Genomic DNA, 57671 nt, shown 5'->3' with positions numbered 1-57671 from the left:
GTCTTGAAGCGGAAGAGCGGCGCGACGGGTCCGAATGTCTCCTCGCGCGACACCTTCATCTTCGACGTGACCTCGGTGAGCACGGTCGGCTCGTAGTAGGTGCCGCCGAGCGGCGACGGCTTCCCACCGGTCACCACCTTGGCGCCGTGCGCCACGGCGTCGGCGACGTGCTCCTCGACCTTCTTCAGCGCTGCCGTATTGATCAGCGGGCCAACGGTGACGCCCGTCTCGACGCCGGCGCCGACTTTCAGCTTCTTCACCTCCGCGGTGAGCTTCTCGGCAAACGCGTCGTACACGCCGTCCTGGACGAGAATGCGGTTGGCGCACACGCACGTCTGGCCGGCGTTGCGGAACTTGGACGCGATCGCCCCTGCGACGGCGCGGTCGAGATCGGCGTCGTCGAAGACGATGAACGGCGCGTTGCCGCCGAGTTCCATGCCGACGCGCTTCACCGTGCGCGCCGCCTGTTCCATGAGGATCTTCCCGACCTCGGTGGAGCCGGTGAAGGTGATCATGCGCACGAGCGGGCTCTCGGTCAGCGCGCGACCGACCGGCACCGGGTCCTTGGCGGTGACAATATTGAGGACGCCCTTCGGCACGCCGGCGCGCTGTGCCAGCTCGGCGAGCGCGAGCGCGGACAACGGCGTGTCCTCGGCCGGCTTCACCACAACCGTACAGCCTACGGCGAGCGCCGGCGACACCTTGCGGGTGATCATGGCCGAGGGGAAGTTCCACGGCGTGATGGCGCCGACCACGCCGATCGGCTGCTTCATGATGACGACGCGGGCGTCTTGCTTATGCGTCGGGATCGTCTCGCCATAGACCCGCTTGGCTTCCTCGGCGAACAACTCGACGAATGCGGCACCGTACAGGATCTCGCCCTTGGCCTCCGGCAGCGGCTTGCCCTGCTCCTTGGTAAGCAACAGCGCCAGCTCGTCGGCGTGCTCGACGATCAGCTCGTACCAGCGCCGCAGGATCTTGGCGCGCTCCTTGGCGAGCAGCTTCGACCAGGCCGGAAACGCGCGGTGGGCGGCGGCGATGGCGGCGTTCGTCTCCGCAGCGCCCATCTCGGGCACGCGGGCGATTTCCTCGCCCGTCGCCTTGTCGGTAACCACCATGCGCGGCTCGCCGACCCAGGCCCCATCGATGAAGGCTTGTGTCTTAAGTAGCGAAATCAGCGTTTTGTCCATGGTGGCACCGGGTTTACGCGGGTCGGGGCTGAGAGCCCTTCTCTAAGATGCACACCCCCCGGTTTCAAGGTACATAACCCCCGCCGCGGCGCTGCGTCCGCTCCTGCCGCGGCCCTTTTCGTGCGCTAGTGGGGACCGATGCGCGACCTTACCCTCGTCTTCGATCTCGACGGCACGCTGGTCGACACGGCGCCCGACCTCGTGGCCTCGACCAACCACGTGCTCGATCACCTCGGGCTGCCGCGCGTGGACGAGCAGACGCTGCGGCCGTTCGTTGGGCACGGCGCCCGGCACATGATCGAACGGGCGGTGGGGCCGGCCGTCGAAGCCATGACGCCGGCACAGCACGAAGCGCTGCTGGCGCGCTATCTCGACTACTACGGCGCCAATATCGCCGTCGGCAGCCGGCCTTTCGATGGGCTGGTGCCGCTACTGGAAAAGCTGAAGAGGCAGGGCGTGAAGCTCGCCGTGTGCACCAACAAGATGGAGCACATGTCGCGGCTCTTGCTCGATGAGCTGGATCTCAGCCGGTTTTTCGTCGCCCTTGCCGGTCGCGACACGCTGCGCAATGCGAAGCCACACCCCGAGGCGCTGCTCGGCACAATCTCGATGGCGGGCGGCGACAAGGCGCGGGCCATCATGATCGGCGACAGCGGCGTCGACGTCGCCACGGCGAAGGCCGCGGGCATCCCGGTGATCGGCGTCAGCTTCGGCTATACGGAGACGCCGGTGCGCGAGTATTCGCCCGACGCGGTCATCGACCACTTCAGCGAGCTGGAGCCCGCGATCGACCGGCTGATGCCCAATTAGCCGCTGACATCGCGGACTGGTTCTTCGGCCGGCTTGTGCGGCCACAGGCGGCGGCCCACCATGATCGTCGCCGGTAGGAACACGAGGTCGGCGAGCAGCGACGCCAGCAGCGTGAAGCCACAGACGAGACCGAAGGTCCGCAGCGACGGCAGGTCGGAGAACACCGTCACGCCGAGGCCGAAGGCCAGCACGATCGTCGTCAGGATGATGGCCGGCCCGACGAGCACGCGCGCCCGCCGGATGGCGTGCTCGGGCGCGTCGCCCTTCCTCTCCTCAAGCCGCAATCGGTTGAGGAAGTGGATGAGTGCGTCGATGCCCAGGCCGAAGACGACGAGCAGCGCCACGACCGAGGCAAACTCGAGCCCTTCGTCCAATCCCCATAGCAAGGCTCCGGAAGCGAGCACCGGGAACAGGCCCGGCAGGAGACTGACAACGGCGACGAACGGCGAGCGGAAGGCGAGGCCGAGCAGCACGCCGGCGAAGGCGACGCAAATCGGGATGCTCTCCTTCAGCTGGTCGATCATGCGGGCGCTATTGCGAGCGGCGATGGCCGGCAGGCCGGTGACCGAGATCTCGAAGCCCGGATTGGCGGCACGCACCGGGTCGAGCGAGCGGTCGATCTTCTCGACGACGGGCAGGATGTGGCTCGAATCGACATCCGGCAGGCGTCCGGTCACCAGCACCGAGCTCTGACCGTCGGCGATGAAGCGGCGCACCAGGTGCTCGGGAAGGAAGCCCACGAACTTCTGCACCGTCTCGATCTTGTCGTCGCCGGCCTCGTGCAGCCAGCGCCGCAGGCTTTCGAGCGACCACACGTTGCCGAGCCCCGCCTCCTTCTCCAGCGCGTTGTGCACCTGACCGATGACGCCCAGCGTCTTTTCCGAGTAAAGCGGCGTGCCGTCCTTCCACTCGATCATCACGTGCACCGGATTGGCACCGGTGAGCTTCTGATCGATGCGGCTCGTCGCATCGAGCGCCTGCTCGCGATCGGGCACTTGATCGGCGAGCCGGTAGCGCGTCGGCAAGTCGACGAATGCGGCGCCGAATAGGAAGAACAAAACCACGCCGAGGACGGTGTAGAGGTACGGCCGGTGCGTCACCCGGTCGACGATCTCGCCGACGATGACGCCGAGGCCGTCCATCAGCTTGTCCGCCGGCGTGCGGTCCTTCGCCAAGTTCTCCTCGTTGCGAATGAACATCACGGCGAGGATCGGCAGCACCAGGATGACGGCGATGAACGACACGCACACCGCGATGGAGCCGGCCATCCCGAAGGTGCGGATGAGGCCAGATTCGGAGAACAACAGCGCCAGGAAGGCGAGCAGCGCGACGCCGTGCGCCAGCACGCAGGCGGGGCCGACGATATTGATGGCGAAGCGCACGGCCTCGTAGCGGTTGTCGCCCTCGCGCAGACGGATGCGGATGGCGGAGACCATCTGCATACTATCGGCGAAGCCCATGACCATGATCAGCGGGGTCATGACGTTGAGGAACAGGTTGAGCTTGAAGCCCATCCAGCCGAGGATGCCGAGCGACCAGATGACGGCCAGCACCGGGGGCAGCGCCGCGACCAGCATCAGCGACACGCGGCGGAAGAAGATCACGGCGATGACGGCGCCAAACAGCAGGCCCAGACCGTTGTAGAGGATCTGGTCGCGCTCCACCGCGTTGCGGATCTCCAGCTGCATCACGGGGGCGCCCGTGATCTTCGCGGTGAGGCCGGTATCCTGCAGCTGCTCGTCGATCACGGCGTTGATGTTGCCGATGACGACGCGCGCGGTCTGCTCCTCGACGACCTTGCGATCGAGCGCGATGATGATCATCGCCAGCTGGCCGTCGTCGGAGAGAAATTTTCCTTTGACGATGTCGTTGCTCTTCAAGCTGGCGATCATCGCGTCATACGCTGCGCCGTCCTCGGGCAGCTCGTCCGGCACCAACGGCGCCGCGTAGCCTGATGCATCGGGTTTGGCGCGGGCCGACAGCATGGAGACGAGGCCCGACACGCCGTCGACGAGTTGCAGCTCCGTCGTCAACCCGGCGAAGGCTTCGAGCTGCTTGCGCTGCAACAGGTCGTGCCCCTCGACGACGACGAGCACGTCGTACTCGCTGGAGGGAAACTTCCGGTCGATCGCCTCGTAGCGGCGGAACTCGTCCGTGTTGGTACGGAAGAGCTCGGAAAGTGAATCGTCGACCTGCAGCTTGGTCAGGCCCATGAGGCCCAGCACCGTCGCAATAGCAATGAGGACGCTGACGAGAGCCGGAGCGCGCAGGCCGACGAGGCCGAGCCGCTCCAGTCCGAACGAAGACACGAAGTTGCGGTGCTGGTCGTCAGCCGTACTCATAGTTCCCCCGTCGGCGCGTTCTTATGGGCATTGCCCTGCAGCGGCCGTTGCGTCGTTGTCCCTGGCAAGTCCGCCGCGCGCCACACGGAATCGGCTCATGCGGGCCGGATCGTTGCATTTGCAGCGGCTACTGTGAAGAGGCCGCTAAGACCCCTTTTAGTGCGCGCCTGACGCCCCAATATGGCCGTAAGAGGCGGGTCCCTTCGCCCGCGCGCCTGCTCCACCGGAAATTGCCCATGCCGAATGCGCCGAAGCCGACGAACGTGGGCCCCTTGTGGCGGCTCGCCAGAGGCGCCCGAACCTCCGCAATTGCGATGGCATTGACAGTGCTCATGGGCATGAGCGCGCCGGCGGTGGTCTCGGCCACCCCTCAGCAGGCCCCCAACAGCCGGGTGGTGCTGGATCTGCCGCCCGGCTACACGCCGTCGCCTCTGTTCTCGGGCTTCCAGGACGAAGCTTCGGGCGTGTCGTACGTCATCCTCGAGGCGCCGGTCGGCGAGTACGACAAGATGGCGCGGGGTTTCACGGCGGACGAACTCTCCAAACGCGGCATCAGGGACGTGCAGCAAGGTCAGCTGTCACGAACCGATCCGCACGTCTACATGCGCGCCGTACAGAAATCGGAAGCTGGCCTCTATGCCAAATACTTCGTTCTATTCCGCACGAGCGATCAGACGGTACTCGTCTCCGTGAATGTCCCCCAGCACTCGCTCGATGACGGTGCGGTGAAGCCGGAAGAGGTCGAGCGCGTGCTGGCCACGGCGAAGACCACAGAGAAGCCGGCGGTGCGCGACATCTATTCGCTTTCCTACTTGGGTCCGTTCAAGGAGGCCGGGCGCCTCGTCGGCACCAGCAAGGTCTATACGCTCGACGGGAGGCTCGAGCCCGAGCGCGCCGGCGAGACGCGGTCCGCTTTCATGGTGGCGCCGTCGCTCGACAAGCGCCAGGTGGCCGAGCCGAACAAGCAGGCCGTGGCGCTGCTGGCGAGCCTGCCCGGGTACAAGGACTTCAAGCCCGGCACGACGCGCTCCATCAACATCGGCGGCCTTGATGGCGTCGAGGTCGAGGCGGATGCGATCGATGAGGACGACGGCAAGCTGATCCACCTCTATCAAGCGATGCTGCTGGGCGCCGACGGCGGCTATTTCCGCCTGATCGGCATCGCTGCGCCGGAGGATAAGACGCGCCTCGCGGGCGAGTTTGCTAAGATTGCCCACTCGTTCGCGTTGATGCCTTGAGGGAAGCGGGGTTCGGGGCGCCTTGACAGCCGCCGCCGCGGCCTCGCATAAGGTCCGCCCCGGCAACATCATATTCCGGTACGGCGGGCGGTTAGCTCAGCGGTAGAGCACACGCTTCACACGCGTGGGGTCATAGGTTCAATCCCTATACCGCCCACCATTTATCACCCCTGAAACTCCTTAGTGGCCAGCGGACAGCGGCACCGTCACGTTGAGGAAGCCCCGTCCCCAGTGAGGCGGTTCTCGACATCGGCTCGTCGGGGGTCATCAAATTCGAGAAGGACAGCGACGGCAAGCCGATCCTCGTAAAGGAGCCCAAAGTCGAGTTCATCGACGACGGTCCCGGCAAGCCGGTCAGTATCAACCGCTTCATCGGACGACGGCCGATCTTCGCCTTCGGCAATTCGGATGGCGATCAGCAGATGCTCGAGTGGACTGCTGCGGGCGATGGTGCGCGCTTCATGGGTCGTGTGCACCACACCGACGCTGAACGCGAATGGGCTTACGATCGCAACTCCCACTTCGGCAAACTCGACAAGGCGCTCGATGAGGCGAACGCCAGGGGCTGGACGGTCGTCGACATGAAGGACGACTGGAAAGTGGTGTTCCCGGCAGAGAAGTAGCCAACCGCTGCCGCCAAGTAGTCGGCGAATTGCAGCAATTGCGGCGGCGCAACTACTCCATCGCCGCAAGGACGCGCGGAAAACGCACTAACACCAGCGGCTTACATACAGTTTGCCGCCCATCCCTCCGGCGCGTGAGTTCTCAGTGCGGCGATCAAGCCGCCATATTCGCCTGCTCAAATGCCGACGCATTGCCAATAGGGAACCCCCTCATGCGAATCTCCAAGACCATTGTCGCCACTGCCGTTCTTGCTATCGTTAGCGGTGCCGCCGTTGCGCAGTCCATCCGGATCGAGCCCGGCGGCGGCTTCTCGTTCAAGTTCGGACGTGACGATCGCCGCGGCGACGTCGAGGGCAAGCGCGCCTCGTGCGAAGTCTACGCGCGCATCGCCGCCGTGCAGGCGGATGCCAACCAACGTTTCCGCTGCGGCCTGCGAGGGCCCGCATGGAGCGGTGACGTCAAGGCGCACTTCCAGTGGTGCCGCTATGTGCCGCGCCGCAAGATCGCCGAGGAGCAGCGCAGCCGCGCGGACAACCTGCAACGTTGCTTCGATCGTCTCGGCGACTTCGACGACGACCGCTGGGGCCGCTGAGTCGAGCGTTCCAGAGAACCACTGGCCGTCCGACCGCATCCGCGGCGGGCGGCCAGAGCTTTTTCGAGCCGCGGCGGTTAAGCCCGTCTCCCGCTAGGCGATTGCCTATATTCCCCGTTGTCCGCTAGGTGTTTGTTGCCGTTGCTGAGGCGCGACATCCCTGGGGGCGAATGGACAAGAGCTTAAAGCGGTTCATCGAGCGGGCCTTCGGCGATGCCATCTGGATCGAGAAGGCGACCCCTCTCGATGATGTCGCCTCGCTCATTCGCCGCCTTCGACCGCGAGTGCCCCGCGCGCCCTTGATGCGCGTCGGTGGTTCCGGCGACGGCGGCTATCTTCTGCCCGATGATCTCGACGGCATCGTTGCCAGCCTGTCGCCGGGTGTGGCAGCCGAATGCGGCTTCGACGAGGAGTTGGCCCGGCGCGGCATCGACGTCCTGATGGCCGACGCCTCGGTCGAAGGACCGCCCGTCGCCAACCCGAGATTTCACTTCGTCCGCAAGTTCGTCGACATCTGGTCGAGCGACGAGACGCTGAGCCTCGAGGAGCTTGCCCAGTCAGGCACGCGTCCGCTGCCCGACGGCGACCTCATGCTGCAGATGGACATCGAAGGAGCGGAGTACCGCGTCCTCGCCGGCACCAGCAATGAGCTGCTGCAGCGCTTCCGCATCCTCGTCATCGAGTTCCATGCCCTCGACGAGCTGTTCTCGCGGTTCGCATTCGGTTTCATGCGGCCGGCGTTCGAGAAGCTTCTCAAGTCTCACAACGTCGTGCACATCCATCCCAACAACTGCACCCGCGCTGTGAAACGCGGACCGTTGACTATCCCGCCGGTGATGGAGTTCACGTTCTACCGCAAAGACCGGCCACTCGCCGAAGCCGGGGCACAACCCCAGTTCCCTCACCCTCTGGACGCCGATTGCATGACCGATCGGCCGCCGCTCGGGATTCCGCAGTGTTGGTGGAAGTAACGGGTCTAGGCAGCAGGGCCGAACGCTGGCCGTCCGACCGCAACCTTGCGATCGCGGCGGGCGGCCAAATCGTGCGCGGTGCTGCGGCAGATTTAGTTGCGTGAGAGCTTGTGCTTTTCGTGGACAGCACGCTCGGCGGCATGGCGCGCCAGCGGGCAGGCGCTGGTGGGATTATACTGCGCGCAGCACGTCGGCTGTCCCGTTGCCGGGTCGATCGCCTGGGCGCTGCCTTTGCCGCACGGGCCGCCGGATTGTTCGGTAGCGAAGTCCCAGTTGCCCGGATCGCCGTTTCCGTACCCGAGGTATTCGGCGTTGGCGGCGGTGACGGCACCAAGGCTCAACAAGGCCGCGCCGGCGCACGCACAGATGGTCAGTCTGATGTTCTGGCTCATGACTCATACTCCCTAGTTGGCTGCCCGCGCGTTGAACTGGCAGGGCGGGCGTATTCTGAGAGCATGGGTATCGCGCGGTGTGGTTTAACCGCACCTGGCGCCGAAGAGACTGTTAGGCGGCGCTGAACAACCGCCACCCGGCTTAACTAGGCGGCGCTGAGACGCTTCGCCAGCGAGGGCGGCGTTGCCGGCTGCTCTACGACATCGACGAGCGGCTCAACTTTGATGGCTCGATCGCGTAGCGGCACGGCGAGCGCCGCCTGCAAGTCTGCCTGCATGGCGTAGAACTCATACTCGGCCTCGGCCAGCGCCTGATCCGCCGCGGCGTGAAGGCGCGCCTTCTCGTCGGCGGGGACGACGTGATCCGTGAGCGAGAACAAAGTTGCAGCGGACATGGGGCCCTCCTGCGGGTTGCCGTCCCGCAAGTATGACCCCGGATGTGGCGGAGTGTGGACAGCCTGTGGATAACTTCCCGGGCCGTCAGCCCCGGGCGGCCGCCACTTGGGTGTTTTCTGCCCCGTACATGCTGAGAACCGGCGGATCGAGGAGGATCACCTCGTCGTACTCGCCATAGCCGTTGAAGCGGCCGGCAATGGCGCGCGCGTAGGCACCCATGTTGCCGATCTCGATGTAGTCGCCCTCGCGCACCGAGTCTGGCAGCAGGAAGGGACCCTTCATGTGATCGATCGAGTCACACGTCGGTCCCCACAGCTCGAACGGCACCAACGGATCGGACGCATCGACGCTGCGCGAGATGAGGCGCGTCGGAAAGATGAAGCCCAGGTGCGCCGCGTCGAACAGCATCCCGTAGGAGCCGTCGTTTATGTAGAGGTTGCTGCCGCGGCGTGCATCGACGCGCACGATGAGGCTCTCGGCCTCGGCGACGAGCGCACGGCCGGGCTCGCACATCAGCTTGATGTTCTCCTTCACCGGCATCGTCTCGATGTTGGCGAGGATGACATCCATGAAGTCCTGCAGCGGCGCGGGATCGCTGTCGGGATAGCGCGCGGGGAAACCGCCGCCGATGTCGAGGCGGTCGATCATGACGCCGGACTTGACGATGATGCGGTGCACCTCGCCAAGCGCCGTCACGAAAGCGTCGGGCGTTGTCGTCTGCGAGCCGACATGGAAAGTCAGGCCGAGCTCGGCGGCAACCTGACGCGTCTTGATCAAGAGCTTTGCCGCCTTCTCGCCGTGCGCACCGAACTTGCGCTCCAGCGGAATGCGGCTGTTGATCGCCGTCACCGCGACGCGCACCCACAGGAGCAGGTCGCGCGCGCCACCCGTCGCCTCCATGATCTTGTCGAGCTCGTCCTCACCGTCGAGCGAGAACGAGCGCACGCCGAGGTCATAGGCGCGCCGGATGGCGTGTCGCGACTTCACCGGGTGCATGAAGTGCAGGTGTGCGTCGGGAATCGTCGCCGCGTCCTCGATCTCGGGCAGCGAGGCAACGTCGAAGTGGCGGATGCCGGCGCCGTAGAGAGCGCCGATCAGGAATACGGAGCTGTTGGCCTTGTAGGCGTAGGCGACGTCGCCCGGAAACTTGTCGAGGAACCAGCGGGCGGCACGACCCGCCGCATGCGGCCGGAGGCCGCGCACGGGCCGCTCGGGGCGGCATTTGTCGATCAGCGCCGAAGCAGAGGCGAGTTGGTCCATTCCATAGGTCCTCCACCGCCCGCGGCGAATGCGGGCTTGAGTTGAATTGCAGAAGACGCCGACGCGAAATTCGCTGGATTTCGCGAAAGAGCGCTGCATTTAGGGTCACCCTCCCCCCCTGTAAAGACCTTTCTTGTGACAACCGCTTAGCCAGGGGGCGGCGGGGTGCTGCGGCGCCCTCCTGACGGCCGCAACAGGCAAACCTTCAACGTTCGCAAAGGGCTCTCCCGACGGGTTACAATCGTAACCGAACCGCCTGATAGGGCTGTTCCGCGGCGGCCGCGGCTGCCAAAAGCAGCCCATGAACAGAAACAACGGCCTAGCCGCGGTGATACGTCGATAATGCGTACTGGGGGCAAGATCCTGATCGACCAGCTCGTCGGTGAGGGCTGCCGTGCCATCTTCACGGTCCCCGGCGAGAGCTTCATTGCCGCGCTCGACGCACTGTTCGACGAGAGCGCCATCCGTACCGTCGTCTGCCGCCACGAGGGCGGCGCGGCGATGATGGCGGAGGCGACCGGCAAGCTCACCGGTGAGCCAGGCGTTGCCTTCGTCACCCGCGCGCCGGGGGCGACCAACGCCGCGAGTGGTGTCTACGTGGCCCATCACGACGCCACGCCGATGGTGCTGCTCGTCGGCCTCGTCGAACGCGCCCACGAAGGCCGCGGCGCGTTCCAGGAAATCGACCTGCAGGCGATGTTCGGCTCGGTCGCCAACTGGGTGGGCGTCGCGCGCGAGAGCGAGCGTATCCCCGAGCTGGTGGCGCGAGCGTTTCAGGCGGCACGCTCGGGCCGGCGCGGGCCGGCGGTGTTGGGACTGCCGGAAGACGTGCTCTCTGCAACGGCCAGTGTCGAGGGCGCCGCTCCACTGCAGGTTCCTGCCCCGACCCCGTCCGCGGCGCAGATGACGAAGCTCAAGGCCAAGCTCTCCGCAGCCGAACGGCCATTGGTGCTGCTCGGCGGTGGCGGATGGAGCGCCGAGGCAGCCCGGGATATCGGTAAGTTCGCCGCGGCCTTCGATCTGCCGGTGGCGGCAACATTCCGGCGCCAGGACCACTTGGACAATCGCCACCCCTGCTACGTCGGACACGCTGGCATCGACATGGATCCAAAGCTTGCCGCGGCGATCCGCGGTGCGGATGTACTCGTTGTCGTCGGCGAAGGTCTGGGCGACATCCCCACTGCAGGCTACACGCTCGTCTCCGCACCCAAACCGGCGCAATTTCTTGTGCACGCGCACCCGTCCGCGGCAGAGATCGGCCGCGTATACCGGGCCGACTTGCCGATCGTCACCGGCGGGGAAGCCTTCGCCAAGGCGCTGTCGCGCTTGAAGCCTCCGGCAAAGACCCGCTGGAGCCGGCTGCGCCGCGATCTGCGCGCGTCATACGAGCGCCTGTTGAAGCCCATCCCGAGCGCTGGCCGCGTGCGCCTCGAGGAGGTGATCTCCACGCTGTCGCGCCAGTTGCCCGACGATGCGATCGTGACCAATGGAGCCGGCAACTATGCCGGCTTCCTGCACCGCTACTACCAGTACAAGGGCTGGCCGACGCAGCTCGCGCCGACCTCGGGCTCGATGGGCTACGGGCTGCCGGCCGCCATCGCCGCCAAGCTCATGTATCCCGGGCGGCCGGTCATCGTTTTGGCCGGCGACGGCTGCCTGCTGATGACCGGGCAGGAGCTGGCGACGGCCGTCCAGTACGGCCTTCCGATCGTGATCATCGTTGCCAACAACGCTATGTACGGAACCATCCGCATGCACCAGGAGCAGCGCTATCCCGGGCGGGTCGTGGCCACGACACTGGTCAATCCCGACTTCGTCGCCTTTGCGCGCAGCTTCGGGGCGGCGGCGGCGCGGGTGGAAAGCACGGAAGCGTTTGAGCCTGCGCTGCAGCGAGCACTGGCCGCGAAGGGTCCGGCACTCATCGAGTTGCGTATCGATCCCGAGGCGATCAGCGCCCGGCGCACGCTTACCCAGATCCGCGGAAAGTCGCCTTAGATGATAATTGTTTTCGCCTCGCGGGCGGCCTGGTAAATACTTCGTTAAATCTGACAAACACGCATTAGCCATTGCGCGACGACCGGTTAGACTAACGAGGTCTTATAGGTTACAGAACTCTCAATTCAATTGCATACTCACAGCGCTGAAAGAGTTCGCAATGGACCTGCAGAGCCTCAGATCGCAGTACGGAGCAAAGTGGGCCCGCACCGGCGCGCTGATCCTGTTCGCCGTGACCGGCATTCTCCTGGTCGCCTCCCTGACCACCGCCCGCAGCCAAGAGACGCTGCTGAAAGCGGGCACCGGCATCCCTGCCCTTTACACTTCCGCAACGACGAGCTGAGCGTCGCTGCGATACGGCACTCCCCCAGAAAAGTCTCCTCTCCTAGGCCTCGGCTCCCAACGGACCCGGGGCCTTTTTTCTGGGTGCTCGCGTTGCCTGCGGGTGCTAAGCGCTCGATGCGCAACGCGGGAGGATACGATGGCGAAGGTGGCGTGGATCGGACTCGGAGTGATGGGCTTCCCGATGGCCGGCCATCTCTTCTCCAAGGGCAGCCACGACATCACGGTCTACAATCGCAATCCCGCGAAGGCGCTGGCGTGGGTCGAAAAGTTGGGCGGCGGCCGCACCGCTGAGACGCCCGACAAGGCGGCGCTCGACGCCGAATACGTCTTCTGCTGTGTCGGCAACGACGACGACTTGCGTGAGGTGACGACCGGAAAGAACGGCGCTTTCCACGGCATGCGCGCCGGCGCGGTGTTCATCGATCACACGACCGCTTCGGCCGAGGTGGCGCGCGAGCTCAACGCGACGGGCCGCGCCCGCGGCATTGCCTTCCTCGACGCACCCGTGTCCGGCGGACAAACCGGTGCCGAGAACGGCGCCTTGACGGTCATGGTCGGCGGCGACGTGGAGCCCTTCGAACGTGCCAAGCCGCTGATGGCGCGCTACGCCCGCGCCGTCACCCGCATCGGCCCGGCGGGTGCCGGACAGCTGACCAAGATGGTCAATCAAATCGCCATCGCCGGCCTGCTGCAAGGGCTGTCGGAGGCCATAGCCTTCGCCGAGATGGCGGGCCTCGATCTCGACCTCGTCATGCAGACGATCTCGAAGGGCGCCGCGCAGTCCTGGCAGATGGAGAACCGCTGGCGGACCATGCACGAGGGCAGGTTCGATTTCGGCTTCGCCGTCGACTGGATGCGCAAGGATCTCGCCATCTGCCTCGACGAGGCGCAGCGCAACGGCGCCAAGCTGCCGGTGACGGCGCTGGTCGACACCTACTATGCGGAGGTGCAACGGTTAGGCGGCGGCCGGTGGGACACCTCCAGCCTGATCGCGCTGCTCAAGACCAGTAAGGACGCCACCAAGTAGCGAGGCGGCGATGAAGTCCTACCGCAAGGAGCTGTGGTTCGAAGTCGCCACCCGCCGCGCCTTTGTGAACATCACGTCCGACGTGGAGGAGTGCCTGCGGGAAAGCGGCATCAAGGAAGGCCTCGCCCTCGTCAACGCCATGCACATTAGTGCATCGGTCTTCATCAACGACGACGAGCGCGGCCTGCATCACGACTACGAGGTGTGGCTGGAGAAGCTCGCGCCGCATGCGCCCGTCAGCCAGTACCAGCACAACCGTACCGGCGAGGACAACGCCGATGCGCACCTGAAGCGGCAGGTGATGGGGCGCGAGGTCGTCGTCGCCGTTACCGGCGGCAAGCTCGACTTCGGCCCGTGGGAGCAGATCTTCTACGGCGAGTTCGACGGCCGCCGGAAGAAGCGCGTGCTGGTGAAGATCGTCGGCGCGTGACTTGAACGATTGCTACCGGCTCCCGGCCGTCCCCTACGGCAAACAGTCCCGGCAGTTGGGAGCGATTTCGAGGATGCATCTCACCGGATCGGGATTCTGCGCACAGCGCATGACCGCTTGCGCGCAGCGGAGGATATCGCACCCTTGTAGCGACAGTCCCTGCGTTAGACCGTTCGCAAGCATGTGATCCCCTGCGCGAAGGGCTGTTGGTTGATAGCCTGGCATATTCATTGCCGTGATCTCCTCGTGAAAGTGAGTGGTCGCTTCATCGCGACGGCGCTAACAGCGAGTGTTGCAGTAAAGGAATGCCGCTTCCGCTGCTGCAAAACACGGCGGTGCGAACGGCCCGAGCGCTGCGCATCCAGCTCGCGCGGCGGCGAGCCCTGCGACGCAGGCAGCGTGACAAGTGGCGTCACCGGCCGGGATCAGTCCATCACTCGTCGAGGTCCGGGGCATTTGACCGCCATGCGCACGGGTAGGCATCAAGTATGGAAGCTGCATCGTGACATCTCCTTAGCAGAACGGGCTTTGAGCAATACAGCGACATCCCGTTATGGGATCGCAGACCGTCAGGCAGCAGCCTGCCGGCTCGATCGCCGGGGGAGGTGTTCCCTCGTCAAGTCGACGGGCATGGTCGCTCAAGCCTGCTCTGGCGGGTGCCGGCAGTGGTTCTGGCAGTCTCATTCTTTCTCTCCTTTTTTGAATCCAAGGTTCAGTACTCGTACCAAATCACCGGGTCGCCGATCGGAACCGGCACGGTATCGCTGACGTCGATCGTGAAGCGCGCACGCATCGGCGCGACCTCGCGGTTGCGCGGATCGAAGAAGGTGAGCAACACATCGTAGTACTCGCTGCCCGGGCGATTGAGCGGGCTCCGCTCGACGCCGATGTCGCGCAACGTCAGCCCTTCCTCACCAGCCTGCTCTATGACGGGGCTGATGTTGAACGCGTTCGTCGCGGCAGCGTTGATCGCGCGCTCTTCCGGCGAGCGCCCGCGATTGCGAATGCTGAAGTAGATCTTGCCGAAGAAGCGCTCGATCTCCCGGTCGAGCCTTTCCGGCGACAGATCGACGTCGGCCTTCTTGCGCGCATCGCGCAGCGCTTTGACGTAGCGCTTCGTCTGCCAGCTATACATTCCGCGCAAGTCGGGAACCACAACGTCGACGAGCTGTCCGTCATAAAGCGGTACCTGCCCGGCCAGGATGCCGGGTATAGATGCGAACTCGACGTCCGCGTCCTTCCACTCGTTCACGAGCCAGCGATACGTTTCGGCGGCAAAGGCGCCGGACGGTACGATCGCGTACATCGCCACCTCGCTACGGCTCAACGTCCAGATCACCGATTGCGCCTGAAAGGGCTGCTCCTTGAAAAGGCTCTGCAGCGCAGCGTTGGTGATCGGCTTTAGATCGCCCTCGCGCGGACCGTTGACGACCCGCCAAATAGAATCCCGCCGCGCTTGACTGATGAAGCTGACGCCGAGCCTACCGATGGCGTAGACGAGTTGCGGCTTCTTCTCGTCGCCGCTCCCCGAGCAGCTGCATTCGCCGCCCGAGCCGCCGCAGCCGCAGTCCTCGTGCGCCGGCACCAGAGCGGATGGCGCGACACCGTCGGACGTCGCCGCCGCTGCCCGCTCGGCTTTCCTCGCGCTCGCTTTCTTGCCGCTCGGCGGCGCCGGCTCGTCGACCCGCCCATCGGGCAAGCTACTTATCTGCACTGTCCCCTCCCTTGACTGGCGATATTCTGATGACGCGCGCAATTGCGTGAGTGCGCGAGAAAGGTCCAAGCGGCCGGCGAGATGCGCGCCGGCAAGCTCCACATCCGCGGGATTGGGGCGCACGGTGCTGCCGAGCAGGATTTTTCGGATGCGCGCGCCGCTCGGCTTCAACCCCGCCTCGACGTCGACGCTCATCAGCAGTCCCGCGATGCCCGATACGGTCGCGGTGGCGAAGCTCGTGCCCGACGCGCGGCACAATCCGCCTCCGACACAGGCGCCAGCCACGTCGCGTCCGGGCGCAGTGAGGCCCTGGGCGCGATGATTGGGACCCCAGTTACTCGAAAGGAGCGGCGCGCCGTCAGGACCATGCGCCCCGACGGCAAGCACACCGGGAACCGACGCCGGAATCGTGTCGCACGCGCACCCGTGATTGCCGGTGGCGGCAACCACGAGCACGTCGGATTCCTGTGCCGCCTGCAGCGCTGCGCTGAGCTCGCCAGAAAGCGACAGCAGATCCGCCTCCTGCGCGGCGCTGATGTTGATAATGTTGGCGCGCCCCTCCAGCGCGGCGTGGATACCGTTCGCCAGCCGCTCCTGGGTGCAGGTCGGCACGCCCTTTCCATCGGCATCGAAGATCGGCACGGAAAAAACGGTGCAACCGGGGGCTAAGCCGGGAACGATTGCATCCGACGAACCGGCGATGATCGATTGGACGTGAGTTCCGTGCTCGACGACGCCACTTGCGGCGACTGCGGCCTGGGACAGCGAGGCGTCGTCGGCCGGACCGTCGAGGACGGCAATGCGTACCTCGGATCTGCCCCTAGTCACCGACCAGAGGCGATCGAGACCGGGCAGACGCGACATCCATTCGTCGGCGACAACGGGCGATGGCACAGCCAAGACTCGATGAAACTAGTTGCAAATATACACTTAAAACGTGCTTTTAATTCTACGCAGCAACCTCTGGTTGTCAAGCGCATTCCCGGCAACGCCAACAAGACGACTCGCGGCCCGCAGCGGAATCGAGTGCTACGCTTGCAACGCTGCACATTCGGGGAGGGAAGCCTGCATGCAGATCACCGCGTTTTACGCCGCGCTGCTGGCAGTGCTGTTTCTCGTGCTCAGTGTCCGCGTCATCGCCTGGCGGCGCCAGCACCGGGTGGAGTTCGGCCACGGCGAGGACGTCGAGCTCCTGCGCCGCCTGCGCGTACACGCGAACTTCGCCGAATACGCTCCCTTCACGCTCCTGATGATGGCGCTGGCCGAGAGCATGGCGCCGCCCGACCTGCTCGTTCACGCGTCAGGCGTCCTGCTCATCGGTGGGCGGCTGCTGCACGCATACGGCGTCTCGCAATCGCCGCCGATCATGCGCTATCGCGTCTACGGCATGTGGTTGACGTTCACGTCGCTCGGCCTGGCGGCGCTCGTCTGCCTAACGCTTTCGACGCTTTTCCTCGCCGTCTGAGCCCGCGGCCGCCGACTCGCTGTTGCCGCGCGCGAACTGCAGCGGCAGCGCGGTCGTGTACTTGATCTGCTCCATGGCGAACGCGGACGACACCTTGGCGATCTCGATGCGCGAGATGAGGCGCTTGTAGAACGCGTCATAGGCCTCGATGTCCGGCACGACGACGCGCAGCAGGTAATCGACGTCGCCCGACATGCGGTAGAACTCGACGACCTCGGGGAAGTCGGCAACCGCCTTGTGGAAGCGCTCGAGCCAGCTGAGGCTGTGCTGATCGGTCTTTATCGACACGATGACGGTAACGCCGGCGTTGACCTGGTGCGCGTCGAGGACGGCCACGCGGCGCTGGATGACGCCGGCCTCCTCGAGCTTCTGGATGCGCCGCCAGCACGGCGTCGTCGACAGACCGACCTCCTTGCCGATATCGGCCACCGGTCGCGTACAGTCCACCTGCAGAATCCGCAGGATCTTTACGTCCATCTCGTCGAGCATTGTCAGCCTGGCGGAAAATCGTTTCGGCACATCGCAGGGGAATATGGTTTTCGGCGCGAGGCGCAGAGAGTAGTAGGCGCGCCAAATGCGTCTACGTCAAGCCATGTTTCTGCAATCACGTTCTACGGTTTGCCCAGATGGGGGCGCTCAGACCTCGAGCCGCATGCCATCCTCGGCAAGCATCACCCGGGTCCCCTTGGCGTGATGCATGTTGGCCAGCATCTCCGGCCCCATATGCGTCAGCAGCACCCGGCGCGCGTCGAGCCGGTCGAGGTTGGGCTCGATGTCGGTCCACGCCATGTGGTAGCCGCTCGGCACCGTAAAGGTGAAGCACTCGGTGATGAACAGGTCGGCGCCCTGGGCGGCCGGCAGCAAACTATCGACCCACTTGGTGTCACCCGAGAAGGCGAGGACCTTGCCGCCCCACTCCAGCCTCAGCGCGTACGGCGGGGCGCCGCACGGGTGGGACACCTCGAACGGCGTGACGCGCACGCCGTCGATCTCCATCGGCACGCGGTCGGCGTGCTCCAGGAACCGCATCTCGAAGCGCCGCTCGATCTGCATCGAATTCGGAAACAGCGCTTCGGCGGCCGCGGCGAACCGCTGCGCGATCCCCGCCGGACCGATGATCGTCAGCGGGGCGGTGCGCCGGCTCACGTAGTGGGCGTGCAGCAGGAACCAGATGAGGCCGCCGAAGTGGTCACCGTGCAGGTGCGAGACGAAGATCTTCGAAACTCGGTTGGGATCGAGCCCGAGCCGCTGCAGGCCGATCAGCGCCGTGGCCCCGCAGTCGATGAGAATTTCATCGCTGCCCAGCGCCACGTGGAAGCAGGTCTGCAGACGCCCGCCTGAGCCGAAGGCGTCACCCGAGCCGACAACGGTGAGCTTCATGGACGCCTCGTCGTCACCGCGGCTGGCCGGAGAGGCTCGGCTATCGCGGATTCGTCAAGATGCATATGCGTCCGTGGAGGCCGGAGCGCTGGCGTAGGGAAGGTGCGCATGGGGGCAGGACCCTAACGGGCAGTCCCGATCCCGACAATGCCCTACGGAACGTCGTGTTTTCCGGTAGCGCCACGGTTGCAGGCACACGCGTTAGCCAAAATTTCATTACTAAACACTTAGTTAGGAAATCCTGCCGAGATTTAGGAATAGCCTACACCCTGCAATGCGCGGGTCGCTCGTGCACTTTCGTGGCTGAACAGATGACAATGAGCGCCATACCTGAGGAAGTCGCGCGCCGGCGCAGCCGCGAGTACGCCCGCACGCGCGCCTCCAACGACCTGAGGGAAACGCGCGCCCGCCTCGCTGCCGGCACGTCGCTCAAGCCCGAGTTCGAGTACGAGCTCCTCACTATGTTCGTGCGCAACGAGCTCGGCGCCGCCGTCACCATGCCGGCGCTCTATGCGTTGTTTGCACTCGCCTGCATGTTTTGGGCGCCCACGGTCGATGCCGTCATCTGGCTGGTCATCGTTATCGCCGCCAAGGTCGTGCTGCTCGACCAAGGACGCCGGTTCCTGTTGGCGCCGCCTTCGCAGGTCAACGTGCGCGCCTGGCGGCGCCGCTTCGTCATCGCCGAGCTGTTCAGCGGCCTGGCGCTTGCCTGCTTCGCCCTCGTCGGGGTGCGCGAGACGCTCGGCGCGTCGACCGAGATGATCTTCTCGTCGCACGTCTTCATCTTCGCCACGCTCATCGTCGTGCTCGCCATCCGCACCATGTTCGCTGCGAGCATTCCCTCGATCCTCTACGCCGGCACCGTGCCGATGACGATTGCCGTCGTCGCCCGTCTGCTGCTGCTCGACAACTCGTTCTATTTCGCGCTCGCTACCATGGCGGTGGGCATCTACCTCTACTTCCTGTTCCTCGCCCGCGGACTGCGGTCGACGGCGCTATCGATGCTCGAGTACCGCACCGAGAAGGACGCGCTCATCGCCGAGCTCGAAGAGCAGAAGTCCGTTTCCGACGATGCGCGGCGCCGCGCCGAGACGGCCAACACCGCCAAGTCGAAGTTCCTCGCCACGATGAGCCACGAGCTGCGCACGCCCCTCAACGCCATCCTGGGATTCTCCGAGGTGATGAAGTCGGAGATGTTCGGCCCGATCGAGAATCCGAAGTACCAGGAGTACGTCGGCAACATCCTCGAGAGCGGCAAGCACCTCCTCCACCTCATCAACGAGATCCTCGATCTGACGCGTATCGAATCCGGGCGCTATGAGCTGCACGAGGAACCGCTGCGGCTCGCCGACGTCATCGACGAGTGCCACCGGTTGTTGAAACTGCGGGCCGACGCCAAGGGCATCGAGGTCAGCGAGGAGGCGAGCGCCGAGTTGCCGGTCGTCTGGGCCGATCAGCGCGCCATGCGCCAGATCTGCCTCAACCTCATGTCGAACGCGTTGAAATTCACCCCCAAAGGCGGCCGGATTGTCTTGAGTGTGGGCGCCACGCCGGATGGGGGACAGTTCCTGTCCGTGCGCGACACCGGTCCAGGCATTCCAGCCGACGAGATTCCCAAGGTGCTGCAGGCGTTCGGGCAAGGCACGCTCGCCCACCAGACGGCGGAAGGTGGCGCGGGGCTCGGTTTGGCGATCGTGCAGAACCTCATCGAGCTGCACGGCGGCAGCCTCGACTTGCAATCGGAGCTGCGCAAAGGCACCGACGCGAAGGTGGTGCTACCCGGGTTTCGCGTGCTGCGCGCCATGGTCCCTCTCCAGCCGCTAGGGCAGGAGACCCATCGCGCCAGAGGCACCTCCCCGCGCCCAGCGCGTCAGGCGCGCCTGCGTGCGAGAGGCGGACGCGACGGCGGCAGCGACGCGGCCGCGCCCGGCTAACAGCCGTGCCGCGTTGTGATACGTCCGCGGCGGCGCTACATACGGCGGGTGAGCGACATCCAGACCGAACCCGTGATCGAATCTCCCTGCGTCAATATTTGCGACATCGACCGCCCGAGTGGCCTTTGCCGCGGCTGCGGGCGCACGCTCGCCGAGATCGCCCGTTGGTCGTCACTGACGGGAGGTGAGCGCCGCCAGATCATGGCCGAGCTACCGGACCGGCTCGCTGCGCGTTTCGGGGGTGACGGCTGATGAAAGCCTGGTTCGTCCTCGCCTTGCTGGTCGGCGCCGGCGTGCTTCTTTTGTCGCGCGGCGGTGGCCTTGAGCTGTTGTCCGACCTCGGCACCGGCGAGCTCGTCTCCATCGGCGTCGGCGTCCTGCTCGTGACACTCTACGTCGTCAGCCTGTTCAACGACGAGCGCACGCGGCCGTTACAGGCCGTGCGCTACATTCTCGTATGGCTGGCCATCGGCTTCGCTCTCATCGCCGGCTACTCCTATCGCGAGGAGCTGTCGACGGTCGTCGGCCGCGTCGGCGGCGAACTTCTCCCGTCCGGACAGGTCGTATCGGTGGAGTCAGGCGAAGAAGGCGAAAAGGCCGTTCGCGTTCGCCGCCGGCTGGACGGGCACTATTCGGTGCGGGCTGCCGTCAACGGCCAATCCATGACGCTCATGGTCGACACCGGCGCGACGTCGGTCGTGCTGAAGCCGGCCGATGCGGAGCGAGCGGGCATCAACCTTGACGAGCTCGCCTACACGACGCCCATCGACACCGCCAACGGCACAACCTATGCGGCGGCCGTCCGCCTCAAGTCGTTGGCGATCGGTCCGCTCGTCGTGCACAACATCGAAGCGCTCGTGGCGCGTCCCGGGAGCATTAAGGAAAACTTGCTCGGTATGAGTTTCTTAAGGCGTTTGCGGTCCTATGAGTTCTCCAAGGACTACTTGACGCTGAGGGGCTAACGCCCACGCCGCACGACGGCCAACGGCGACCGAGAGCAGCATTTCCAGAACCCATGGCTTGGACGTCCGGCAATAAGCAGCTAGTGCGCGAAACGATCAGTTGGGGCGTCATCGCCGTCGTCGCCGTCGCTGCAATTTCGCACTTCGAGACCTTGAAGACCGGCGCCGAGCAAATGCTCGGCCTGCCGACGCCGAAGGACGTCGCCGAGGCGCGTCAAACCATTCCTACCCCACCGGCCGCCAAGCGGGCCAGCAGCGATAGCGTTGTCGAGATCGAGGCGGAGCGGAACGGTCACTTCAATACCGAGGCCGACATCAATGGCCGGTCCATCCCGGTGATGATCGATACCGGCGCCACCATGGTGGTGCTCTCCTATGAGGATGCGGAACGTGCCGGCCTCTTGCTGACGGACAAAGATTTCACGCGCTCCGTCTCCACCGCTAACGGAGTGGCCCGCGTCGCTCCTGTGACCCTCGACCGCGTCTCGATCGGTAACATCACGGTTCGCGACGTGCCCGCCGCGGTAGCGGAATCGGGGCGACTTAGAGTGTCCTTGCTGGGCATGACTTTCCTGTCTCGATTGTCGCGGTTCGACATGCGCTCAGGCCGCCTCGTGCTGCAGGAATAGGCCGCCACCACTCGTGGTCGCATGCGGCTTTACGGCTATTCACCGCAGGATCGACTCCCACCCCTGCGGCGTTTACACCTGCCGCCAGTCACTCTCCCGTCCCTGTGGCCTGCCAAAGGGTTCCCATGCTGCCCACACCGCGCGCCGATCTAAAACCCAATACTGCCGACTTCGAGCGTTTGCCGCTGGTGAAGCCGACCGGCTTCCGCGAGTACGACGCGCGCTGGCTGTTCCCGCAGGAGATCAATCTCCTCGGCCTCACGGCGGTGGGCCTCGGGATGGCGACGCTGTTCGCCGAGCGCGGCGTCAAGAAGCGGCTCGTCACCGGCCACGACTACCGCTCGTACTCGGCCTCCGTGAAACAGGCGCTGATCAACGGCCTGCTGGCCGGCGGCTGCGAGGTGCACGACATCGGCCTCGCCCTGTCACCCATGGCCTACTTCGCTCAATTTGATCTGGACGTCGAAGGCGTCGCAATGGTCACCGCCTCGCACAACGACAACGGGTGGACCGGCATCAAGATGGGCATGGCACGCCCCCTCACCTTCGGCCCCGACGAGATGAGCCGCCTGAAGGAGATCGTGCTGACGGGGGCGTTCAAGCCGGCCGACGGCGGGCGCCTAATTTTCGTCGACGATATGGCCCAGCGCTACATCAAGGCGCTGGCCGACAGGCCGAAACTGAAGCGCAAGCTGAAGGTCGTCGCGGCGTGCGGCAATGGCACCGCCGGCGCCTTTGCCCCGCAGGTGCTCGAGGCGGTCGGCTGCGAGGTCGTGCCGCTCGACACGGAGCTCGACTACAACTTTCCGCGCTACAATCCCAATCCGGAAGACATGGAAATGCTGCACGCCATGGCCGAGGCCGTGGTGAAGCACAAGGCCGACGTCGGCTTCGGCTTCGACGGCGACGGCGACCGCTGCGGCGTCGTCGACAACGAGGGGCACGAGATCTTCGCCGACACCGTCGGCGTGATGCTGGCGCGCGATATTTCCGCTCGCCACAAGGACGCGGTTTTCATCGCCGACGTGAAGTCGACGGGCCTCTTTGTCACCGATCCGGTGCTCAACGCCAACGGCGCCAAGACGCTCTACTGGAAGACCGGCCACTCGTACATGAAGCGCTACACCTTCGAGCAGAAGGCGCTCGTCGGCTTCGAGAAGAGCGGCCACTTCTTCTTCCAGCCGCCGCTCGGCCGCGGATACGACGACGGCCTCGTTGCCGCGCTCGCCGTGTGCGACATGCTCGACCGCGCGCCCGGCAAGACCATCGCGGACCTGAGGCGCGAGCTGCCGAAGACCTACCAGTCGCCGACCATGTCGCCGCACTGCGATGACGAGAAGAAGTACGGCGTCGTCGACCGCGTCGTCGAGCACTACCAGAAGCTCGCCGCCGACAGCGGCAAGATCGCCGGTCAGAAGATCCGCGATCTCGTCACCGTCAACGGCATCCGCGTCACGCTCGAGGACGGCACGTGGGGTCTGGTGCGCGCCTCCTCCAACAAGCCGGAGCTGGTGGTGGTCGTCGAGAGCCCGACGTCGGAGGCGAACATGAAGGCGATCTTCGCCGACATCGACGCCCTGCTGTCGCGCTTCCCCGAGGTCGGCGCCTACAATCAAAAGATTATGGCGTAGTCACCGACGTTCAGTTCTTTCCGTAGCGAAATCAATATGCTTCCTCCATTGCACGCGCGCCGTGTGCGGGTGCTATATTCTTTGCGTTGGTTGCCTTTCCATTTTGGTCCGGGGGATTGCCATGAAATTGCGAGCGGTCGTCGCGCTTCTGAGCGCATTGTTTGCCTTGAGTTTCGCCAACCTGACGGTGTCGAGCGCTCTCGCCGGCGGTGATGGCGCGACTGACGGCGGCAGCGGTACGGGTGGTGGCAGCGGCACGACGGATGGCGGCAGCGGCACCGGCGGCGGCTCGGGCGAGCAGGAAAAGTAGTCAGCTCCTCATCGGGCCCCAGCAGGGAGCGCTGTCCGTGACGGTCGCATCAGCCGAGCACCAACGGGCGGGCAAGTTCCCGACCTACTCCCTGCTCGCCTGCATCGCGGCGGCCGTGGCGGCGCTCGCCCTCTTCTATCAGCCGCTGCGCTCGAAGCTCGACAAGATCGAATACTGGACGGCCGATTGGCGCACAGTGCTGCTGGCCGACAGTACACCTGACAAGCATCCACGCATCGTCCTCGTCCTTTTCGACCCCGCGACATTCAAGGGCAATATCGTCTCGCCCATCCCGCGCGACGATCACGCGCGGCTCTTGCGCACCATCGCGGCGATGCAGCCCGCCGCCATCGGCCTCGACTTCTACTTCGTCGCCTCGCAGGGACCCGAGCGCGACCAGGCGATGCTCGACGCGCTGCACGAGATCGACCGGCCGGTGGTTTTAGGCGGCGTCGATAGCCACACCGACGAGTTCGACAAGGATCACTTCGCCTATCAGAAGCAGTTCCTCTCCGAAGCCGGACGTCCCGCAGGATACCTGGCACTCGACTATGGGCCGGGCCACGTGGTGCGGCGAACCTCTCCTCCGGTTGCCGATTCCCCATTCCAGGAAAGCTTCGCGCGCCAAGTCGCGCTCGCGGCCAAGGCCGAGCTTGCCGGGCCTGGTACATCGTCGGAGTCGACGCGCATTGCCTGGCTCGTCGGACCCGACCGCGACACGACACCCTTCTTTCGGATATCGGCCAAGGAGCTGCTCGGCGACAGCAGCGAGGCACGGCGCGCCGAGATCGCCCAGCGCGTCAAGGGCAACATCGTGCTCACCGGCATCGCCATGCCGAACTCCGACCTGCACGACACGTCCCTGTCGGTGTGGACCGACAGCAAGATGCTCGGCGCTCTGGTGCACGCGCACATCCTCGCCCAGCTGCTCGACGGCCGCTACTACTACGAGCTAGCGGGGCCGGCACGCTCAGCGCTGCTCGCCGGGATTGGGGTGGCCGGTCTGCTGCTCGCCTGGGTGCTGGGTGAGAAGCGCGCTTCTTTGCTCAACCTCGGTCTCGCCACCGCAGTTCTCGTCGGCATCGACGCCCTTTGCTATGCGGGCTTCCGGGTCGTGCTGCCGTTTACACTCATGCTGTATGTCTGGTTCATCGGCGCCCTCGCCGGCAGACACTTGCGCAAGCTCTTCCTGTGGGCGCAGGCGCGCGCCAACCCCGTGGCGCAGACCGTCTGAGGCTTCACCACAAGAGATCGATCAGGAAGCGGATCGCGATGCTGCCGAGGAAGGCGGCGAACGCCAGCTCCAGCGTGCGGCGCGGAATGCGATGCGCCACGCGCACGCCGTACGGCGCCGCCCACACACTCAACGGCGCGACGATCGCCATGCCGAGCAGATTGACGTAGCCAATCGACAAGGGCGGTAGCCCGCTTGCGTCCCACCCGGCCCAGGCGAAGCCGATGACGCCGGGGAGGGCAATCAGCGGCCCCACGCCGCTGGCCGTCGATACGGCGGTGATGATCGATTGGCCGTAGAGCGTCAGCAGCGGAACTACAAACGTCGCCCCGCCGATGCTCATCAGCGTCGAGACGATACCGATCAGCAAGGCGCCGAACTGCGGCCAGGGAGATGGCGGCAGGTGATCGGCCAGGCGCCAGTCCTCGCGCCCGAACGCCATCTTGATGGCGATCAGGCCGGCCGCCACCACCCACACCCACTTCAACACGTCGCCGCTCGACGCCTTCACGGTGAGGGTGCCGAGAACAACTCCGGCGACGATCCATGGCGCCACGCGATTCAGGAGTGCCATGTCCACTGTGCCGCGCGCGCGGTGGCCGGCGAACGACTTGAGCGACGTCGGCAGGATGATGGCGAGCGTGGTGCCGAGCACCAGGTGCATGCGCACGCTCTCGTCGACGTCGAGCACGCGGAAGACCTCGTAAAGCACCGGCACCAGCACGCCGCCGCCGCCAATGCCAAGCAGTCCGGCGAGAAAGCCCGCAACGACGCCGGCCACCAGCAGCGCGACAATGAGCAGCGCGAGTTCGCCCGCCGGCAGGCCGATCTCCATCGCGCGGTCTCCTATTCGGCCGCGGCGAGCTGAGGATTGGACGCCTCGGCGATGGCGACCGCCTCGAGGAGCGTCGCGAGCCCGGCGGCCGAACGTGGCGCGTTCTCGCTCAGGTGGCGGCGGAACAGGCGGGCGCGCGGCACGCCGTGATAGAGGCCGAGCACGTGGCGCACGATGTTGTTGAGGCGACCGCCCGAAGCCAGGTGGCGCTCGACGTACGGATAGATGCCTTCGATTGCCTCGCGGCGCGTCGACACCTTGGCGCCGGGATCGAAGAAGCGGCGATCCACCTCGGCAAGAATGTAAGGAGTTTGATATGCGGCGCGGCCGAGCATCACGCCGTCGACATGGGCGAGATGCGCAGCCGCCTCTTCCAGCGTGGCGATGCCCCCGTTGATCACGATGGTCAGCTCGGGACGCGCGGCCTTGAGGCGGTAGACGCGCGCGTAGTCGAGCGGCGGGATCTCGCGATTCTGCTTCGGCGACAGGCCCTGTAGCCATGCCTTGCGCGCATGCACGATGAAGGTCCGGCAGCCGGCAGGCGCGACGACGTCGATGAAGCGCTGCAGGTCGCCCTCGCTGTCCTGGTCGTCGATGCCGATGCGGCACTTGACGGTGACCGGAACCTTGACGCGCGCCTGCATGCGCGCGACGCACTGCGCAACGAGCTCGGGCTCCGCCATCAGGCAAGCGCCGAAGCGGCCCTCCTGCACGCGGTCCGACGGGCAGCCGACGTTGAAGTTGATCTCGTCATAGCCGAACCCCTCGCCGATCGCGGCAGCCTCGGCCAGCGCAGCAGGATCGGAACCGCCGAGTTGCAGCGCCACGGGGTGCTCCCCCTCGCCACTCATGCCGAGCAGCCGCTGGCGGTCGCCGTGCAGGATCGCCGGCGCGGTGACCATCTCGGTGAAGAGCAGCGCATGCCGCGTGAGCTGGCGGTGGAAGGCCCGGCAATGCCGGTCCGTCCAATCCATCATAGGAGCGACACAGAACCTATGCGGCTGATAAAACACGGATTTACCTGTTCTCTCAGTGCTCACGGACGAGAACATGAGCAATTTTGTTCGCTTTTGTTCTCATCTCTAACCACCTTTTCGCACCTTCCGTGTGCCCGTTTTGTGCACGCCGGTGCCCACCCATATCGGCGCCATGGCAACCTTCGATAAGCTACCCTCGGGCCGTTGGCGAGCGCAGGTCCGTCGCAAGGGTCAAACCGCCTCGCGCAGCTTCCGGCTGAAGTCGGAAGCGGAAGCCTGGGCGGTCGAGGCTGAGAGCAACATCAGCCGCGGCAAGAGCGTCGACGCCGTTCGGGTCGACGCCGCGACCACGTTCGGCTTCATCATCGACTTGCATATCCGAGACTTGGCCGAGGTGGGTAAACCCCTCCTCCGCAGCAAGGCTTACACACTTGAGAAGCTGAAATCCGACCTCGGTGCAGAAAGGCTCGCCGGTCTCACCCGTGAGCGGCAAAAGAAGCCACTGCGGCGTTAGCCTCCGAACGCATGTTGAGTTTGTCTTGCTCGCTAGCGCCAGAAATAGAGAGCTGTGTGCCAGGCTTGATTTCGCCGTGGGCTCGCGCGTCCCCCGAAGCACCTACGAGGATTACCGCAAAAATCGAAATGCAACGCAAGAGCCCGGGAAACATGACGATGTCTCGAACAAGCATAAAGCAATTTGTTGACTATAGACCGCGCACAACGATGTCTCAAGGGAGCCCGAAATGTCACAACGTCAATTCGGCACAGATGCCGGTGCAGCGTGCGCACGGCATGCAATTCGGCGATGGAGTTCAACTAACGTAATCGGGCGGGGCTGCGCTTAGCGATGTTGACTTTGCGTCGACTGCATGACTCCCCAAACGGCTCGACCACTGCGTCAGGCTGTCGACGCTAAGGGCGTCCGGCTTCGGCCGATTCGACGCGAGCCAGGACGAGCCGGCGAAGTGCTTCCAGGATTTTGCACCTCTAGCCGCAAAAGGGCAGAGTTTGCGAGGCCGTCTGCCGCTGGGCAGAGCGCATCGCGATGATGTCGAGGCCATAGGTAGCGGCAGCGTACGCGCTATACGTCTTGCTGCCATCAAGCGCGACATTACCCGCAATACAACGATCAACCTCAGCGCCGTCGCCATGCGTCAGGGCGTGACCCCGCGTTACATCCAGCTTCTCTTCGAGGCAGAAGGTACGACCTTCACGACGTATCTCTGGGTCAGCGGATCGACGCTGCCTATCGCATGCTGTCGGATCCCAACTATGGGAACTGGACCATGAGCAGCATTGCTCTCGAGGCCGGCATCGGTGACCTTTCCCACTTCAACCGCAGCTTCAAGAGTCGGTTTGGCGCCATTACATCTGAAGTTCGTCAACGGTCGCGCATGCGTTGAACGCGCGGCTGTTGCGGCCTGCACTGAAGAGAACGATGGGAAAGGTGCACCTGGTCATTGAAGCTCACTGCCTCTTCCAGCGCTAGAAAACTTAGATGTGTCTCGGGCTTCGCTACATGAACGAGGCGAAGCGCGCTCAGGGCCGCTGGCTCCTCCTTCGTAACGCTTCTCATCCAGAAGTGGACAATCTGAGATCAGACGTGAAGTGTTGGGCCCTGACGAAGACGCCGCGTTGACGCGACGGCATCGATGCTGTGCCGCGCGCCCTATCTCGCTCGTTCCTCAGGCGTCAGATGTTCCGCTTGTTCCTCGCTGAGGTCGCCACTCCCGATGACACGGAACATGCTGCTTGGGTCATAGGTGTTGCTTTGGCGATCAGACTGAGACCTCTTCCTGCGCTTCTTGAGCTCCTCCTCGACAGGGTCGGGGCCACCGTAACCAATGACTTCGACGATGATGATGGATGGTTGCTGGGACGGCGCCGCCTGCGCCGGTAGCGCAACCTCCTGCACGGCAGCTCCGGATGTGCTCGACCCCTCGGTGAGTCCGGCGATGTTAGGAGGCAGCACGACGGGAATACCGGTGGACTTGCCGCCCACTGAGATGTTCGCGGCATTGAGCACGACAGGCGCAACAATGACGATGTCGCCCGACACTCGGATGCCCGCATCGCCCGCATCGACCGCGCCCTCGAAGGCGATGAGATCGATGTTGCTCAGCGGTGTGTCGGGAAGCGTGCGCAAAACGGCGATGCCACTGCCCGAGGCAGGCCCGATTGGAATAATCGTGAGGTTGCCGTCGACATCGTAGCGGATCTGTGGCGGCTGGATTGCCTGGACGGTCTTGGCACCACGGCCGGCGTCGATGTTGCCATGGCGCGAGATCAGCAGTTCGTTGCCACCGTTCAGCGTGAAGACGCGGCTCTGGTTCACCGCAATATTGCCGTCGGCATACATGCGGATGCCGCCGCCCTGCTCGGTCACGACGCCGACCAGAGCAGCGTTGTTGCCGCCATAGTCGAAACCTTTGGGCGGCGTGGCGATACCGATATTGATCGCGCCGTGCGGGCTCAGGATGGTGATGTCGCCGCCGGCCTTGGTGCGTACGCCGCTGAACACGCCGCGGAAGTCCCCTCCGCCCGCTGTGCCGTCAAAGAGCGTGTCGATGGCAGAGAAGGCGCGCTCGTAGTTGCGCAGGTTGCTGTCCAAGACCCCGGATGTGTCGATGGCGACGTAGCCGCTGTTGTAGTCGGTATCGGTGGGAGGCGCGGCGGCGTGCTCGCGGCCGGAATCCCGGATCAGTGAGAAGAACAGCCGATGGAGCTGGAGATTGCGTGCCTGTTCCGGAAGGCCGAGGAGATAGTTGTAAACCGCAACGCCGGTCGCAACCACGTTGCCTTCCCGGTCATATTGCACGAGCGCAGGTGCGAACGGATTATCCGAAGCCGGATCCGCAAAGGCCGCGAGGAAGCCTGCATAGTCAGGCGTTGTGCTGCCCAGGCCGGTCAGGACTGTGATGTTCGCGCCCTGGCCCGGATTCGTCTCACTCTGCTGGCTCGGCAACCCGCCGTTGTAGATATTGCCGAGCGTCATGAGGCCGGTGGAGAAGCCAAGATCGACATTTCGGCCGCCGGCGACAAGGAGGTCGCCCGGTCCGCTCAACTCGACCGCGGCCGGCCGGGCGGCGTTGACGGAAATCGCCCCGTCCTTTGAGCGCGGGATCGGGTAGGTGATGTCGCGGCCTGCCGTGAGGCTGGAGACGTCCGTCGCGCGGTTGTTCTGCCCATAGAGCGCGAAGCCCTTCAAGTCGCGGCCGGCGTAGATCTGGCTCATTTTGGCCAGATAGATATCGACGATGCCGTCGACTTCGGACCTCTGCGTCTGCGTGACGTCGCCGGTCATCCCATAGATGCGCGCAGGCTCCTCATCGTCGCGGTGGAGCACGCCGGGTGCATGAAACATCGCGAGCGGGCCCGGCTTGAGGTCACGCTCCTTGGCGTCGAGAATAATGAATCCGGCATCGCCGCCCGCGACGAAGGCCAGACCTCCTTTGTCTGCCGAGGACTCTTGTCCGAAGGTCCTGTAGGCCGGGAACCGGGTCTCGGTCGGGCTGAGCGCCGCAACATAGTTCTCGAGGAGGGGCATGATCGCGGGATCGGCGTCCGAGAGCACGAAGCCTTGATTGAGTGTGACCGCACCCCTTGCCAGGAGATCGACTGTGCCGCGGGAATCCGGATAAAGGACGAACCGGCGATTGTTGACGATGTCGCCCTGCAGCGACAGCACTTGCAGACGCGCCGGCAGTATGCCTTGGCCCCGGTTCCAGCGCCCACTCGCTTCAATGCGCCCGCTATCTCCGCCGGTATCGAGGGTCACCGATTCCAATGCATTGAGGCTGACGGTGCCGGTAGGAGCGGACGTGAAAATGCCTTGCAGCGAATTCTGCAGCGCCACTTTTGGGCTGCCCCAGGGCTGGCCCGCGAGGGACGGCTCTCCCCAGGCCCAGGGGACCATGCTGGAGTTCTGCGCGATCGAAATGCCCGATACGACATAGCCGCCGTAAGGGGTTGTGCGCGCCGACGGCAAGAAGCCCCCGCCTCCCGGCAGAACGCGGTCGGCGATGTCGATGCGCCCGCCGGCCAGCACGGTCACATCGCCCGTGCCGGTGGTGATCGAGCCGGCGCCGTCGGCGCCGAGGATCACATCACCCCCCGCTTTGAGCGTGGTCGCGCCCTGCTGAACATAGGCGTCGAGCCCGGTGATGTTTCCGCCGGCCGCCACCGAGAGCGCACCGCCGCCCTGGAGCAGAAGGCCGCTCGCGGTCGCGGGGTTGTAGGCCGCGGCCGTGAGCACCGTGCCCGCAACGCGCCCATTCGTGGGCAACGCGATCGTCACATTACTCACCGATCCGCCGGCCTCGACCGTGACATCGCCGCCGCCGAATGCACCGAGCCCGCCAGAAAAAAGGCTGAGGATCGGATACCACGCGAGATTGCCGCGGACCGGATAGGGCTGATGCAGTTGCGAGTTGACACTTCTTTGCGGCGCAAATGTCGCGTTCACCTGAACGCCGACGCCGCCTGTAAAGGTGCCCGTCAGCTCGCCTTGGGCCCACAGGGCGGTCATTTCGTAGGTCATGCCTTGGCTGTTGCCGCGCAGATCACCGCCGAGCTCGATGGCGAGATCGCCCCCGCGCACTGGGAACGCCAGCGCGCGAAGCCTGTGCGTGGTGATGGCCGAACTGGTCGCCAGCCGGAATGTTCCCTGCGCGTCAACGGCATATTGGCTGAAGCCCGGCAGGGACTGGGTGCTGGTGCCGCCCGCATAGGTGCGGTTGACGCCGGCCGTGTAGATCAGCGAACCGATGCTTTGCAGGATGAGATCGTCCGTCGCGGCAATGTCGATATCGCCGGTGCCGGTGCGGATCAGCGAGGCATAATCGGCGAAGGTATCGGGAGCGCGGCTGAATTGCTGGCTGGTCCGGAGAACCTGCGGTGTTCCGTTGACGAGGCCGGCCACCGTGATGGCCCCAGCGACCGCGTTTCTATCAAGCGCAAGCGGATTTGCCGCCGAAAGGTCGGCTCCGGCTGCGAGGCGGAAGCTCGCCGAGTCCGGTCCGTCGCCGGCCGTGGCAGGCGGATCGAACAACGCCGCGCCGATCGACGCGCCGGCGCCGGAGACGACGCCCGATGTCATCCCCGCTGCGCGGCTGGAGAAACCATCACTGAGGCTGCCGAGCACGAGTTCGCCCGAGCTGATGAGGTTGTTCACACCTGCCGTCGTATCGTTGGTGGTCGTGAGGCAGGCACCCGTGCAGCGGCCAAACTCGAGGTTGCCGCCGGCGCGGATGGTGAGCATGACGGGCTCGTTGTTGGGGCCGAAGTGCGCCACGAGCGCCGCCGGGTCGGGATTGACGCCGCCGGAGAGGTCGATGCCGACGGGGTTGAGGGCGTCGCCGCGCACGAGGATGTTGCCGCTGTTGCGGATCTCGACGCCGGCGCGGACATGCAGCGCGCTGGTGAGCGCGGGATTGCTTGCCAGCAGCCCTGCCTTGATCGCGGTCTCGTTGGCCATGAAGCTCGCAGCATCGGCGAGGAAGACGTCGCGGAACTTCGTCGGTGTGAGGTCGGCGGTCACGGCATTGTCGTCATAGACCTTCACGCCTTCGACGATCACCGAGTACGCACCGGTGATCGCCCCCGCCAGGCTCGTGATATCGACGCCTGTACCCGCGCCGCCGCCGGTACGTGGCGCGCGCAGAGTGACATCGCCGAGCGCGAGCCCGCCTGCGGCCACATCGATGACAGAGCCGCCTAGGAGTTCGAGCGCACCAATCTCGGATCCTAGCCACACACGCCCGCCGCGCTGTGAGTCGCTCGTCTTGGCGCCATGCGCATCGATGATGCCGGCCACGCTCAGGCTGTTGCCTGCCCAAAGCCGAACCCGGCCGCCCGTCTCGCCGCTGGCATCGATTCGCCCGACGAGCGATATGTTGCCTTGATCGGCAGCAACCGTAACGTCACGCGCCTTAGTAAGGCCGCTCATGACGATGTTGCCACTGCGGACGCGGATGTCCCAGGACTTGGTGAAGCCGCCAGCGACCAACTCGCTGGCCAGCGTGTCGTAGCTGGCGAGCGTCGCGCTGTCGAAGATGAACGTGCCGCCCTTGGCGGCATTGGGGCCAGCGCCCGACAGCACGCCCTGAACTAGAGAGACGTCGCCCGCCTGCGCGGACAGACTCACCGTGCCGGCGCTTCCCTCGCCGAGCGCGCCGATAGCAGCGCGGCCGTTGACATCGAGCCGCGCTCCGTCCGCGACCGCGATGCGGCCGGTGCTGGCGAGCTTGATCGTGCCACCGTCAATCGCCGCCATCACGTCGCGGAACTGAATGGCTTTGGCTGCGGCATCGATCACGCCGCCGGCAGCAACGGTCAGATCGCCGTGCGCGTTGGCGGAAAAGATGCCGCCTGGCAGGCGGATGCTGGTCGCGATGGAGATGGGCCCGCCTTCGAGCGTAAGTCGCCCGCCAAGCAGCGTGTCCGGAAGTGTGCCCGATGCACCGTGGCTGTTGCGAAGGTCGAGAGCGTACCACGTGCCAGGCGTCGCGCCGCCGTCCGAGGCCGTGATTGTGTAGGCTGCCGTGTTGAATTTCGGCAGGTTGTCGACGACGCTCATGCTGCCTGCGGTGATCACCGGCGCATCGAGCGTGAGCGGCGCCTGCACCAGGAGCGAGCCATCGCGCTCGGCGACGATCATGCCGCTGCTCGACAGCGTGACGCCCTGCTCGAAGCCTGAGATGCCGAGAGAACCTTGGCCGAAGGCGATGCGCGCTTTGTTGTCGTCGCCACCGATGTCGCGTGCGGTGACGACCAGGCGCGCGCCCGCACCCGGCGCGGAAGCCGCGGGTTCGCCCGTCTGGTTCTGCAGCGTCACCTGCTCGGCCGTGAGGCTCACCGTCCCCGCCGTCCGGGCGACGATCGCCTTGGCGTCGAGCGTGAGCCGGCGGAGCAGCGGCGCGCCGCTCGCGTCCGGCAGGCCGAGCGTCACGTTGCCGAAGAAGTCGATGGTGCTGGTGCTACGGAGCGCCAGGTTTTGCACCCCAGCCAGGGCTGCTAGTTGGTCCTGGTTGAGCACGAAACCCGTGGAACCAATTGGCGCACCTAGGCTGATTCGGTTGCTGGCGAGCTCCAGGCTCCGGGTGGCGATAGTCGCCTGGGGCGACAAGTCGATCGTCTCCGAGACGTTGAAGTTGATCGAGCCGCCTGCGGCGAGCCGCGCGCCGGCACCGATGGTGACCCGCCCCTGGATCGGAGGCATGGGCGCCTGCAGCACGACCCCCCCGGCCGGACCTCCCGCAACAAGGACGGGCGTGTTGGGAAGTGGATCATAGGAAGCGTTGGTTCGGATGGTGTCGAGAAAGGCTCCGTTCGACACCCGCAGGAACGCGCCCTGGCCACGCCCGAGCGCATTGTAGTAGGCCTGAATCTGCGCCTGCGTGTAGGAGCTTGCGGTGCTGGTCAGTGTCGGGAGGCTCGGCACCTGGCCGCCGTCGAGGATGAGCGCCCGAGTCTGGCCCGGCGCCACCGTACCGGTAGCCTCTATCACGGCGCCGTCGGCGATCACCACCTGCCCGGTGCCCGCCTGGGCAACTTCGACAGTTAAGTTGGACGAGCCAACGGTGACGCTGCCGACGATGCGCTTGGTCGCGGCGGTGAGCAGCACCTCGGGCAAGGCGAGGGGTGCGGTCGCGTCGTTGGCGATGACAACGGCGCTGGCGCTCGACCTGACGTGCACCCCGTCTGCCTCAGTTGAGCGCGTGCCGCCGATGAGCAGGCTTTCGACACCGAGACGGTTGAGATCCTCGGCCGCGAGCAGCAGCGGCTGCCATGCGATGCCGGTCGGGTAGTCTGCCGGAGCAGCCGGCACCGTGCCGGCGTCGCGCTTGGCCGCGGTAACTACCGCAAGCTGATCGGCGGTGATGTCGGCGAGGCCGCCGCGGCCGTCTTTATCCGGAACGAACAGGCCGGTGCCTTGGAAGACCAGCGAGCGCGTCGCGTTGACAGTGAGATGGCCCGCGTCCTGTGCCAGGCGCGGAATATCCAATCCGTCGGCCACAGCCTTGGCGGTGTAAAACGCGTTGGCGCGGGTGTCGAGTACCTCGGTGTAGAGGCGGGCAACGGCCCCCGACATCACCTTGAACAGCGACCAATGGGCGTCGGTGACATCGCGATAGGGCGTGCGGAAGTAGCCCGCAGTGACGTTGGCTCCATCGGTCAATACAGCCGTCGGAATGGCGTATTCCGTAGAAGACTTCTCGACAGTAACGCGGAACGCCCCGGGCAGGCGGGCGTAGTGGCCCGGCAGGAGGGTATAGACGCCAGCGGACAGACCATCGGCGCCGTTGAGATAGACTTGGCGTCCGACCCCCGGCTGCGCACTGCCGCTGAACAACGGATCGAACGGGCTGAGCGATGGTTGCGTGCCCGGCATCACCGCATAGACATTGGGCCCCGCAAAGATGTCCTTCGAGCCGCCCGATCCGGGGGTGAACTCCGACGCATAAAGATCGCCGCCGCCCGAGGCATCAATGACTGCGCCACCGTTGACCCGAAGATCCGCGGCGTTGAGGCCGATCCGCTTCTCGGGCGGGGCCGTGAAGATGCGCTGGAACTGGGAAAGCTGCGGGTCGGTAACCCCGGGTGCGAGCAGCGGCACTACCCAGTCGATGCCCTGCTGCTGCGTGACGCCGAATGGAATAATGAGCCCATTCGCCGAGACCGAAGTATTGCTGCCCGCGCCGAGCGTCACGGTCTGCGCCACGGGGACGGCGCTCGCACCGCTTAGGAAGGGCAGACGAGTGCCGCAGTCTCGCGTACAGCCAAGCTCGATAGTGCCGAGCGGCGCACGCAAGACGCCGTTCTGTTCGATCACCGGGGCAAACACCTGCAAGGTGCCGCCGGCCGACAGCGGGGTCGGCGCTGGCCCGCCGCTCGACGCGAAGCTGATCTTACTATTGGAGACGAGCGCAAAGGTGCTCAAGGTCGTCGGATAGACCTGCGCTGCCTTGAAGGCTAGGTCGCCGGTCGCGCGCAGGCTACCACCATAGTAGCGATTTCCGACGGAACCGATGACGGGGCCGCCAGAGAGCCGGATATCGCTTTGGGCATTGAAGTTCGCTTCAGCGACGCCCTGCAGGGCGAGATTGCCAACGAGGTCGATAGCATTGGCATTGAAGGTGAGACGACCGGTGCCGTCCGTCGGCGCTACCCCGCGTGCGAAAATATCGTTGTCGCTGGGCGAGGAACTCGGTTGATACGACGAATAGTTGCTGACCCAGGACAGGTAGTTGGCTGACACCGTCGCCGTAGTGTTGTCGGCGAGCTTGATGGCTGGCGCCACGATGCTCAGGTTGCCGGGCAACGTCAGTTCGAGCCCGTCGGCGACCACCACAGCCGGATTTGCGGTGATTTTCCCGGTCACAGAATGGATCGCGAGCGAGAGGTTGTCGAAGCCACCCTCTTCCAGCATGTCCGCCGACACGCGGATGTTAGCGTTTGTGTGGGCAAAGAGATTGTCGCCGGGCCTCAGCCCCTGATCGGCGACGACGGTGGTCTGCGCGTTCTGAAGTATGAGTTGCACGTCCTCGATCGCAGAGAACGGCGTGCGACGGCTCTGTAAGTTGTCAGGAAGCTCGCGCATTGAAATGGCGATGCTGAGCGAGCCGCCGCCTGCGTTTGCGCCACCGGCATGGGCTGAGATGTCGCCTTCGATCAAGGCGCTGATGGCGGCCGAAATTTCGACGCTGCCCCCATTGCTTGCGACGTTGTAGTCCGGCTGTTCCGGGTGAAATGAGGCCGGAAGGGATCGACCATCGAAGTCGCCTGCCCCCGGAAGGGTGGACTGTCCGCTCGTGCCGGATACGTCGATCAGCGATCCAGCTGCCAGCACGACGTAGCTGCCGCCGAGCGTTACACCGAATCCGCTGTCGTTGAGAGCAAAGTTTGCGGTGCTGCCACTTAGACTACGCACGGTCACCGAACCGCCCGCGACCACGTCGCGCGAGACGAGCCCGTTGCCGAGCGGCCGTTCGATGACAGTGCCGCGCGCGAGGAGCTTGCCCGTCTCGGTCAGCCAGACGCCCTGTCCCGCGATAACTTGGCTATTTGGGGTGAGAGAAGTTCCCCCCTCCAGAACAATGGTTCCGCCGGGCGCCTCGACCGTGCCTGCGACGATCGCCAGCTGATCGCCTCGGAGCGTGATCTTGCCGAGGGGGTCGGTGCGCAGCACCGCGCCCTGCTCGATGATCAGCGCCGCGTCGCTCGTAACCGATGTGAGCAGTCGCGGATTGCCGGCCGCGCGCAGCGTTAGGTCCATCGGCGCGCGCAGCCCCATCGGCAGCGCCATTGGGGTGGTGACGTCCGATAGCGCGGCACCCGTGGGCAGCGACAGCAGTGAAGACGAGGCGACGCGCGATCGGACCTCGGGTGCCAGCACGGTGCCGCCGGTCAGAGTGAGGCCACGCGTCGTGACGTTGATCGCACGGAAGCCAAAGGCGGAGAAGAAGTCCGTCGACAGGTAGAGCTCGCCCGGGTTCGGCTGCGCCATGAGCGCGTCGCCCATGGCCGCGGCCGGCACAATTGTGGTAACGGCGCCGGGGATGTTGATCGCCAGCTTGCCGCCGGCTCCGAGCCGGCCGCCGGCCGCGAGGCCGAAGCCCGCAAACGTACCCTCCAGCGTGAATTCGGGGAAATCGCCGCTTGCGTTGGGATCGATGCGTCCGCCGGAGATCGACAGCGCGCCGGCGTCGCCGACCGTGACCTTACCCTGCGCGTCGACATGGCCGCCCCCGGACACATCGAGGTAAGCGCCGCGCTCGACATAAATATGCCGCCCGGACGACAACGCGATGCTGCCACCATCGACAGCCAGGTAAGGCGAGCCGCCCGCACGACCATTGGTCCAGAGGCCGGCCGTGCTGAGAACGGCGGTACTGCCGACGCGCAAAGTCTCCTGGCCGACGGCGAAACCAAAATTCTCCGGCACGTTGAGCGATATCGAGCCGCCGGGCGCCCGTATTGATCCTTCGACGTCAAGAACGAGGGCCGAGGCCGAGAAGCTGCCGCCCGGAGCGAGATCGACCGTCACGTCGGCCGGAAGAAGGAGTTCATTGTCGGTCCGGAAGCTCAGATTGGTGAAGCCCGCTTCCAGCCAGGATTCCGGCACGTAGGTCGTTCTGTACGCCTCGTCCGGCAGCGCCGTCGTGACACCGAAACCGGCGGGTAGCGGCACTGCCGCGTGCCCGAGCACGAGCGAGGGAACAGAATAGCCCGCAAAGAATTGTTGCTCGTTCGGCGCCCTGGCAGTGATGGAAAGCGTCGCGCCCTTGGGGCGATCGTCGACCTCAAGCTGGCGTCGTCCGACGATCACGTTGGCGGCGACGTCGCCTTCGAGGACGGCCGCACTTACATCCACTGACAACGATCCGCCGGCGGCGCCCTGAACATAGCCCTGATCGAAGTAGCCGGTCGGGGGGCCGGACGTGAGCGGCATACGGTAGGTCTGGGTCACTCCCCAGCGAGAGTGGTGGCGCGACCAGCCGTCGTCGACGATGCCGATATAGTTGCGATCCGGAGTGGCATCCGCAGAGCTCGCCGAAATGATCCGGCCATCGGCCGTGATGAGCTGCGAAACCCGCACAAAACCAGGATTATAGGTGACATAGCCACCCGAGACGTCAATCAGCGAGCCGGGCTTGGCGATAAACTCTGAAAGCGGAGCGTCAGGCGCCTGACCAGCAAGGTCGGAAAGAAGGAACGCCCCCCGAATGCTGACCGGCGCACCGCTTGCCATGCGTTCGGTCAGAGATCGTTCCGTCAAGCCGATCCAGCCGCTGACGTCGGCCAGCGGGGTCCCTTCCCAGCCATCTCCCGACTGACTCGCGTCGACATAGATTGTGCGTTGATAAAGTGGTCCGCCGCGCACGAGTGGGGAGTCGCGTAGCTCATTGGTGCGCAGCTCGACCTTCACGGAATTGCGGGACGCGCTGGCCATCGCGTCGGTGGTGCCGGCAACGTCGATCAGGCTGCCGGCTTCCATCAAGGTGCGGTTTGCGGCGATCGTGATACCGCCGGGCGCTGCTTCGGAAGGCGTGTTGTGGTCGTAGCCCCGCAACTGGACTATGGCGTTCGGATTGAACTGGACCGTGGCGCCCATCAGATAGATGCTCGAGTTCACGATCCTCTGAGCGTCGGTAATCGGCGTGGTATCGGTGGCATCGGGCAGAATTTGCGTCACGCTGTCCTCGCCCAGCACCAGATTGCCCATGTCGGGGATAGCGCCAAAGCCACCACTGGGCGCGTCCAGCCGCGCCGCCAACATTATCGATCCGTTGAAGGCTGCCGAGGTGGTGGAGAGCAAGGCGCCGAGCTGACTGACATCGCGGCCCAACAGCGTGATGTTCCCCTGGGGCGCCGAGATGATGCCGCTGTTGATGGCCAACGACGGAGTAGCGCCGTCATCGGCTTGAACTCTGAAACCCCGGATCTCCTGCAGGGGATCCTCGTCACCCTTCCTCAGCCAGACTCGGTCGCCGGCCGCAAGCACAGTCTGACCGGATGGGGTTTCGATGGTGCCGGCGTTCTCAACCTCCGGCCCCAGCAATAAAACGCGGCCTCCTGCTGTTGTCGCAATCTGCGCGCCGGCCTGCACACGCACCGCGCCGGGCGTGTAAGTCGTGCCGTCAAACACAGGGGTCGTTGCGCTCGTAAGGCCCGCGATAAAGGGCTCATTGGCAAGCGAAAGACTCGAAGCGATGAGCGTCCCGACATTCACTTGGCTAGCGCCGCCGAAGATGACGCCATTGCGGTTGATGACGTAGACCTGACCCTCGGCCTTGATGGAGCCGAGGATCTGGCTGGGCGCTGTCCCGGGATCGAGCACCCGGTTGAGGGCGATCCACGAGCCGGCATCGGCGCCGCCGGCCGTCTGATTGAAATAGAGCGTCGTCTCGCGCCCGACGTTGAAGCTTTCCCAGGTGAGGATCGCCTTCTGCTGGTTCTGCTTGACGGTGACGTTGGCGCTCTCACCATCCCGCATCTCGGTTGGCAGATCGGCGCCCTGCCACAGCCCGGAGGCCGGATCGTCGGCGCCGGGCGCGACGAGGAGGCCGTTCGGCTGGCCCGCGGCACCGCGAACCATGCCGTTCGGCACGAGGCTGACGCCCTGCTTGGCCAACGCCCGTGCTGCGTCCTGCCCGGCGCGCATGTCCTGGATCGCTTGGCTTGCGCGCCCCAGCATATCGATCGAGCGCTTTGCCGCCGCCGCTGCCTGTGCAGCCCCCTCCTGCGCCGTCGCATTCACCGGTGGCCGCGACCCACCACCCCCGCCAAGCAAGTCCACGGCACCGGCCGGCATTGGCGCGAGTAAGAGCAGCGCAATTGCAGCCAAGCCCGTTGGCCGTACGCGGCCGGACAGACGGCCAAGCAAAGAATAGCGATTCCAGGGGCAGACAGCCACGCGCGGTGCTCCTTCCGGGCGAGTCGGGAAAGCGGACGCAACGTGCGAAGCAGCCCCGAGCGAGATCACAACGTTCTCAACTTGGTGACGTGTGCTCACGCGAAAATCCGCACACCATTCTCCCCGAGCTCCGAGGGACTGTGTCAGCTCAGAACCACAAGCCCACCCGGCAGCGAGAGAATCTTGGCGCCCACAGCCTGCTCAATGCGGACTAGTATCTCGTCGAGGCGGGCGACCCGGAAGCGGCCGCTTACCGGCATCCGAGCGATCTCGTCATTGATGACGATGATTCTGCCGGGGCGGTACCGATTGACCTCTTCGACCACGTCCGCCAGCGGCGTGGCGCGGAAGATCAGAATTCCCTGCTGCCAAGCGGACGCAACCTCAGGATCGACGTCAACGATTTCCTGTTGCCCGTTACCGTCGCGCCGAAATTGCTGTCCCGGCTCGAGCGTCGTGACATTCGTACCGCTTACGACTTTCAGCTGTCCGGAAATGCAGGTGACACATAGCGGGGCCGCATTGCGGCCGGGCATATAGCGGACATCGAACTTTGCAACTTTGGCCTCTATCCGCCGCTCTCCGGCCAGCACAACAAACCGGCGCGCGCCGTCGCCCCCGGTAGCGAACGAGGCCTCCCCCGCGACTAGCGCCACGCTGTCCGTGTTTTCGTCGGAGGGCTGCACGACGATGCTGGTCTGGGTATTCATGCGCACCGAAACGTTCGCGGCCAGCGCTAGAACGCGCTGCTCGCCCGTCGCTGTGCGATAGTCGGCAGTCAGCTCTTTCCACGACGGCCACAGACCTAGCGGCGGCCGTGCCATCGCGTATGCTCCGGCGATCGATGCCGCGGCCAAGCCCCCTCCGAGGAACGCACGCCGGCTCGCCACTGCGCGCGCATGATTGGCAGAGGATAGCTCGGACGTTGCGCTCTGCTGGCGCCGCACCCTGTTGCCACTTGGCTCGAGATCCCTCCAAAGACGACTCGCCACACCAAAGGCGGTGCTGTGAGCCGCGCTTTGGTTGCGCCAGGCTTGCAGCGCTTCAGCGTCGGCTGCCGTAGCTTCTCCCGAGGTGAGGTGGCGAATCCATGCGATAGCTTCGCGCTCCAGCGCGAGCTCTGTCTTCGCCTTGGTCCCTCCCTGTGCCATCACTTGCGCACCCGTTCGCGGTGCGCCAAGCAGTACTCTTGCGCGCGTTGCAGCTCTTTTTCGACGAGCCGTCGAGAAATCCCGAAGCGGCGCGCGATCTCTTGTCGGGGCATGTTGTCAAGTCGCGCTGCGAGCAGTATCTCGCGCTGCCGCAGTGGCAATTCGCGCAAGATCAATTCAAGTGCCCGCAAATCAGATCGGCCTTCGGCCTCACGTGCTGGATCGGGTGTCTCGTCCGGAATCTCGAGCAGGCTATCTACCTCCGCAGCACTCAAGTAGCGCGCGCCGGCGTTGCGCATGCGGTCGCGTGCGGCGTTCATGGCGACGCCGAAGATATAGTTTGCAGGATTTTGCACGTGACCCAGGGTGTCCACCCGCGCGATCCGCAACCACGCGTCTTGCAAGGCCTCCCCGGCGAGGTCCGGCGAGCCCAGCCGCGCCGTGAGGCGACGCTTAATGTCGTCGTAGCTGTCAACGAGGAGGCGGCGCACGATCGACAGCGAGGTTTCCGTCATCGCCCGGCCTTCGCGGCGCGCTGCACCAAGCTCTCGCATCCCATCGTGACGCCCGGCGCCCGCGGCAGGACCACAACGGTAGTCGGTTGCTTCAAATCGGACGGGGGGGGCGAACCGACGCGAAGGCCGCGAAGGTTCCGATCGATGGCACTATCGATACGTTTGGTGCCCGTTGTGCCGAGCCGCTCGAAGTTCGCTATGTCGCCAGCGGCATCGATCCAGAGCCGCAAAGCCACTCGGTAGGTGCCCGGCCGTGCAGCATCATCTGCGCATAGGGCGTTCTGAAGCGTAGTCTGAAGATTGCCGTAGAATTCGCCAACTCCGGCTGGAGGGCTCGCCGTGAGACGAGCGGGAGCAGGCAGCAAGACAAACGACGCGGACGTTGAATGGCTCACGACAAGACCGGTGCCCTTCAGCAACGCCAGCAACGCCGCCTCGGGTGGTAGCGTACCTCTGACGGCTGTTGAGCGGCGGCCAGAAGTCAGGTCGCTCTTGTACAGAGCATCGCGTCCCGTCGCGTTCCCATATGCCTCCAGCGCGGCTTCCAGCGGCTGAGCAGGAATATCGAATGGAAGGTTTGGCTCGTGCCCGACGGCAATCGAGGGGACGTGCATGCTCACCACGAGCAGCGCCGTCAGCCGCCGCCCCGCGCAACGGGGCCGCGCGGGCATTGCCGCGTACGACCTCAACTCGCTCCCCCAACCGAACCCGACCCGGGTTCGTAGGCGTATGCACGGCCAATGTAACACTTACGTGTCAAACGAATGAATGAGATGCCCTGGAGCGCCGAACTGGGTCAGGCGTCTTGTAGCGGTCGGCCGTCCCGTTGGCGGTCGCGCGACAGCGTCCGGACATCGCTCAACTACAGACATCCCGAGGTGCGTCCGATGACGCAGGCGGCTGATGGGTGAATGTCCGCTTCGTTTAGATGCAGCCATCTCTGATGGCGTGCGCGGGCGGCCGCCGATGTCCGCTCTGGGTCAGGAGCGGTCGTCGTCGTTGGTCGCCCAAACGTCGGCTTTGGGCCATAAGACGACATATGGCAGGAGATCGGTGCGGCATCCCGCACGCGCCAACTTTCATTTGCGAGACGCAACGTGATAAAGACCACCTCGTGTTGATGAGTCCGTGCCGATGAAACTTGCAGACGGTTCGCCGCCGCCCGATCCCGAGGCCGAGCTGCGGCTCGCCGAGTCGCAGATGTCGACCATCCTGGCGATCGCGGCGGATGCCATCATCTCGCTCAACGAGCACATGCGGATCGTGGTCTTCAATGAAGGCGCGGCGGCAATATTCGGCTACGCCAAGGACGAGATCATCGGCCAGCCGCTCGACGTTCTGATCCCCGAGCGGTTCCGGCCGACACATCATGGTCACGTCGCCGAGTTTGCCGAGTCCCACGTCGCCGCGCGCCGCATGGGCGAGCGCCAGGAGATCTTCGCTCGCCGCAAGGACGGTAGCGAGTTTCCCGCCGAGGCCTCCATCGCCAAGCAGGTGATCGGCGGCCGCCACATCTTCATGGTCGTGCTGCGCGACGTCACCGAAAGAAAGCGCGACCAGGCGGAGCTCGCCCGCGCCAACACAGACCTCGAACGGCGTGTCGCCGAGCGCACGCGCGAGCTCGAGGCCGAAATCCACCGCCGCGAAGAAGCACACGCCGCGCTCATCCAGGCGCAGCGCATGGAAGCCTTCGGCCAGCTCACCGGCGGTGTCGCGCACGATTTCAACAACCTTCTCACCATCGTAACCGGCAACCTCGAGCTGCTGAACGAGGCGATGGAGACGGATGCTTCGCGGAAGCTGGTGAAACGCGCGGCGGATGCCGCCGACATGGGTGCGGCGCTAACCAAGCGTCTTCTCACCTTTGCGCGCCGCCGACGGCTGTCGCCCCAGGTCCTCGACCTCAACGACCTCGTCCTCGGGCTAATGGAAATCCTAAAGCGCTCGATTGGGGAACCGATCACTTTCACCACCATACTTGCCGGCAAGTTGTGGAAGACGAAGGTCGACCCGAGCGAGGTCGAGAACGCCATCCTCAACCTCGCGATCAACGCACGCGATGCTATGCGGGGCGGCGGCGAACTCATCGTCGAGACGCGCAACGTCGCGGGGAACGCCCTGCCCTTCGACGGCGGCGGGCGCGAGTTCGTGCTTCTCTCCGTCACCGACACCGGCGAAGGCATGCCGCCGGAAGTCATCGAGCGCGCCTTCGAGCCGTTCTTCTCGACCAAGGAACCGGGGCGCGGTACCGGCCTCGGCCTGAGCACCGTCTACGGCTTCGCCGTTCAGTCGGGTGGCCACGCGGTGATCGAGAGCACCGTCGGCAAGGGCACGACCATCAGCCTCTACCTGCCGCGCGCCGATGATGCTGTCGCAGCGGCCGTCGCGGCCGATGCCGCGGCCGTGCCGCTGTCGGAGAACAGCGAGGTCGTGCTGGTCGTCGAGGACAACGCCGAGGTTCGCGAGCTGACTCTGCAGCGCGTGGAGGGGCTGGGCTACGTCGCACTGGAGGCGGAAAGCGGTCCCGCCGCCGTGCGCCTCCTCGAGAGCGGCGAGCACGTCGATCTCGTGTTGAGCGACATCGTCATGGCCGGCGGCATGTCGGGCTACGATCTCGTCCGATGGGTCGGAGTGCACGCGCCCACAATCAAAGTGATGCTGACGACCGGCTACGCGGCGGAAGAGGCGCGCCACGATCCGGCGGAACGTGGCGCCTCACCGATCCTGCGCAAGCCCTATAAACGCGCTGAACTCGCCGTCGCTCTGCGCGACGCGCTGCAGGGCCGCGACACCGCCTAGAGTTTCTTCACCGCGGCCGCGAACGCATAGCCGACTCCGCGCACGGTCTTCACCAGCATCGGATGCTCGCTGTCTGGCTCCAGCTTCTTGCGCAGCCGCGCCACCAGCGCGTCGATCGAGCGGTCCATCGGCGTCCAGTCATGCCCCTTCAACAGGTCCATCAGCTCGTCGCGCGACAAAACCCGCCCGGGTTTCTGCACAAACAGGGCAAGCAGATTGAATTCGGCCGTCGTCAGCTCCCGCGCCGCGCCGGTCGGATCGCGTACCTCGCGGCGGGCAAGGTCGACGATCCAGTCGTCGAAGCCGTAGCGCTGACCGGCCGGCGTCTCGGCTCCTGCCGTGGCCCCACTGGCATAGCGGCGCAGCACCGCGCGGATGCGGGCGATCACCTCGCGCATCAGGAACGGCTTGGGAATGTAGTCGTCGGCGCCGAGCTCCAGGCCGACGATCCGGTCGATGGCGTCGCCCTTGCCGGTGATCATGATCATAGGCGTGTTGCGCGCCGCGCGAAGCTCGCGCGCCACCTTCAGCCCGTCCTCGCCGCCGAGCTTCAGGTCGAGCGTGACGAGGCTGACCGGCAGCTGGTCGAGCAGCGCCATGGCCTCGCGCCCATCCGCCGCTTCTGCCACGGCGAAGCCTTCGCCTTCGAGGCCGGTGCGCAGGAGCGTCCGCACCTCGGGCTCGTCGTCGACGATGAGAATGGTCTGCTGGGCGTCTGCGGGCATTTCAGGCTGCGTCAGGGATGGCGGGCTTTGTCTGTTACACGCTGTCACACACGCGCACAATCCGGTCAAACCGCGCGGCCGCGGGGCAGCTAAGGTCACGACCAACTTTGGCCAGCCTATTGCAAAGGTGATCCCGGTGTCCGACCACCACGGCAACGGTACGGCAGGCGGTTGCTGCGGCAGCTGCCAGCACGCCCTTCGCCCGCGCGTCGTCATCGGCATCTTCACCGATGCGGCCGGCGCTCGCGGCGTTGCTGATAAGCTGCGCGCCCGCGGGGCCGGGGCCGTTAATTTGCTGTCGAGTACCCGGCCGATGCTGGCGCAGGATCTGTCGGCGCTCCCCGACCTCGGCTGCGGGCGGCTGATGCAGCAGATATCCCAGCATCTCGAATCGGGCGCGTCCATCGTCATCGTCGACGTGCAGAGCCCCGAGCTTCAGCTCGGCATCTCGCGCGTTTTACTCGATTCCAAGTGCGATCTGCTACTCACGCAGGACAGCACCCGTCAGGTCGACTAGGCGCTAGTCATTCGGGGCTGGGCCTTCCGGGTCTTCGTCCTGGATTGCGCGCCAGCCCGCGCCCTCGAGATCCTCGAACTGGCCGGAGCGCATCGCCCACAGGAACGCCCCAAGTGCCAAACCACCCAAGGCAAGCGCGCAAGGGATGAGCCATGCTAGGGACGTCATCGCGTCTTCACCCTCGGAAGTGCCAATCTGCGGACGCGCAGCCGTAGCGCGTTGCCGGTTACCGCGATCGACGACAGCGACATGGCGAGCGCGGCGATCAGCGGCGTCACGTAACCGAGCATGGCCAGGGGCACCGACACGGCATTATAGGCGAGTGCGATGGCGAAGTTCTCCACCGCCATGCGTTGCGCGGCACCGGATACGCTCAGCACGTCGAGGATCGGCGCCAGGCGTTCGCCCTGGAACACGGCGTCGGACGCCGTTTGGCTGACGTCGGTGGCGGTCGCGGGCGACAGAGATGCGTGTGCGGTTGCCAGCGCCGGTGCATCGTTGAGACCGTCACCGATCATCAGGACCCTGCGGCCCTCAGCCTTCAGCCCTAAGAGGCGCTCGATCTTACCGGCGGGACGCACCTCGGCCGCCCAGTCGTCAATGCCAGCGGCGACCGCCGCCGTGCGCACTGCCGCTTCCCGGTCGCCCGAAACCAGGCAAACGCAATAGCCCGCCTGCCGCAACGCGCCGACCACGGCTTGCGCGTCGGACCGCAGTTGATCCTCGAAGTGCAAGGCGACCGGCGCCGCGGCGCCGTCGCTGAACCAAAGCGATGCCGCTTCCCCGTAATCCATGCTGCCCGACACCCAGGCAGCCGAGCCCAGCCGGCGGGAGCCCGACGCGAGGCCGCGGCCCGGCTCCTCGACGACGTCGCTGGCTACCGCGAAAGCGAGACCGCGCTCGTGCGCCGTGCGCACAACCGCTCGTGAGTATGGATGCCGGCTGGCTATGGCGAGGGACGCGGCGGCGGCGAGCGTCGCATCGTCGATCGCGTCGGCGTTAGCGAGCGAGGGCTCGCCGCGCGTGAGCGTTCCGGTCTTGTCGAAGACGACCGTATCCACCTCGGACAACCGTTCCAGACCGTCGGCTGCCTTGACGATGATGCCCTTGCCGAACAGCCGCCCCGTGGCCGCGACCTGCACTGCCGGCACGGCGAGCGCCAGTGCGCACGGGCAGGTTATGATGAGCACGGCGACGGCATAGGTCAGCGCCTGCTCGAAGCCCGCGCCGACGAGCAGCCACCCCAGCAGAGTTGCTGCACCCAATGCGTGCACGGCCGGCGCATAAAGGCGCGCGGCGCGGTCGGCGAGGCGCACGTAGTGTCCGCGCCCCTGTTCCGCCGCCGCGACCAGCCGGGCGATCTCTGCCAGCAACGTGTTGTCGGCCGTGGCCGTCGCCTCGACGACGATGGCGGCGGCGAGGTTCACGGTGCCGGCGTGCACGACGCCGCCGACACTTGCCACGCGCGGCACCGTCTCACCGGTGATGAGACTTGTATCGACCTGCGTCGCGCCGCTGAGTATGCGCCCGTCGACGGGAATGCGTTCACCCGGCGTCACCTGCACGCGCATGCCCGGCGCCAGCGCCTTCGCTTGCACGCGCCGCACCGAGCCGTCGGCGCCGATCACATCGGCAGCGAGCGCCTTGAGGCCGAGAAGGTTCTCAGCCGCTCCCCGCGCCCGCAACCGCACCTTTTCGTCGAGGTAACGACCGATCAGCAGAAAGAACGTCAGCGATATCGCGGCGTCGAAGTACACTTGGTCGGTACCGCGGATGGTCTGGAACAGGCTCATGCCGAGGGCCAGGACGATGCCGAGCGAGATCGGCACGTCCATGTTCAGCTGCCCCGCGCGCAACGCTGCCAGCGCCGAGCGGAAGAACGGCTGCGCCGCGTAGGCCGTGGCCGGCATGGCGAAAAGAGCGGAGAGCCAGTGAAAGAGGCTGGTTGTCGCCGGGTCCATGTCGGTCACGGCCCCGAACCACACGACCTCCGACAGCAGCATGACGTTGGCGGCGGCGAACCCGGCGACACCCAGCCGCCGCAAGAGATCGTCGGCGCGCGCGGCGGCGCTCTCGTCTGCGCTGCCAACCATCTCGGCGGCGCGATAGCCGCGGCGCTCGAGCGCCGCGATGAGCTTCTGCGGTTCCGTTACGCCCTCATCGAACGTCACGGCGACGCGCTTGGCGGCGAGGCTGGCGCGCGCCGCGGCGACGCCCGGCGTGGCACGCAGCGCCCGCTCGACGCTCCCCATGCAGCTGCCGCAAGCCATGTTCTCGACGATGAGCAGGATGGTCTGAGCCGCTGGCGCCGCATCGTTCGCCGCGCGGCCCTCCGCGGCGAGCGTCAATGCCCGATCCACACGCGTCTCCTCGCCTCGTAGGCCGGCTGTTGGGCGGCGCCGTCGTAGGCGCTGAGATCGACGATCCACGATCCTTCCGCAGCGACAGGCAGCGCTGCCTCGTAAACGCCCCCGCCGGTCTCGGCGAGGTCGAGCGTCATGTCGAACCGGTCGGTCGCCGGGCGCCCGACCTTCGCGACCAGCCGCTTACCGGCGACGGCTGCGTCGGCATGGTCGCGCAACGCGATGCGCAGGCGTGGAGGGGCGCCGCCGATCTCAACCGTGTCCTTCCAGCCGGCGCGCGCCTGTTCGGCGTCACGCGCGATGCGATGGTTGTAGGCGAGACCCTTCTTATAGGCGTCCTGCGTCTCGAGGCCGCCGAAGGTCGACACGGCGCGGTAGATCATGAAGCCGTCTACGGCGACAATGACGCCGAAGAAGCTCAGCATCATCATCAGGACATGCCGTCCGAGCAGCCCGGGCTTGCGCGGTTCACCCGCGGTTCTGGCTTCACTCATCGCCGGGCCCCCGGAACGTTGCATCATGGTAGATGACGCTGCCGTCGCGCGCGTCGATGACGGCGAAACGGAACGGCGTCGCCTGCCCGGCCAGCGTGCCGCGCTTGGCGGCAGACACGGTCACCAACACCTTCAAGGCGCGCAAGTCGTCCGTGACCACATCGATGGTCGGCTCTGGTCCGCTCATGCCGACGATAGTCATCCCGGCGCCTTCGAGACCCGAAATTGCGATCCGGAAGCTGCGCGCGGCATGCTGCTTGTTGAGGATCTTCACCGTGTAGCCGTTGCGCAAGCTTCCGTCGGAAAGCTGCACGAAGACCGGGTTGCGGTCGTGCAGCACGTTCACCTCGAGTACGGCGCGGTTCATCCAGGCGGTGAGCATGACGCCGCCGACGATCAGTATCAGCGCCGTATAGAGGAGCGTGCGCGGGCGGAACCAGCGCACCGGCACGCGCGCCTCGTGCACGGGCGCGTCGAGGTTGCGGAACGTGTCGTAGGCGATGAGCCCCTGCGGCCGGCCAACGCGCTGCATGATCTCGTCGCAGGCGTCGATGCACAGCGCACACTGGATGCACTCCATTTGCGAGCCGTCGCGGATGTCGATGCCCATCGGGCAGACGGCGACGCACGCGGTGCAGTCGATACAGTCGCCGCGCCCTTCCCAGCTCTGCCCCTTCTTGTGGGGCCCACGCGGCTCGCCGCGATAGTCGCGATACGAGATCAGCAGCGAGTCGACGTCATACATGGCGCTCTGGATGCGCGGCCACGGGCACATGTAGATGCAGACCTGCTCGCGCGCGATGCCGCCGAGCAGGTACGTCGTGCCGGTGAAGATGCCGAGGAACGCGTAGGCGACCATCGGCGCGTCGCCATTGACCAGCTCATGCGCCAGTGTGGGCGCGTCGCGGAAGTAGAAGACGAAGGCGCCACCCGTCGCCACCGCGATCAGCAGCCATGTTATGTGCGTGCCCGTCTTCTTCCAGATCTTCTCGAAGGTCCACGGTCCGTAATCGAGACGCAGGCGGGCGTTGCGGTCGCCCTGCCAGAAGCGCTCGACCACGATCATCAGATCGGTCCACACCGTCTGCGGACAGGCATAGCCGCACCACATACGGCCGGCGACGGCGGTGACGAGGAACAGCCCCAGCGCCGAGAGGATCAGAATCCCGGTGATGTAGTAGAGCTCCTGCGCCCAGATCTCGATCGGGCCAAAAAACAGCCGCTGGTTGGCGAAATCGAGCAGGAACGCCTGATCGGGAAGGTTCGGGCCACGGTCCCAGCGAAGCCACGGCAGCACGTAGTAGATGCCGAGCGTCACCGCCATCACCGCCCACTTGATGCGGCGGAAGGTGCCGTGCGCCAGCTTGGGATAGATCTTCTGCCGGCGCGCGTAGGCAGTGGCGTTCTCGCCCGCGGCCAGGTCGCTCGTCCGGTTCATCATATTCATGCCAGGCTCCCGCCAGCGAAAGCGCACCGCCGCTACTTTCCGCCACCCAGCGAATGCACGTAGGCGGCAAGCATCTTGAGGGTCACAGGGTCGAGGCGGCCGCTCCAGTAGGGCATCACGCCGCCGCGGCCGGTCTCGATCGTCTTCTCGACGTCCGCGAGCTTGCCGCCATAAAGCCAGATGCCGTCGGTGAGGTTAGGCGCGCCCAGCTCCTGGTTGCCCTTGCCGGCGTCGCCGTGACAGGCCGCACAGTTGTCGGTGAAAATCTTCGCGCCGCGCCCGGCGGCGGCCGTGTCGGTCCCGTGCCCGGACAGCGAGAGCACAAACTGCGCCGCGTCGGTGATCTCGTCACGCTTCAGCATGCCGTCGAGACCAAAGCGCGGCATGGCCATGTCGCGCGCCTCGCCGTGGCCGGAGCGGATGCCGACCTCGATGGTGTGCTGGATGGCCTCCGGCGTGCCGCCCCACAGCCAGTCGTCATCGTTGAGGTTCGGGTAGCCCACTGCACCGCCGCCGCCCTTGCCGTGGCACGGCCCGCACTTGTCGCCGAACACCGCCGCGCCTCCGGCCATCACGAACGGCAGCAACTCCTGGTTCTTTTCGATGTCGCCAATCGGCGTTGCCGCGATCTCGGCGAAGTACTTGGCCTGCGCCTCCTTCGCCGCGGCGATCTCCTTGCCGACCTCAGCGCGCTGGCTGTAGTCGAATACGCCCTTCGTGTAGGTGTCGTTCAGGGTCGGCCAAGCGGGATAGACGATCCAATAGCCGATGGCCCAGACGATGGTGGCGTAGAGCACGTACAGCCACCAGCGCGGCAGCGGCTTGTTCAGCTCCTTCAGGTCGCCATCCCACACGTGACCGGTGGTCTCGACGCCGGTGACGCTGTCGATCTCCTTGCCCGTCATCGTCCGTCCCCCTCCGGCTTATCGTTGTCGTCGTCGAGCGGCAGCTCCGCCGCCTCGTCGAACTTCGCCTTGTTCCCCGGCCAGAAGACGTAGGCGAGAATGCCGACGAACAGGCCGACGAAGAGGATGAGGGCGATGGTCTGCGACAGGACGGTTGCGGCTTGGTGGGTCATGGCGCGCCTCTAGCGTAGGTTGGGGCCGGCCGCGTCGAACTTGGCGAAGTCGACGAGCGTGCCCAGCATCTGCAGGTAGGCGATCATGGCGTCGAGCTCGCTCGGCTCGCCGGGCGCGGCGCCGTCGAACTTCCGCACCTGCGCCTTCGGATAGCGCGCGAGCATCTCTTTCGCTTCGGCGCTGTCCGGCGTGATCTGCGCCACGACGTCAGCTTGCGCCTTGTCGATCATCTCGTCGGTGTAGGGCACGCCGGCGATCTTCAGGGCGCGCATGCGCGCAGCGACGTCGCCGTAGTTCAGCTTGCGCTGCTCGAGGAACGGATACCCCGGCATCACCGACTCCGGCACCACCGAACGCGGCTGGCGCATGTGGTCGATGTGCCACCCATCCGAGTACTTGCCGCCGACGCGTGCCAGGTCGGGCCCCGTGCGCTTCGATCCCCACTGGAAGGGATGGTCGTACATGCTCTCGGCGGCGAGGCTGTAGTGGCCGTAGCGCTCGACCTCGTCGCGCAGCGAGCGGATCATCTGCGAGTGGCAGTTGTAACAACCCTCGCGCACATAGATGTCGCGCCCGGCGAGCTCGAGCGGCGAGTAGGGCCGCATGCCCTGCACCTTCTCGATGGTCGAGGAGAGCAGGAACAGGGGCGCAATCTCCACCAGGCCGCCGATGGCGACCACGACCAGGATGCCGACCAGCAGCACCATGGAGTTCTTTTCGAAAAAGTCGTGCTTCATGGCTCCCTCACTCGGCAGGCACGGCGGCGGCATCGGCGCGCAGCCCAGGCGCCGCGGCAGAGGCCGGTTGCTCGGCAATGTCCGAAACAACGTCACCACGAATGGTGCGCCAGACATTGATCGCCATCAGCACACCGCCGATTACGAACAGGAGGCCGCCGGTGGCGCGGATGATGTACGGCCAATGCATGGCCGCAACCGTCTCGACGAACGAGTACTTGAGGAAGCCGAGGTTGTCGTAGGCCCGCCACATCAGGCCCTGCGTGATGCCCGACACCCACATCGCCGAAATGTAGAGGACGATGCCGATCGTCGCCGTCCAGAAGTGCCACTCGACAAGACGCAGCGAATAGATGCCGCGCCGGCCCCACAGCCAGGGCACGAGACAGTAGATGGCGCCGAACGACACCATGCCGACCCAGCCCAGTGCGCCCGAATGCACGTGGCCGATCGTCCAGTCGGTGTAGTGCGAGAGCGAGTTGACCGACTTGATCGACATGAGCGGCCCCTCGAAGGTCGACATGCCGTAGAAGGCCACCGACACGACGAGCAGACGCACGACCGGATCGGTGCGCAGGCGGTCCCAGGCGCCCGACAGCGTCATCAGGCCGTTGATCATGCCGCCCCACGACGGCATCCACAGCATAATCGAGAACGTCATGCCGAGCGTCTGCGCCCAGTCGGGCAGCGCCGTGTAGTGCAGGTGATGCGGACCGGCCCAGATGTAGAGGAAGATGAGCGACCAGAAGTGGATGATCGACAGCCGGTAGGAATAGACCGGCCGCTCCACGCGCTTCGGGATGAAGTAGTACATGATGCCGAGGAAGCCGGCGGTGAGGAAGAAGCCGACGGCGTTATGGCCGTACCACCACTGCGTCATCGCATCCTGCACGCCCGAGAACAGCGAGTAGCTCTTCGAGCCGAGGAAGGAAACGGGAACCGCGAGGTTGTTGACGACGTGCAGCAGCGCGATGGTCACGATAAAGGCGAGGAAAAACCAGTTGGCGACGTAAATGTGCGGCTCGCGCCGCCTCCACAGCGTGGCGAGGAACACCAGCAGGTAGGCGACCCAGACGACGGTCAGCCACACGTCGACGTACCATTCCGGCTCGGCGTACTCCTTGCCTTCGGTGACGCCAAGCACGTAGCCCGATGCCGCGAGCACGATGAAGAGCTGGTAGCCCCAGACGACGAACCACGGCGTCCAGTAGCCGGCGAGGCGCGCGCGGCATGTCCGCTGCACGACGTAGAGCGAGGTCGCGAGCAGCACGTTGCCGCCGAAGGCGAAGATCACCGCCGAGGTGTGCAACGGCCGCAGCCGCCCGAAATTGGTCCAAGGCAGGTCGAAGTTGAGGACGGGAAACGCAAGCTGCCAGGCGATGATATCGCCGACCAGAAACCCGACGATGCCCCAGAACACCGCGGCAATGGTCGCCACCTTGATCGGGCCATCGAAGTAGTGCGCCCGTTCGCCCTTGCCGCCGGCGCGCGGATGCCCGAGCACGTAGTAGCCCGCCGCGCCGCAGGCGATGAGGAACATCAAGCCGTGCAGGCGGATCGCCTCGTCGTGCCCGAACAACGCGAACACGAGGCCGATGCCGGCACCGAGTATCGCCACGATGGCGGCCATCGCGCCCGACATCGCGATGACCTCTTCGCTCGTTTCTGTAGCTGTCGACATTGCCGCGCCCTCGTCGTCTCCCAGACGTAAACGATAGGAGCGAGAGGGCCCGCGGCCCTTTGACGGAGATCAACACTGCGACGAAACGGCAGCGCTCACACGGTGCGCACCAACACGTGATTAGGGCCGCTTGACGGCGATCAAGCATCGGCTGCTGGGCGCAGGGCACGGTTTCCCTGACGTCCAGGGAGGAACTCAATGAATGAAATCGCGCGCACCATCGCCGCGACCGGCGAGCCGATGGGTCCGGCAGAGTTTGAATTGGCCATCCGCGCCGTCGGCGCCGAGCGCTACCATGACAAGCATGCATTCCATAAGCTTCTGCACGGCGGCAAGCTCAATAAGGGCCAAGTGCAAGCGTGGGCTTTGAATCGCTATTGCTACCAGGCTGCGGTCCCGCGGAAGGACGCCGCCCTGATGAGCCGTACACACGATCGCGAATTGCGGCGCGAGTGGATTCACCGCATCCACGACCACGATGGACTTGGCGAGGAGCAGGGCGGGATCGAGCGCTGGCTGGTGCTCACCGACGCTCTCGGGCTCGACCGCGACTACGTCATCAGCATGGAGGGGGCGCTTCCGGCGACGCGGTTCGCCGTTGAGGCATACGTACGCTTCGTCGTCGAGCAACCGCTGACCGTCGCCGTCGCATCGTCGCTGACCGAGTTGTTCGCCCCGTCCATCCACCGCGAGCGGATTGCCGGGATGCTGCAGAGCTACCGCTTCGTGAATGAAGAGGTCATGGCGTACTTCAAGCGGCGCCTGAGCCAGGCACCGCGCGACGCGGATTTCGCTCTCGCCTACGTCAAGCGGACCGCCGCGACCCGAAGCGAGCAGGAGGCGTGCGTCGATGCCGTGCGCTTCAAGTGCAACACGCTCTGGGTTCAGCTCGATGCCCTGCAGCACGCCTACGTCGAGGGGAACGTTCCGCCCGGCGCCTTCCGTCCGACCGCTTAGCGCCGAAGCCGAAAAAGTCGCCGGCCCCGATCGTCCATGCTGCCGTCGGCGCTGGCAGCTAAGGACGCGGGGCCGGCAATGCCGGCAGAACTATTAGGCCGGCAAACTACTCGTTGGCGAGTTCGAGGAGGTGCGGGAGGTCGCACAGCCGCACGCGCGTCGCACCTTGCTCCAGGTCGATAACGCCCATGCAGCGCAGCTTGGTCAGAGTCCGGCTCACCGTCTCGATGGTGAGACCGAGGAGATCGGCGATATCGCTGCGCCGCATTGCGAGGTTGATGGTCGCCGCACCCTCGGGGGCCGTGCGCCGGTGCAGAGAGAGCAGGAAGGCGGCGACTCGCTCGATGGCGCTGCGCTGTCCCACCGTCACCAGGAGGCTGCGGGTGGCAGCCAGCTCCTGGCATACGGCCTTGTAGAGCTTCAGCGCCAGCCCGGCGTCGGTTTCGGCGATACGCTCGAGCGCCGCGGCCGCGAGGCAGCGAACCTTGGATGGAGCGGTCGCCTGCGCGCTCAAGACGTGCTCACCGATGACACCGAGCCCGATCAGGTCGCCGGGATAGGCAAAGTCGATGATCTGGCGGCGCCCGTCGGGCAGCGTCTTGTAGACGGCGATCACGCCCTCCTCGACGCGGAACACGTGCTCGCGCTCGTCGCCCTCGCAGAACACATGCTCTTTGGCCCGTAGTCGGCGCACGGTCGCGTAGGCCATCCGCTGGTCGAGCGAGTTGCTCTCCTGTCCCGTCGCCCGCGTGCCTCTGACCGTCTCGTCGGTATGCGCCGCCAGCATGGATATCTCCGCCTTTGATCTCTAAGATCGCAAGACCGGTTTATCCGGCGCCGACAGCCGGGGTATGCCGTGCGCGTGACGATTTGTAAGAGTATGTAACAGCGCCGTCCGCCGGGCCGCGGATGATCTCGATCAAAGCGTCGCCCGCCGGGTCGCCTAGGGTGCGGGGATGGATACCGCACTCGACATCCGCGCGCAGATCGACGCCGATACGCATCTCCAAACGGAGATAAACCACGCTCTGTCTGCGGTCGCCGACGGCCTGAATACCGGCAGCGACGGCCGGGTAGTTCGCATCCTGGTCCGCACACTGCAGGCGAGCTGGCGCGAGCACGTCGGCTTCCAGCACGAGGTCATCTTTCCAATCCTCGAGGCGCGCTACGGCGACGACGTGTGCGGGACGATCGCGCGGCTGCGGATCGACCATGCCAGCTTGTCGCAGTGCCACGGAGAGGTCGGCCGCGCACTGGCAAGCATATTGGAGTCGCCGCCCGGCGACGATGGAGCGCTCGAGCGGCTCCTGCGCGTTACGATCGCCCAGCGCCGAACGCACTTCCAACAGGATGCCGAGCTCGACCGCTGGATTCCCGAGACCTTCACCCGTCTCGAATGCGCCCTTTGCCAACGATGGGCGGCGGCGCGGCAAAGTCCACGCTTCCCGCTCAACCTGTTGCGTTCGCCGGAGCGTCCCTATCCGCGGCTCGGCGGCCGGCTGAATTGAGGGGCTGCCTTTGGACGCCATCGCTCTCATTGCCTTGAACGGCCTGGCGCTCGGCCTGTCGAGCACGCTGCACTGCGCCGGAATGTGCGGCGCCATTTCCTGCAGCCTGCTGCTGGCACAGGAGCCCGCTTCCCACCGCAGCTTGCGCGCCGCATTCGCCCTGACGCACGCCGGCCGGGTTGCCGCCTACACGGTCGCCGGCGCCACTGTCGGCGCGATCGGCGCACCGGCCATCGGTGCACTGGACCGCGATGTCGCCTTCCGCCTTCTGCAATGGGCGGGCGCCGCTTCTATCGTCTGGATCGGACTGTCGACCGGCGGCCTCGTTCCCTCCATCTCCATCATCGACCGCGGGCTGACATCGATCGCCGACACCGTCGCACGCGTCCACATCGGCGCCCAGCGGCGCATGTTCGTACCACTGCTGTCGGGTTTCGCCTGGGGACTGATGCCCTGCGCGATGGTCTACGCCGCACTGTTCACGGCGATGCTGACGGGGTCAGCCGTCGGAGGCGCAATCGTCATGAGCGCCTTCGGCATCGGTACGCTGCCAGGCCTCATCGCGGCGAGTTTCGGCTTCCGGCGACTGGCGCGCGTCTCGCAGAGCCGCCCGCAACGCATCGCCGCCGGCCTAGCGCTTGCCGCGTTCGGCGTGGCGAGCGTGCTCATCGTGCATCCGCATGCCGCCTACCTCTGTCTGCCGGAGCGCGTGACCGGCGTGCGCGACAAAGATGCGATGAGCGCCATTGATCGACATCAATCGGCGCCGCGCACGGCACAACTACGGTTCGTGCAGAAGCCTAAGACGGATCACCCATGAACCCGGAAGTCGTGAAGCGGTACTCCGCGCCGGTGCCGCGCTATACGAGCTACCCCACTGCGCCACACTTCTCACCGTCGGTCGATGCGCAGTCCTACGGCGAGTGGCTCGACGAGGTGCCGGCCGGATCGCGTCTCTCCCTCTACCTGCACATTCCCTATTGCGCGTCACTCTGCTGGTACTGCGGTTGCTGCACCAAAGCCGTGCAGCGTTACGAGCCCGTCGCACAATATCTGCCATCGCTGTATGCGGAGATCGCCACCGTAGCACAGCGCGTGCCGGTGGATCACAGCGTGGCGCACATTCACTGGGGCGGCGGCTCGCCAAACATTCTGGAGTCCGACGACATTGCCGCTCTGGCCGACGCCCAGCGGCGCTACTTCCGCGCCGCCGACGACATGGAGTTCGCCGTCGAGATCGACCCGCGCGGCCTCGACGAGGCGCGCGTGGTGGCGCTCGCCCGCGCGGGCGTGACGCGCGTCTCTCTCGGCGTGCAGGACTTCGACCCGAAGGTACAGGCTGCGATCAACCGCCGGCAGTCCTTCGAAGTGACACGGTATGCGGCTGAAGCGTTTCGCGCGCACGGCATCGGCGCCATCAACGTCGACCTCGTCTACGGGTTGCCGTACCAGACGCGCGACGGCGTACAGGAGACGGTCAAGCAGGTGCTCGCGCTGCGCCCTGACCGCATCGCGGCCTTCGGCTACGCACACCTCCCCACGCGCCTCAAGCATCAAACGCTGATCGACGAGGCGAGCCTGCCAGACGTGCTGGAGCG

The 57671-nt window shown here is 65.5% G+C and carries 48 protein-coding genes, 1 tRNA gene and 2 pseudogenes (2 of these 51 cut by a window edge); 26 read left to right on the top strand and 25 right to left on the bottom strand.

All coding sequences use genetic code 11. From position 1 onward, the window contains the following. Window positions 1-1190, bottom strand: partial view of an NAD-dependent succinate-semialdehyde dehydrogenase gene (locus GIW81_RS00375; protein ID WP_154737378.1) — the 5' portion only. The gene continues 256 nt to the left of window position 1, outside the view; the window shows 1190 of its 1446 coding nt (coding positions 1-1190); the start codon lies at window positions 1188-1190; the stop codon falls past the left edge of the window. A 138-nt stretch (window positions 1191-1328) separates the two neighbouring features. Between GIW81_RS00375 and gph the strand changes: the two genes are divergently transcribed. Continuing rightward, window positions 1329-2000, top strand: coding sequence for a phosphoglycolate phosphatase (gene gph / locus GIW81_RS00370; RefSeq protein ID WP_154737377.1), 672 nt, complete (start codon window positions 1329-1331; stop codon window positions 1998-2000). On the opposite strand, the gene GIW81_RS00365 is transcribed toward gph, so the two are convergent. After that, window positions 1997-4342: an efflux RND transporter permease subunit gene (locus tag GIW81_RS00365; protein WP_154737376.1), complete on the bottom strand. Its 2346-nt coding sequence runs from the start codon at window positions 4340-4342 to the stop codon at window positions 1997-1999. The genes gph and GIW81_RS00365 overlap by 4 nt on opposite strands. A gap of 314 nt (window positions 4343-4656) precedes the next feature. Between GIW81_RS00365 and GIW81_RS00360 the strand changes: the two genes are divergently transcribed. The 5 genes and pseudogenes from GIW81_RS00360 (at window position 4657) to GIW81_RS00340 (ending at window position 7767) form a co-directional block, all read left to right on the top strand. Further along, window positions 4657-5580 (top strand): hypothetical protein, encoded by a 924-nt coding sequence (locus GIW81_RS00360; RefSeq protein WP_154737375.1) that lies wholly within the window; start codon window positions 4657-4659, stop codon window positions 5578-5580. An 85-nt stretch (window positions 5581-5665) separates the two neighbouring features. Then, window positions 5666-5740: transfer RNA gene (locus tag GIW81_RS00355), tRNA-Val, on the top strand. A 64-nt stretch (window positions 5741-5804) separates the two neighbouring features. After that, window positions 5805-6203: pseudogene (locus GIW81_RS19425) on the top strand (haloacid dehalogenase-like hydrolase); the annotation flags it as partial. A gap of 212 nt (window positions 6204-6415) precedes the next feature. Beyond that, complete coding sequence (locus tag GIW81_RS00345) at window positions 6416-6796, top strand: hypothetical protein (RefSeq protein WP_154737374.1); 381 nt, start codon at window positions 6416-6418, stop codon at window positions 6794-6796. Between the two features lie 170 nt (window positions 6797-6966). After that, window positions 6967-7767 carry an FkbM family methyltransferase gene (locus GIW81_RS00340; RefSeq protein ID WP_154737373.1) on the top strand — a complete coding sequence of 267 codons (801 nt, stop codon included), beginning with the start codon at window positions 6967-6969 and terminating at the stop codon, window positions 7765-7767. A gap of 92 nt (window positions 7768-7859) precedes the next feature. Here GIW81_RS00340 and GIW81_RS00335 read toward each other — a convergent pair whose 3' ends face one another. The 3 genes from GIW81_RS00335 to GIW81_RS00325 form a co-directional block, all read right to left on the bottom strand. Further along, on the bottom strand, window positions 7860-8159 hold the full coding sequence (locus GIW81_RS00335) for a hypothetical protein (RefSeq protein WP_154737372.1): 300 nt from the start codon (window positions 8157-8159) through the stop codon (window positions 7860-7862). A gap of 146 nt (window positions 8160-8305) precedes the next feature. Next, a complete protein-coding gene (locus tag GIW81_RS00330; RefSeq protein ID WP_154737371.1) occupies window positions 8306-8554 on the bottom strand; it encodes a hypothetical protein in 249 nt (82 codons plus the stop codon). Between the two features lie 85 nt (window positions 8555-8639). Next, on the bottom strand, window positions 8640-9815 hold the full coding sequence (locus GIW81_RS00325; protein WP_154737370.1) for a type III PLP-dependent enzyme domain-containing protein: 1176 nt from the start codon (window positions 9813-9815) through the stop codon (window positions 8640-8642). Window positions 9816-10157: 342 nt separating this feature from the next. Here GIW81_RS00325 and GIW81_RS00320 point away from each other — a divergent pair, with 342 nt between their 5' ends. The 4 genes from GIW81_RS00320 (at window position 10158) to GIW81_RS00305 (ending at window position 13612) form a co-directional block, all read left to right on the top strand. Then, window positions 10158-11810, top strand: a complete 1653-nt coding sequence (locus GIW81_RS00320; RefSeq protein WP_154737369.1) for a thiamine pyrophosphate-binding protein — start codon at window positions 10158-10160, stop codon at window positions 11808-11810. Between the two features lie 160 nt (window positions 11811-11970). Next, entirely contained in the window at window positions 11971-12153 is a 183-nt protein-coding gene (locus GIW81_RS00315) for a hypothetical protein (protein ID WP_154737368.1), read from the top strand. A 138-nt stretch (window positions 12154-12291) separates the two neighbouring features. Next, complete coding sequence (locus tag GIW81_RS00310) at window positions 12292-13182, top strand: NAD(P)-dependent oxidoreductase (protein ID WP_154737367.1); 891 nt, start codon at window positions 12292-12294, stop codon at window positions 13180-13182. Window positions 13183-13192: 10 nt separating this feature from the next. After that, a complete protein-coding gene (locus tag GIW81_RS00305) occupies window positions 13193-13612 on the top strand; it encodes a secondary thiamine-phosphate synthase enzyme YjbQ (RefSeq protein ID WP_154737366.1) in 420 nt (139 codons plus the stop codon). A gap of 712 nt (window positions 13613-14324) precedes the next feature. Here the strand turns inward: GIW81_RS00305 and GIW81_RS00300 are convergent. Then, window positions 14325-16220 carry a PatA/PatG family cyanobactin maturation protease gene (locus GIW81_RS00300; RefSeq protein ID WP_154737365.1) on the bottom strand — a complete coding sequence of 632 codons (1896 nt, stop codon included), beginning with the start codon at window positions 16218-16220 and terminating at the stop codon, window positions 14325-14327. A 175-nt stretch (window positions 16221-16395) separates the two neighbouring features. Between GIW81_RS00300 and GIW81_RS00295 the strand changes: the two genes are divergently transcribed. Further along, window positions 16396-16791: an MAPEG family protein gene (locus GIW81_RS00295; RefSeq protein WP_154737364.1), complete on the top strand. Its 396-nt coding sequence runs from the start codon at window positions 16396-16398 to the stop codon at window positions 16789-16791. On the opposite strand, the gene GIW81_RS00290 is transcribed toward GIW81_RS00295, so the two are convergent. Then, entirely contained in the window at window positions 16759-17280 is a 522-nt protein-coding gene (locus tag GIW81_RS00290) for an Lrp/AsnC family transcriptional regulator (protein WP_154737363.1), read from the bottom strand. The two genes, GIW81_RS00295 and GIW81_RS00290, sit on opposite strands and share 33 nt — an antisense overlap. Before the next feature lie 147 nt (window positions 17281-17427). After that, window positions 17428-18171 (bottom strand): MBL fold metallo-hydrolase, encoded by a 744-nt coding sequence (locus GIW81_RS00285; RefSeq protein WP_154737362.1) that lies wholly within the window; start codon window positions 18169-18171, stop codon window positions 17428-17430. Window positions 18172-18488: 317 nt separating this feature from the next. On the opposite strand from GIW81_RS00285, the gene GIW81_RS00280 reads away from it, so the two are divergent. The 7 genes from GIW81_RS00280 (at window position 18489) to GIW81_RS00255 (ending at window position 24871) form a co-directional block, all read left to right on the top strand. Continuing rightward, window positions 18489-20105 (top strand): sensor histidine kinase, encoded by a 1617-nt coding sequence (locus GIW81_RS00280; protein WP_229309050.1) that lies wholly within the window; start codon window positions 18489-18491, stop codon window positions 20103-20105. Window positions 20106-20153: 48 nt separating this feature from the next. Continuing rightward, window positions 20154-20357 carry a DUF1289 domain-containing protein gene (locus GIW81_RS00275; protein WP_407658149.1) on the top strand — a complete coding sequence of 68 codons (204 nt, stop codon included), beginning with the start codon at window positions 20154-20156 and terminating at the stop codon, window positions 20355-20357. Further along, on the top strand, window positions 20357-21067 hold the full coding sequence (locus tag GIW81_RS00270) for a retropepsin-like aspartic protease family protein (RefSeq protein ID WP_154737360.1): 711 nt from the start codon (window positions 20357-20359) through the stop codon (window positions 21065-21067). Before GIW81_RS00275 ends, GIW81_RS00270 begins: the two co-directional genes overlap by 1 nt. Window positions 21068-21120: 53 nt before the next feature. Further along, on the top strand, window positions 21121-21696 hold the full coding sequence (locus GIW81_RS00265) for a retropepsin-like aspartic protease family protein (RefSeq protein ID WP_154737359.1): 576 nt from the start codon (window positions 21121-21123) through the stop codon (window positions 21694-21696). Window positions 21697-21821: 125 nt separating this feature from the next. After that, the gene (locus tag GIW81_RS00260; RefSeq protein ID WP_154737358.1) at window positions 21822-23327 is read left to right on the top strand and encodes a phosphomannomutase/phosphoglucomutase; all 1506 of its coding nucleotides are present in this window, start codon (window positions 21822-21824) and stop codon (window positions 23325-23327) included. Window positions 23328-23448: 121 nt separating this feature from the next. After that, window positions 23449-23637 carry a hypothetical protein gene (locus GIW81_RS18745; RefSeq protein WP_195930278.1) on the top strand — a complete coding sequence of 63 codons (189 nt, stop codon included), beginning with the start codon at window positions 23449-23451 and terminating at the stop codon, window positions 23635-23637. 37 nt (window positions 23638-23674) lie between these two features. Further along, complete coding sequence (locus tag GIW81_RS00255) at window positions 23675-24871, top strand: CHASE2 domain-containing protein (protein ID WP_195930277.1); 1197 nt, start codon at window positions 23675-23677, stop codon at window positions 24869-24871. A gap of 4 nt (window positions 24872-24875) precedes the next feature. On the opposite strand, the gene GIW81_RS00250 is transcribed toward GIW81_RS00255, so the two are convergent. Continuing rightward, a complete protein-coding gene (locus GIW81_RS00250; RefSeq protein ID WP_154737356.1) occupies window positions 24876-25706 on the bottom strand; it encodes a sulfite exporter TauE/SafE family protein in 831 nt (276 codons plus the stop codon). A gap of 11 nt (window positions 25707-25717) precedes the next feature. Beyond that, complete coding sequence (gene dusA, locus GIW81_RS00245; RefSeq protein ID WP_154737355.1) at window positions 25718-26758, bottom strand: tRNA dihydrouridine(20/20a) synthase DusA; 1041 nt, start codon at window positions 26756-26758, stop codon at window positions 25718-25720. A gap of 97 nt (window positions 26759-26855) precedes the next feature. Here dusA and GIW81_RS00240 point away from each other — a divergent pair, with 97 nt between their 5' ends. Then, window positions 26856-27197 (top strand): hypothetical protein, encoded by a 342-nt coding sequence (locus GIW81_RS00240; RefSeq protein ID WP_154737354.1) that lies wholly within the window; start codon window positions 26856-26858, stop codon window positions 27195-27197. 739 nt (window positions 27198-27936) lie between these two features. Beyond that, window positions 27937-28086, top strand: coding sequence for an AraC family transcriptional regulator (locus GIW81_RS19420; RefSeq protein ID WP_154737353.1), 150 nt, complete (start codon window positions 27937-27939; stop codon window positions 28084-28086). A gap of 266 nt (window positions 28087-28352) precedes the next feature. On the opposite strand, the gene GIW81_RS00230 is transcribed toward GIW81_RS19420, so the two are convergent. From GIW81_RS00230 to GIW81_RS19415, 5 genes and pseudogenes are all read right to left on the bottom strand, one after another. Then, window positions 28353-39944, bottom strand: coding sequence for a filamentous haemagglutinin family protein (locus GIW81_RS00230; protein WP_195930276.1), 11592 nt, complete (start codon window positions 39942-39944; stop codon window positions 28353-28355). Between the two features lie 299 nt (window positions 39945-40243). Beyond that, window positions 40244-40957 (bottom strand): FecR family protein, encoded by a 714-nt coding sequence (locus GIW81_RS00225; RefSeq protein ID WP_229309160.1) that lies wholly within the window; start codon window positions 40955-40957, stop codon window positions 40244-40246. Between the two features lie 147 nt (window positions 40958-41104). Then, window positions 41105-41251, bottom strand: a pseudogene (locus GIW81_RS18930) (FecR/PupR family sigma factor regulator); the annotation flags it as partial. Continuing rightward, window positions 41251-41766: an RNA polymerase sigma factor gene (locus GIW81_RS00220; protein WP_154737350.1), complete on the bottom strand. Its 516-nt coding sequence runs from the start codon at window positions 41764-41766 to the stop codon at window positions 41251-41253. The pseudogene GIW81_RS18930 and the gene GIW81_RS00220, both read right to left, overlap by 1 nt. Further along, entirely contained in the window at window positions 41763-42380 is a 618-nt protein-coding gene (locus GIW81_RS19415) for an STN domain-containing protein (RefSeq protein ID WP_210251891.1), read from the bottom strand. The genes GIW81_RS00220 and GIW81_RS19415 overlap by 4 nt, the downstream gene beginning before the upstream one ends. Before the next feature lie 520 nt (window positions 42381-42900). Here GIW81_RS19415 and GIW81_RS00210 point away from each other — a divergent pair. Continuing rightward, window positions 42901-44565: a hybrid sensor histidine kinase/response regulator gene (locus tag GIW81_RS00210; RefSeq protein WP_154737348.1), complete on the top strand. Its 1665-nt coding sequence runs from the start codon at window positions 42901-42903 to the stop codon at window positions 44563-44565. Here GIW81_RS00210 and GIW81_RS00205 read toward each other — a convergent pair. Then, window positions 44562-45290 carry a response regulator gene (locus GIW81_RS00205; RefSeq protein ID WP_154737347.1) on the bottom strand — a complete coding sequence of 243 codons (729 nt, stop codon included), beginning with the start codon at window positions 45288-45290 and terminating at the stop codon, window positions 44562-44564. The genes GIW81_RS00210 and GIW81_RS00205 overlap by 4 nt on opposite strands. Before the next feature lie 136 nt (window positions 45291-45426). Here GIW81_RS00205 and GIW81_RS00200 point away from each other — a divergent pair, with 136 nt between their 5' ends. Continuing rightward, window positions 45427-45807 (top strand): hypothetical protein, encoded by a 381-nt coding sequence (locus GIW81_RS00200; protein WP_154737346.1) that lies wholly within the window; start codon window positions 45427-45429, stop codon window positions 45805-45807. Between the two features lie 3 nt (window positions 45808-45810). Here the strand turns inward: GIW81_RS00200 and ccoS are convergent, their stop codons facing one another. Genes ccoS through ccoN form a run of 8 tightly spaced genes read right to left on the bottom strand, consistent with a single transcriptional unit; the run spans window position 45811 to window position 53569 of the window. Continuing rightward, complete coding sequence (gene ccoS / locus GIW81_RS00195; RefSeq protein WP_154737345.1) at window positions 45811-45975, bottom strand: cbb3-type cytochrome oxidase assembly protein CcoS; 165 nt, start codon at window positions 45973-45975, stop codon at window positions 45811-45813. Beyond that, window positions 45972-48167, bottom strand: a complete 2196-nt coding sequence (locus GIW81_RS00190) for a heavy metal translocating P-type ATPase (RefSeq protein WP_324614844.1) — start codon at window positions 48165-48167, stop codon at window positions 45972-45974. The genes ccoS and GIW81_RS00190 overlap by 4 nt, the downstream gene beginning before the upstream one ends. Beyond that, window positions 48152-48664 carry a FixH family protein gene (locus tag GIW81_RS00185; RefSeq protein ID WP_195930273.1) on the bottom strand — a complete coding sequence of 171 codons (513 nt, stop codon included), beginning with the start codon at window positions 48662-48664 and terminating at the stop codon, window positions 48152-48154. The genes GIW81_RS00190 and GIW81_RS00185 overlap by 16 nt, the downstream gene beginning before the upstream one ends. Continuing rightward, window positions 48657-50111, bottom strand: a complete 1455-nt coding sequence (ccoG, locus tag GIW81_RS00180; RefSeq protein ID WP_154737343.1) for a cytochrome c oxidase accessory protein CcoG — start codon at window positions 50109-50111, stop codon at window positions 48657-48659. Before ccoG ends, GIW81_RS00185 begins: the two co-directional genes overlap by 8 nt. A gap of 32 nt (window positions 50112-50143) precedes the next feature. Continuing rightward, complete coding sequence (gene ccoP / locus GIW81_RS00175) at window positions 50144-51016, bottom strand: cytochrome-c oxidase, cbb3-type subunit III (protein ID WP_154737342.1); 873 nt, start codon at window positions 51014-51016, stop codon at window positions 50144-50146. Beyond that, window positions 51013-51189, bottom strand: a complete 177-nt coding sequence (locus GIW81_RS00170; protein ID WP_154737341.1) for a cbb3-type cytochrome c oxidase subunit 3 — start codon at window positions 51187-51189, stop codon at window positions 51013-51015. Before GIW81_RS00170 ends, ccoP begins: the two co-directional genes overlap by 4 nt. Before the next feature lie 9 nt (window positions 51190-51198). Further along, entirely contained in the window at window positions 51199-51927 is a 729-nt protein-coding gene (ccoO, locus tag GIW81_RS00165) for a cytochrome-c oxidase, cbb3-type subunit II (RefSeq protein ID WP_154737340.1), read from the bottom strand. A 7-nt stretch (window positions 51928-51934) separates the two neighbouring features. Next, on the bottom strand, window positions 51935-53569 hold the full coding sequence (ccoN, locus tag GIW81_RS00160; protein WP_154739443.1) for a cytochrome-c oxidase, cbb3-type subunit I: 1635 nt from the start codon (window positions 53567-53569) through the stop codon (window positions 51935-51937). Between the two features lie 237 nt (window positions 53570-53806). Here ccoN and pqqC point away from each other — a divergent pair, with 237 nt between their 5' ends. Continuing rightward, the gene (gene pqqC / locus GIW81_RS00155; RefSeq protein ID WP_154737339.1) at window positions 53807-54565 is read left to right on the top strand and encodes a pyrroloquinoline-quinone synthase PqqC; all 759 of its coding nucleotides are present in this window, start codon (window positions 53807-53809) and stop codon (window positions 54563-54565) included. 106 nt (window positions 54566-54671) lie between these two features. Here pqqC and GIW81_RS00150 read toward each other — a convergent pair whose 3' ends face one another. Next, a complete protein-coding gene (locus tag GIW81_RS00150) occupies window positions 54672-55352 on the bottom strand; it encodes a helix-turn-helix domain-containing protein (RefSeq protein ID WP_154737338.1) in 681 nt (226 codons plus the stop codon). 169 nt (window positions 55353-55521) lie between these two features. On the opposite strand from GIW81_RS00150, the gene GIW81_RS00145 reads away from it, so the two are divergent. The 3 genes in view from GIW81_RS00145 to hemN are tightly spaced (at most 10 nt apart) and all read left to right on the top strand, a layout consistent with a single transcriptional unit that may run on beyond the window. Beyond that, entirely contained in the window at window positions 55522-56073 is a 552-nt protein-coding gene (locus tag GIW81_RS00145) for a hypothetical protein (protein ID WP_154737337.1), read from the top strand. Window positions 56074-56083: 10 nt separating this feature from the next. Next, window positions 56084-56893: a sulfite exporter TauE/SafE family protein gene (locus tag GIW81_RS00140; protein ID WP_154737336.1), complete on the top strand. Its 810-nt coding sequence runs from the start codon at window positions 56084-56086 to the stop codon at window positions 56891-56893. Then, window positions 56890-57671 carry the 5' portion of an oxygen-independent coproporphyrinogen III oxidase gene (gene hemN, locus GIW81_RS00135; protein WP_154737335.1) on the top strand. Its footprint extends 556 nt past the window's final position, so 782 of the gene's 1338 nt are visible here — the first part of the coding sequence; the start codon lies at window positions 56890-56892; its stop codon lies off the right edge, out of view. Before GIW81_RS00140 ends, hemN begins: the two co-directional genes overlap by 4 nt.

The sequence above is a fragment of the Hyphomicrobium album genome, from assembly GCF_009708035.1.
Classification (GTDB): Bacteria; Pseudomonadota; Alphaproteobacteria; order Rhizobiales; family Hyphomicrobiaceae; genus Hyphomicrobium_A; species Hyphomicrobium_A album.
The sequence above is the reverse complement of the archived record's forward strand: the minus strand, read 5'-3'. Positions and strand labels throughout refer to the sequence as shown.

Coding starts and splice junctions, on each gene's coding strand:
- ccoO (WP_154737340.1), bottom strand. CDS start 51,927: ATGAAGCACGACTTTTTCGAAAAGAACTCCATGGTGCTGCTGGTCGGC.
- GIW81_RS00265 (WP_154737359.1), top strand. CDS start 21,121: ATGGCTTGGACGTCCGGCAATAAGCAGCTAGTGCGCGAAACGATCAGT.
- GIW81_RS00240 (WP_154737354.1), top strand. CDS start 26,856: ATGGCAACCTTCGATAAGCTACCCTCGGGCCGTTGGCGAGCGCAGGTC.
- ccoN (WP_154739443.1), bottom strand. CDS start 53,569: ATGTCGGGCGCGATGGCCGCCATCGTGGCGATACTCGGTGCCGGCATC.
- ccoS (WP_154737345.1), bottom strand. CDS start 45,975: ATGACGTCCCTAGCATGGCTCATCCCTTGCGCGCTTGCCTTGGGTGGT.
- GIW81_RS00315 (WP_154737368.1), top strand. CDS start 11,971: ATGGACCTGCAGAGCCTCAGATCGCAGTACGGAGCAAAGTGGGCCCGC.
- GIW81_RS00185 (WP_195930273.1), bottom strand. CDS start 48,664: ATGAGTGAAGCCAGAACCGCGGGTGAACCGCGCAAGCCCGGGCTGCTC.
- GIW81_RS19420 (WP_154737353.1), top strand. CDS start 27,937: ATGCTGTCGGATCCCAACTATGGGAACTGGACCATGAGCAGCATTGCT.
- GIW81_RS00360 (WP_154737375.1), top strand. CDS start 4,657: ATGGCATTGACAGTGCTCATGGGCATGAGCGCGCCGGCGGTGGTCTCG.
- GIW81_RS00270 (WP_154737360.1), top strand. CDS start 20,357: ATGAAAGCCTGGTTCGTCCTCGCCTTGCTGGTCGGCGCCGGCGTGCTT.
- GIW81_RS00145 (WP_154737337.1), top strand. CDS start 55,522: ATGGATACCGCACTCGACATCCGCGCGCAGATCGACGCCGATACGCAT.
- GIW81_RS00335 (WP_154737372.1), bottom strand. CDS start 8,159: ATGAGCCAGAACATCAGACTGACCATCTGTGCGTGCGCCGGCGCGGCC.
- GIW81_RS00340 (WP_154737373.1), top strand. CDS start 6,967: ATGGACAAGAGCTTAAAGCGGTTCATCGAGCGGGCCTTCGGCGATGCC.
- GIW81_RS00205 (WP_154737347.1), bottom strand. CDS start 45,290: ATGCCCGCAGACGCCCAGCAGACCATTCTCATCGTCGACGACGAGCCC.
- GIW81_RS00325 (WP_154737370.1), bottom strand. CDS start 9,815: ATGGACCAACTCGCCTCTGCTTCGGCGCTGATCGACAAATGCCGCCCC.
- GIW81_RS00150 (WP_154737338.1), bottom strand. CDS start 55,352: ATGCTGGCGGCGCATACCGACGAGACGGTCAGAGGCACGCGGGCGACG.
- dusA (WP_154737355.1), bottom strand. CDS start 26,758: ATGTTCTCGTCCGTGAGCACTGAGAGAACAGGTAAATCCGTGTTTTAT.
- GIW81_RS19415 (WP_210251891.1), bottom strand. CDS start 42,380: ATGCACGTCCCCTCGATTGCCGTCGGGCACGAGCCAAACCTTCCATTC.
- GIW81_RS00295 (WP_154737364.1), top strand. CDS start 16,396: ATGCAGATCACCGCGTTTTACGCCGCGCTGCTGGCAGTGCTGTTTCTC.
- ccoP (WP_154737342.1), bottom strand. CDS start 51,016: ATGACGGGCAAGGAGATCGACAGCGTCACCGGCGTCGAGACCACCGGT.
- GIW81_RS00260 (WP_154737358.1), top strand. CDS start 21,822: ATGCTGCCCACACCGCGCGCCGATCTAAAACCCAATACTGCCGACTTC.
- GIW81_RS00330 (WP_154737371.1), bottom strand. CDS start 8,554: ATGTCCGCTGCAACTTTGTTCTCGCTCACGGATCACGTCGTCCCCGCC.
- GIW81_RS00365 (WP_154737376.1), bottom strand. CDS start 4,342: ATGAGTACGGCTGACGACCAGCACCGCAACTTCGTGTCTTCGTTCGGA.
- ccoG (WP_154737343.1), bottom strand. CDS start 50,111: ATGAATATGATGAACCGGACGAGCGACCTGGCCGCGGGCGAGAACGCC.
- GIW81_RS00305 (WP_154737366.1), top strand. CDS start 13,193: ATGAAGTCCTACCGCAAGGAGCTGTGGTTCGAAGTCGCCACCCGCCGC.
- GIW81_RS00220 (WP_154737350.1), bottom strand. CDS start 41,766: ATGACGGAAACCTCGCTGTCGATCGTGCGCCGCCTCCTCGTTGACAGC.
- GIW81_RS00285 (WP_154737362.1), bottom strand. CDS start 18,171: ATGAAGCTCACCGTTGTCGGCTCGGGTGACGCCTTCGGCTCAGGCGGG.
- GIW81_RS00170 (WP_154737341.1), bottom strand. CDS start 51,189: ATGACCCACCAAGCCGCAACCGTCCTGTCGCAGACCATCGCCCTCATC.
- GIW81_RS00290 (WP_154737363.1), bottom strand. CDS start 17,280: ATGCTCGACGAGATGGACGTAAAGATCCTGCGGATTCTGCAGGTGGAC.
- GIW81_RS00310 (WP_154737367.1), top strand. CDS start 12,292: ATGGCGAAGGTGGCGTGGATCGGACTCGGAGTGATGGGCTTCCCGATG.
- gph (WP_154737377.1), top strand. CDS start 1,329: ATGCGCGACCTTACCCTCGTCTTCGATCTCGACGGCACGCTGGTCGAC.
- GIW81_RS00250 (WP_154737356.1), bottom strand. CDS start 25,706: ATGGAGATCGGCCTGCCGGCGGGCGAACTCGCGCTGCTCATTGTCGCG.
- GIW81_RS00345 (WP_154737374.1), top strand. CDS start 6,416: ATGCGAATCTCCAAGACCATTGTCGCCACTGCCGTTCTTGCTATCGTT.
- GIW81_RS00280 (WP_229309050.1), top strand. CDS start 18,489: ATGAGCGCCATACCTGAGGAAGTCGCGCGCCGGCGCAGCCGCGAGTAC.
- pqqC (WP_154737339.1), top strand. CDS start 53,807: ATGAATGAAATCGCGCGCACCATCGCCGCGACCGGCGAGCCGATGGGT.
- GIW81_RS18745 (WP_195930278.1), top strand. CDS start 23,449: ATGAAATTGCGAGCGGTCGTCGCGCTTCTGAGCGCATTGTTTGCCTTG.
- GIW81_RS00320 (WP_154737369.1), top strand. CDS start 10,158: ATGCGTACTGGGGGCAAGATCCTGATCGACCAGCTCGTCGGTGAGGGC.
- GIW81_RS00210 (WP_154737348.1), top strand. CDS start 42,901: ATGAAACTTGCAGACGGTTCGCCGCCGCCCGATCCCGAGGCCGAGCTG.